Here is a 56,784-nt window from a genome sequence, read left to right as displayed (position 1 = left end):
ACTTGCGAGCATCGGCCGGCGCACGCCCGCGTCATTGGACATGATCGCGTCAGGTGCGACACTTGCGGTCGGAAGCCTGGCGCGCGCCGGCATCGAGACCAGCGGCATGGTGATCGAAAACGGGGCCGGCCTGTCCCGCATCGAACGCATTCGTGCCGACAGCCTCGGCACGCTGCTGGTCACCGCATGGCGACGCCCGTTCATGCCGGAATTCATCGCCGCCCTGCCGATGGCCGGCATCGACGGCACCGCGCATCGCCGCCTGTCCGGCAGCCCGGCACGCGGCCAGGCACACATCAAGACTGGCACCATCAACCAGGTGCGCGCGATCGCCGGCTATGTGCTCGATCGCGACGGCCACAGACATGCGGTCGTGATGATGGTGAACGACCCGAAGGCACCCGACAGCCAGGCGGCACAGGACGCACTGGTCGAGTGGGTGTGGGCGGGCGGCTGAACCTCAGTCCGGATCGGGCATCGTGCGCCCATTGACCAGCGCCCACCAGCCGCGGATGATGCGATACACCACCCAGATGCTGGTCGCCAACAGGATCACCAGCCCGGGCAGCACTCCGACGATGCTCACGATGCCGATCAGGGCGATCACATACCACAGCAGCGCGAACCAGAAGGTGCGGATCTGCCATCGGAAATGGCTTTCCAGCCAGGTGCCACGCACCGCCGAGCGTTTCACGTAGTTGATCACCACCGCGACGACCGACGGAACGCTGGCGAGGAAGCTCACCAGGATCGCGACCGACCCGACGAGACCGGACAGCAGCGCGAACGCGTGCAACCCATACACGACGTGAGTGACCAGCAACAGGCTCTCGAACGAATCGGACTTGCCGTCCCCCGGTCCGCTCACCCGGGTCATGTCCCGGTCCGCGCGCTGGTCGCTCACAGTCCGAGTTCTTCCCACATCGCGTCGACCCGGCGCTTGACCGCGTCGTCCATCACGATCGGCCGCCCCCATTCACGTGCCGATTCCCCCTGCCATTTGTTGGTCGCATCCAGTCCCATCTTGCTTCCCAGGCCCGCGACCGGACTGGCGAAATCGAGATAGTCGATGGGCGTGTTGTCGACCAGCACCGTATCGCGGGTCGCGTCGATCCGCGTCGTCATCGCCCAGACCACCTCCTTCCAGTCACGAATATCGACATCGTCATCGACAACGATGATGAACTTGGTGTACATGAACTGGCGCAGAAAACTCCAGATGCCGAACATCACCCGCTTGGCATGTCCCGGGTACTGCTTGCGAATGCTGACCACGGCCAGCCGGTAGGAGCAGCCCTCGGGCGGCAGGTAGAAGTCGACGATCTCCGGAAACTGCTTCTGCAGCAACGGCACGAACACCTCGTTCAGCGCCAGGCCGAGCATGGCCGGCTCATCCGGCGGCTTGCCGGTATAGGTCGAATGGTAGATCGGGTTCCTGCGCATCGTGATGCGTTCGATCGTGAACACCGGAAACTCGGACACCTCGTTGTAATAGCCGGTGTGGTCGCCATAAGGCCCTTCGGGGGCCATGTCGCCCGGCTCGATCACGCCCTCCAGCACGATCTCGCTGGACGCGGGCACCTGCAGGTCGGAGCCGATGCATTTCACCAGCTCGGTCTTCGCGCCGCGCAGCAAGCCGGCGAACTGGTATTCGGACAGCGAGTCGGGCACCGGCGTGACCGCCCCCAGTATCGTCGCCGGGTCGCAACCGAGCACCACCGCGACCGGGAAGGGTTCGCCCGGATGCGCCTGCTGGTGATCCCGAAAATCGAGCGCGCCGCCGCGATGCGCGAGCCAGCGCATGATCACCCGGTTCGGCCCGAGGACCTGCTGGCGGTAGATGCCGAGATTCTGGCGCTTCTTGCCCGGCCCGCGTGTCACCACCAGGCCCCACGTGATCAGCGGCGCCGCATCGCCCGGCCAGCAATGCTGGATCGGAAATTGCGACAGGTCGACGTCGTCGCCCGACCAGACCACTTCCTGGCAAGGCGCCGAGCGCTGAACCGAAGGTGCCATGTTCAGCACCTGCTTGAACACCGGCAATTTGTCCCACGCATCCTTCAGACCCTTAGGCGGCTCCGGCTCCTTCAGGAACGCGAGCAGCTTGCCGACCTCGCGCAGCGGCGTCCGCCAGTCGCGCTGCGGACCCGGATCCTCACCCATACCGAGGGCCACCCGTTCCGGCGTGCCGAACAGATTGGCCAGCACCGGAATGCGCTGCGGCACGCCCCGCGTCACCGGTTTCTCGAACAACAGTGCCGGCCCGCCGGTACGCAGCACCCGGTCCGCGATCTCGGTCATCTCGAGATGCGTGTCGACCTCACGTGCGATCCGCTTGAGTTCGCCGCGTTGCTCGAGTTGTGCGATGAAGTCGCGCAGGTCCTTGTACCGCATTTGATCTCCGTCGGAATTGGGGAGCGGATGCGCCGCATAGGTCGCGGCGCGGCCGAAGTCAGCGATGGCGATTGATCGCGTCCCGTGTCGCGAGCGCCACTTCCCGCGCCGCGTCGGCGAAATCCTCGCCAGCGCCCGCGTACAGGATCGCACGCGAGGAATTGATCATCAGGCCGACGCCGTCATCGCTGCGGCCGGCCCTGACGGTGGCCTCCACATCGCCGCCCTGCGCGCCGACGCCCGGCACCAGCAGGGGCATGTCGCCGACCAGTTCCCGAACGCGACGGACCTCCTCCGGATAGGTCGCACCGACCACCAACGCGCAGTTGCCGCTGACGTTCCATTCCTCGGCGACCAGACGGGCAACCCGCTCGAACAGGCGCTCGCCGCCTCCGACGTCGAGGAACTGCAGGTCGCTGCCTCCCGGGTTGGAGGTGCGGCACAGCAGGATCACCCCCTTGTCCGGACGCGCGACATAGGGTTCGATCGAATCGCGCCCCATGTACGGATTGACCGTGATCGCGTCGGCCCTGAAGCGTTCGAAGGCCTCGATCGCATACTGTTCGGCGGTACTGCCGATATCGCCGCGCTTGGCGTCCAGAATCACCGGCACGCCGGGATGCGCCGCATGGATGTGCGCGATCAGCGCCTCGAGCTGGTCTTCGGCCCGATGGGCGGCGAAATACGCGATTTGCGGCTTGAAACAGCACACCAGGTCGGCCGTCGCGTCCACGATCCCGCGGCAGAACTCGAATATCGCATCCGGCCTGCCGCTCAGATGGGCGGGAATTCGCGAGGGATCGGGATCGAGACCGACGCACAGCAGGCTGTTTCGCTGTCGCCACGCCGTCTTGAGGTCGCGCATGAAGTGCATCGAAGCGGGTTCCGTGGGTTGGGGCGGATTGGAGATCCTCGATCCGGTAGCCGGACGGTTCGAAAGGTCGAGCGATGGACTGCGGGAGTCCGGATGATAGCCGGATGATCCCCCGCCCGAAAGCGAAGGGGGCTGACTGCAGCCCCCTTCAGCCGAAAAACGCGCAGTTGAACAACGGTTTCAGGAACCGATGCCCAGGATCGCCATCGCCTTGGCGAGCGTATCGACCGACTCCTGGTGCTTGCCGGCCTTGTGCAGTTCCTCGCCCTCGGCACGCAGGCTGTTCACCTCCGCCATCTGCTCGCTGCTCAGTTGCGGATTCTGCGCCAGCGCATCGTCGATCTTCTTCATGTCCGCCGGGCAATGGAAAGCGAGTGCGGCCGACGACATCGCCATCGCGAACAGGCCAATCAGTATGTTGCGCTTGATCTTCATCGTGTCCTCCTTGGGGAAGTGCGGGATCGATCCCGCAAGCGGTGGACCGCGAACGCCCCAGGACGTTTCAGTGAGCCTCGCATTGCATGGAAAAAATGGGCCCGCCCCGTCCCGAGCGCCCCGCCCCGAGCGCATGACGGGGTCCGACCGGATGCGCAGGTGACGCGCTCAGCCCGCTGCAAAAGACCACCGGTCCAGCACCAGCGCGACGAAGATCGCTGCACCCAGCCAGTTGTTGTGCAGAAAGGCCTTGAAACAACGCGGTCGATCGCGCTGACGAATCAGCACATAGTGATAGAGCGCGATGCCGGCGGCGACCACCAGGCCCACATGAAACAGCGGCCCCAGGCCGGCCAGCACCCCGGTCAGCGCCAGCAATGCGAGAGTGATCGCATAGCACAGCATCACCGCCGCGACATCGAAGCGTCCGAACGTGATCGCCGCACTCCTGATTCCGATTTTCAGGTCGTCCGGGCGGTCGACCATCGCGTACTCGGTGTCGTAGGCAACCGCCCAGAACACGTTCGCGAGCAGCATCAGCCAGGCCAGTGGCGGCACCGCACCCTGAACCGCGGCGAAAGCCATCGGGATGCCGAAACCGAACGCGATGCCGAGATAGGCCTGCGGAATCGCGAGGAACCGCTTCGTGAACGGATAGCTGGCCGCCAGGAACAGCGCCGGCAGCGACAACCACAACACCAGGGGGTCGAGCGGCAGCACCAACAGCAAAGCGAGCAGGCACAGCAACGTCGCGAGCACCACCGCCTCGCGGACCGTGACGGCGCCGGTCGCAAGCGGTCGGGCGCGGGTGCGTTCGACATGACCGTCGAAATGCCGGTCGGCAAAGTCGTTCATCACGCAGCCAGCCGAACGCATCAGCACGGTCCCGAGCACGAAGGCGAACAGGATGTACGCCGTGGGAACACCGTCGGCCGCAATCCACAACCCCCACAGCGTGGGCCACAACAACAGCAGGATGCCGATCGGCCGGTCGAGCCGCATCAGCCGGACATAATGCGGAAACCGTTCGGAAAGACGATACAGCGACGATGTCATGCAGGAAGATCCAGAATGGCCGGCAGAAAGACCTCGGTGACCAGCAGATCCCGGCCGGATTGTCGAAAGCGCGAGCGCCTGGCCCACAGCCGCTCCGGTCGATCGGGCAGTCCGGCTATAGCCGAGGCCCGATGATAGCGCGCATCACGTCCATCCAGCGCGGTCGACTCGAGCGGAAGCCGTTCGATGCGGGGATCCGCGAAAAGCGCCGCGCCCAAGGGTCGCCCACCGATGCCCCTGAACAGGCGCCACCGCCCGCGCAGGCTCCGGAGCGTCAGAACCGAACGCGCGTAGACGACGACCCGCTCGTCGGCGACCAGCAGCACTTCGCGCACCCACACCCGCTCATGGCCCCGCACGCTCAGCACTGCCCGATCGTCGAGCATCGCTCGCCCCACGTATTGCCCGAGCACGACGACGCGAAAACGCAGGCAGCGCTCGACGATACGACCGGTCAGGGACCCGGGATCGGTCAGCCAGGGCCGCAAGCCGGGCGGCACGCGAGTGCGCGGCGGATGCTGTCTCCAGCGAGCAGAGGATCGCATTTTCAGCTGGTGCAGGTCTTGAGCCGGGTTTCGCATAAGCGAGAGGATACGCACCGGTTTGCCGACATGCACGGCAGAAGCGTCGGCGTCCGATCGGCCCCGGTACGCCCGGAGCTTGGTCAACTCGGCCTGGGCCGGCTCATCAAAGGGCCCGAACCCTGGGTTTGCTCCGTCGCCCGGTCAAGCGGTGACCGCTTCGCCGGGCGCGCGCCGCAACCACTGCTTCAGGTCCTCTAGCAGCGACAATAGCGCAGGGATGAAAAACAACACCAGCACGGCGGAGAAACCCAAACCGAACGCGATCGACGTCGCCATCGGAATCAGGAACTGCGCCTGCAGGGATCGCTCGAACATCAGCGGCATCAGACCCCCGATCGTCGTCAGGGACGTCAGCAGCACCGCGCGCAGGCGCCCGCAGGCCGCGCCGATCAGCGCATCGCGGATGTCGTGGCCCTTCTTGCGCAATTCAGTGAAGAAAGTGACCAGGATGATCGAATTATTGACCACGATGCCGGCCAGCGCGAACAGGCCGAACATCGACAGGATGGTCAGGTTGATGCCCAGCACCCAGTGGCCGAAGATCGCGCCTGCCAGCCCCAGCGGAATGGCGGCCATCACCACCAGCGGCCAGCTCCAGGACGCGAACGACCACACCAGCACCAGATAGATCAGCCCCAGCCCGAGGATCAGGCCGGTTCGCATGTCGCCCAGCGTCTCCCGCTGATCGGCGGCACGCCCCTGAAAGCTGTACTCGACCCCATGGCGCAGCGCGAGCTGCGGCAATGCCTCGCGCAGCAGCTCGGCCTGGATCGCATTGGCATTGGTCTGCGCGACATCGACCTCGCCCGAGACCTCGACTGCGAGCCGGCCGTCGGCATGGCGCAAGGCCTCGAAACCGCGCCTGGACTCCCATCTGACGGCCGTGGCGAGCGGCACGAAGCGCCCGCCCGGCACCTCGACCACCATGCGCTCGAATACGTCCAGTCGCTCGCGTTCGTCCCGCGGCAGCATCACGCGGACTTCGAACTCGTCGCGCCCGCTCTGCACCAGTTGTGCCAGCATGCCGTCGAAGGATGCACGCAACTGCCGTCCGAGACTCTCGGTGGTCAGGCCCAGCGCCTCACCGGATGGTGTGAGCCGATAGACGAGCTGCTCCCGTCCGAACGGCATGTCGTCCTCGGTGTCGGTGACGCCGGGGATGCTCTTCAGCGTTTCGGCCAGGTCCAGCGCAGCCGCCTTCAGCGCATCGGCATTGTCACCGGTCAGGCGAACGGTCAGATCCCGTCCGGGCGGGCCCGCCTGGCGCGCGGTGAAGGTCAGGCTCTCCAGCCCGGCCGCCTCGCCCGCCTTCGCGCGCCACGTGGCGAGGAAACGCTCGTTGCGCACATCGCGCTCGTCCGGCGGAGTCAGCTCGACCATGATCGCGGCGAGCTGATCCCCGGTGGCACCGCCGCTCGCGCCGGTCCCGGCCGAACCGCCAAGCCGCGACACTGCGGTCCGAACCAGGCCGCCACCCAGTTCGGCCTCGGTCTCGAGCAGCGCGCGCTCGAGCTGGCGCAGATACGCATCGGTGTGCGCCCGCGGCGTGCCCGCGACGAAACCGGCGTTGGCATAGACGATCTGGCCCTCGGGCGTCGGAAAGAACACGAAACTGATACGTCCGCCGGCGATCAGACCGACCGCCAGGATCATCACCGCCAGCGTGATCGCGACCGTGGTGCCACGCCATTCGAGCGCCAGCGTCACCAGCGGCCGGAAACGACGGTCGCGGAAGTGCTCGAATGCGGCGTCCAGTCGCTGGCGTACCTTCGACGTGTGACGCGCGGCCTCCCCGCTCAGCGCGCTCTTCAGATGCGCCGGCAGGATCAGGAAGCTCTCCATCAGCGCCGCCATGATCACCATGATCATCACGAATGGAATGTCGAACAGGATATTGCCGATGATGCCGCCGACCATCATCAGCGGGATGAAGGCCGCCACCGTCGTCAGCGACGCCGCGACCACCGGCCAGAACATGCGGCGCGCGCCGCCGAGCGCCGCCAGCTCCGGACCTTCGCCCATCCTGCGATGGGTGTCCGCATCCTCGCTGACCACGATCGCATCGTCCACGATCACGCCGAGCGCCATGATCAGTGCGAACAGGCTCATCATGTTGATCGAGCCACCGAAGAACAGCATCAGCCCGAGGGTCGCGAGAAACGCGGTCGGGATGCCGACCATCACCCAGAAGGCGACCCTCGCCGGCAGGAACACGTACAGCACCAACACCACCAGCAGCAGACCGCCGACACCGTTCTTCACCAGCAGCTGGATCCGGTCCCGGATCAACTCCCACTGCGTGTCGAAGACCTCGAGCGTGATCGTCGGTGGCAGCGTCGGCGTGACCTCCGCCAGCCAGTTTTCGAGCACGCGCGCCGCCTTCAGCGAATGGCCGGTCTCGGCGCGCTGCAACTGCAGTTCGATCACCGCGTCACCGGCCTCGGACAGCGCCAGCGCACCGGGCCGGGGCTCGCGCGTCACCGTCGAGATCTCGCCCAGTCTCACCAGCCCGCGAGCGTCGCTGACGATAGGCAGCGTCTCGAACGCGAGTGGGTCGCGACGCTGCTCCAGCCCGCGGATGTCGCGCGCCCCGTCCTGCTCGCCGGCGACGCCGGCCGGGACATCGCGCGCCAGACTGGAGACGCGCTCCCCGATCTCGGTCAGTGACAGGCCCAGCGTCTCGAGCGCGGCCGACGGCACCTCGATCGCGATGCGCTCTTCCGGAAGCCCGGTGATGTCGACCCGGTCGATGCCGGCGGCGAGCAGTTCGCTCTCGAAGCGACGCACCCAGGGCCGCAGCTCCTCGACGCTGCTGCCACGCACCAGCAGCCGCGCGATCGGATCGTAACGGCTGACGCGGCTGACCTGCGGCGTCTCGGCGTCCCTGGGAAGATTGCGGAACTCGTCCACCCGCTGACGCGCCTGATCGAGCGCGAGCAGCGCGTCGGTGCGCTCGTGCAGTTCGAGCGTGATACTGGACACCCCCTGCGCAGACGTGGAGGTCATGCGTTTCAGGCCGTCGATGGTCTTCAGGCGCTCTTCCAGCGGTGTCGTGATCCCGATCTCGACATCCTCGGCCGAGGCGCCGCTCCAGACCACCCGCACGCTGATGATGTCGAGCGCAAAAGTGGGAAAGAACTGCACGTTCATGCGGGTCACGCCGAGCACGCCGACCACTAACGCGAGCAGCATCAGCACATTGGCCGCGACGCGGTGGCGCAGCAAAAGCGGGATGACGCCCTGCTTCATCGCATGTCCACCGCGCCCGCCGCCGGCCCCGCATTCGCCGTCGCGTCGATCGCGAGCCCGTCAATCGCATTCGGCAGATGGGTCACCATCACCCGCGTGCCCGCGTCGAAACCCGGTATGTGCACCAGCATGCGGGGCGCGTTGTCGACACGGTGCTCGCCGATACGCACGACCCGAAGGCCGACCAGGCGTTCGTCCGCGTCGACCGCGTAAATGCGATCGCCGCCATGCAGGGCCGAGAACGGAAGCGACAAGGCTTCGGCGACCGCCGGGCGCTCGAGCAGCGCGTTGACGAACGCGCCCACGGGCACGCCTTCCGCCTCGTCGAGCTTCAACATGATGTCCACGCCCCGTGCATCGGCCTCGCCACCGATCCGCTCCAGCCACGCGCTCAGGACCCGGGAACCGAACTCGACGCTCGCATCCAGCCGCTCGCCGGCATCCAGCGCCTTGCGCAGCTCGGCCGCGTAGATCGCCGGCAGCCTCGCCCGCAGGTAGATGCCCTCCGACGAGTACAGTGTAAGCAGGGTCTGACCGGCCTGGACCTGATCGCCGGCAGCGACTTCGACCCGTGCGACACGCGCATCGAAGGGTGCGACCACTTCGCCGCGTTCGACGTCCCGCTCCACCTCGGCCAGACGGGCACGCAACTGCCCCAGACGTGCAGGATGCTCGGCGATCGCCTGCTCGCGCATCGAAATCGAAAGCCTGACCCGCGCGACTTCCTCGCGCGCCTGATCGGCGGCGCTCTCCGCACCCATGCGCGCCGTCGAAAGGGTTTCGAAGCGGGCGAGCTTGGCCTGTGCGAGTTGCAGCAGTTCCCGTTCCTGAGTGAGCGCGTCCCGGTCATGTCGCGCGCGGATCAGCTCACGCTCGACATCGGCGCGCGCCTGCTCGAGCCGTGGCTGCAGATCGCGCGGATCCATGCGCGCCAGCACAGTGCCGGCCGCGACGCCATCGCCGTCGCGCACGTTGACTTCTAGGATCCGGCCCGCAACCGGGGCAGCGGCACGAATGCGATCGGGTGCCTCGACCTGACCGTAGAGCGTCAGCGTCGGACGGTGCGCAGCCGGCGTGACCGACTCGACCGCCACCCGCCACACCCGTTCGCGCGCCTCCACTGGCGGAGGTTTGGGGCGGCTCGCCTGCAGCAGCATGAATCCGCCGATCGCGGCGGCGAGGATGAACAGGGCCAGTAAACGGCGCATTACGAACGTCCTGCATAGAAAGACCGGTCCGAACGGTGTAGCAAGCAGGCGGGCCTACCGCCGCCCCACCCGGTCCGGAATAAGCAATCGATGATACACCCGCGCTATACTCAGGCCCGCAACAATCCAGCGCGGCCGCCGAGCCAGCGCGCCATCAGGCACTCCGCTTGAGCCGGCGCTTCGCTCAGCAGGCGCTCCGCTAAGGCACGTGCCGGCGCGATCAGTTCCCGGTCCGCCTCCAGATCGGCATAGCGCAGCAGGGGCACGCCGCTTTGCCGCGCGCCGACGAACTCCCCCGGCCCGCGGATGCGAAGGTCCTCGCGCGCGATCACAAAACCGTCCGAATGCTCGAAGATCACCTTGAGTCGCGCCCGTGCCGTCTCGGACAGCGGTTGGGCATAGATCAGCACGCACACCGATTCGGCGGTCCCGCGACCGACCCGCCCGCGCAGCTGATGCAACTGCGCCAGCCCGAAGCGCTCCGCGTGCTCGATCACCATCAGACTCGCGTTGGGCACGTCCACGCCGACCTCGATGACCGTGGTCGCGACCAGCAGATCGATCGTTCCGGCCGTGAACTCCGCCATGACCGCGGACTTCTGCGCCGGCTTGAGCCGGCCATGCACCAGACCGATGCGCAGGCCGGGCAGGCTGGCGGTCAGCGCGTCGAAGGTCTGCTGCGCGGTCTTCAGCTGTAAGGCCTCGGACTCCTCGATCAGCGGGCACACCCAGTAGGCCTGACGTCCGCCGGCACAGGCGTCCCGAATTCGCGCGATCACCTCGTCGCGCCGGGCCTCGGACACCATGCGGGTCGCGACCGGGGTCCGCCCGGGCGGCAGTTCGTCGAGCACCGATACGTCCAGATCGGCGTAATGGGTCATCGCCAGCGTGCGTGGGATCGGTGTAGCCGACATCATCAGCATGTGCGGATGACGGCCGCCGGTCGCCTTGTCGCGCAGAGCCAGCCGCTGTCGAACGCCGAACCGATGCTGTTCATCGACGATCGCGAGCCCGAGCAGGGGCATCGCGACCGGATCCTCGATCAGCGCGTGGGTGCCGACTGCCAGCGACACCTCTCCCGAAGCCAGTAGGGCAAGCTCGGCCGCGCGCTCGCGTTTTTTGCGACTGCCCGACAGCCATGCCACCCGAACGCCAAGCGGCTCGAGCCAAGTCTGCAGTTTGACGTAGTGCTGCTCCGCGAGAATCTCCGTCGGTGCCATCAGTGCCGCCTGATACGCATTCTCGGCAGTCTGCAGCATGGCCAGCGCCGCCACGATGGTCTTGCCCGACCCCACGTCGCCCTGCAGCAGGCGCTGCATCGGGTTGGGTGCGTCCAGGTCATGCGCGATCTCGCTGAACGCACGCCGCTGCGCCCCGGTCAGCGCGAATGGCAACGATGTCAGCAAGGCGTTGGTCAATCGCCCGCGCGGGGGCAAGGCCACCGCGGTACGCGCCCGGCGGGCATTGTAGGCGCGGCGCAGCGACAGCTGCTGCACCAGCAACTCCTCGAACTTGATCCGGCGCCAGGCCGGATGATCACGCGTCTCGAGCGCGGTCGGGTCGATGTCGGAGGACGGATGATGCAGCGTGCGCAGCGATGCGTCGAAACCGGGCAGCGCGAGTGCCTGCAACACATCGTCGGGCAGCAGCTCCGCATCGTCGGCCTCGTCGAGCGCCCGGGCGATCAGTTTCCTCAGCGCCGACTGCGCCAGCCCGGCCGTGGTCGGATACACTGGTGTGAGCGCGTCGGGCAAGCCTTCACCTTCGCTGACCGTCCGCACCCGGGGATGAATCATCTCGTCGCCGAAGAAGCCGCCCCTGACCTCACCGAACAGGCGCACGCGGCGGCCGGGTTCGAGCTGCTTTTGTTGCGACGGGTAGAAGTTCAGCCAGCGGGCGACCATCGTGCCGGTCGCATCGCGGATGCGCGCGACCAATTGACGGCGGGGCCGCAACATCACGTCGCAGGACACGACGTCGCCCTCGACCTGCACCAACGCCCCTTCGCGCGCGTCGCCTACAGCCGTCAGACGGGTTTCATCCTCGTAGCGCAGCGGCAGGTGCAGGCGCAGATCGGCCGGCCCGTGGATATCCAGTTTGCCCAGACGCGCAGCCAGCTGCGCACCGACTCCCGGCCAGCTTGTCGATGCCCGGCCGGGTTCGCGACCGCCCGCGCCGCCCGCAACCGTGGACGTGCGTCGGACGCCAGGCTGATCTGCCGTCACAGAATCGCCCAAATCCGACCAACTCCGGTAGACGTAAGACCGTTGCAGCCAGGCTCAGGACAGCACGAGTATCGCGTCGGCCTCGACCACCGCGCCCTTGGGCAGTTCCCTGACGCCGACCGCGGCCCGAGCCGGATACGGCTGCTCGAAGTAGCGCGCCATGACCTCATTGACGGTAGCGAAATTCGACAGATCGGTCAGATAGATCGTCAGCTTCACCGCATCGGACAGCGATCCGCCCGCCGCCTCCGCGACCGCCTTCAGATTGTCGAACACGCGCACGGTCTGCGCCTCGAAACCCTCGACCATCGTCATGGTGGCCGGATCCAGGCCGATCTGCCCCGACATGAAGACGGTGTTGCCCGCCTTGACCGCCTGGGAATAGGTGCCGATCGCGGCCGGGGCATTCGGTGTGGAGATGATTGTGCGACTCATGATCTGTATCCTTGTATGAGGGCAGGACGAAAGCGGATTGTAACCGGGAGCCGCAATGAAGCCGATGATCACCAATCTGGAGAAGCTGCTGGACGGGCCGCGCGACGGCGCGATGCTGCGCTTCTCGCTTGCCAATGCGTGGCTGGACGAAGACCTCGCGCGTGCGATCGGATTCTACCGTGATGCGGTGCGACTGGATCCGGACTATTCGGCCGCGTGGAAGGGCCTGGGCAAGGCCCTGACGCTCGACGGCGCGCTGGAGGAGGCGCTCGGCGCGTATACGCAGGGCATCGCGATCGCCGAGCGCAAGGGGGACAAGCAGGCGGCCAAGGAGATGGCCGTCTTCGCCAGGCGGCTGCAGAAGTCGGGGCAGAGCGACGCCGACTGAGGTTTGCAGCGCGCGGGGGCTGTCCGACTAGCGGCCGGACGCCGGCAGCGCGACGATAACGCCTGCCGCACCATGGTCGGCTTCGACCGCGTCGATCGCCGCTTCCGCCGCGGCGCGGTCGGCATACGGTCCCAGCACCACGCGTCGCTGCATCTGTACGGGCAAGCCCGCCGCCTCGAGCCTGCGGGCGAGTCGCTCGGCATTGGCGGCCTCCCCGAACACGCCGACCTGGGCCGCGAACCCGCCGGTTTCGGGCACCTGGATCAGCAGACCGCGCAGACCTTGCTCGGAGCGCAATTGTGCCAGCGCGCGCTCGGCATCGGCCCGAACCGGGTACGAACCGACCGCGACCCGGGTCTGTGTCTGTGCGAGATGGCCGCGTGCAGCCAGGTCGCCCTGCAAAGCGATCGCAGCGTCCGGATCGACGAAGCCACCGAGTCGAATCTGATAGCGCTGAACCGGTGGCGCCGAGCGGGGAACCACCGGCCGCGCCACCGTGCCACCATTCACCCCCTCCGCGACCGATGGGACCGCGTCCTGGGACGACGGCCGGGGTGCCTCATCGTCGCCACCCTCGGTTTCAACGCCGAGCGCGGTCGCGTCGGCCGCCGAATCCGTCACTGGCGGGGATGCGGCATCCTCGTCCGTTGCATCAGCGTGGGCTGCGTCGGTCGCGCCAGCCTCGCGGTCCTCTTCCGCCAGCGCAGGCGACGCATCGGGCGGAACCGTGACCGGCATGGCGCCCGGCGTGACCGGCTCCGCGATGTCAGGCATCGGTGTCAAAGGCAAAGCCGGCGGACTGCTCACCACGCCGCTGACCTGTGGTCCGCTCGGCGCCTCGCCGTCGTACAGCGACAAGCCTATGACCAGCAACACCATCACGCCGCCAGCCAGTGCCGCCCGATAAAGCAGGGCCCGGCGCTTGCGCCTCGGGTCGAGCACTTCCCGGTAGTCGGCCGCCCGCCGGTTCATGGGAATCATGCACCCTCCCGGCCGCGACTGCCGCCTTGCGCCAGGGATCTGACCAGTTCCGCCTCGGCCACCGAGATGCCGCAACGCTCCGCGATCGCCTCGACCCCCAGGCCGCGGCGGGCGAACACCAGCGCCTCGTCGTATGCGGGTGACACGCCCTGGGTCGCCACCGCCGCGTCCAGTTGCTCGCGCAGCCCCACCACCATGGCCTCCAGCCTTGACACCCGTTCGCATGCATCGAGCAGTCCGGCCTGCAACCGGTCGACGTCGTTGCGCAACTGACGCATCACCAGGCTTTGCTGGAAGTCGTTCCCGGCCAGCGCACCGCCTGAGACCTCCGACGTCCCGATGTCGCCCGCTGCGCCCGCCGATTCGAAGAGGTCCCGCATGCCGTGCGCGTCGATCGGGCTCGACACGTCATAGGATCGACCCCGATCGATCGTCTGCCCGTTCTGCGGCACCGACGGCGCGCCGGCGATCCGGTCCCGTGCGGACACGGCCGGGTCCTCGGGTTTCCGGTCGGCATCGATGCGCAGCGCGCGATAGAGCTGGAAAACGACGTAGCCGAACAGCAGGACGATGACCAGCCAGATGAGTTCGCGCACGCCTTTCGACTCCTAGTCCGTCACGCGGGCCAGGGCCTGGTCGAGATCCCACAGGATGTCGTCGAGCGTCTCGATGCCGATCGACAGTCTGACCATGTCCGGCGGCACACCGGCCGCGCGCTGCTCGGCTTCCGACAACTGGCGGTGGGTGGTCGAGGCCGGATGGATCACCAGCGTCTTCGCATCCCCGACGTTGGCGAGGTGACTGATCATCTGCAGTGCCTCGATGAAGCGCTCGCCGGCCGCCTGGCCGCCGCGGATTCCGAAGGACAGGATGCCGCCGGCGCCCTTGGGCAGGTACTTCCGCGCCAGTGCGTGTTCGGGGTTGCTCGCCAGCCCGGGGTAATTGACCCACTCGACGCTGTCGTGTGCCGACAGGAACTCGGCCACCGCCTGTGCATTGGCCACATGCCTGTCCATGCGCACATGCAGCGTCTCCAGGCCCTGCAGCAGCATGAAGGCCGAGAGCGGCGACAAAGCCTGCCCGAAGGTCCGAAGCGTCTCCATCCGTGCCTTCATGCTGAAACCGAAATTTCCGAAGGTCTCGTAGAAGCGCACGCCGTGATAACCGGGCGAGGGCTCCACCATCTGCGGGAACCGTCCGTTGTCCCACGGAAAGGTGCCCGATTCGATCATGACGCCGCCCATGGTCGTGCCATGGCCACCGATGTATTTGGTGGCCGAGTGAATGACGATGTCCGCGCCGTGCTCGAAGGGACGACACAGGTACGGTGACGCCAGCGTGTTGTCGATGATCAACGGTACGCCTGCCGCGCGCGTGATCCCGGCCACCGCCGCGACATCGAAAACGTTCAGGCTGGGATTGCCGATGATCTCGCCGAACACCGCACGCGTGCGATCGGTGATCGCAGCGCGGAAGTTCTGAGGATCCGCCGGATCGACGAACACCGTGTTGATGCCGAGCCGGCGCAAACTGACATCGAGTTGCGAGAAACTGCCCCCGTACAGCGTGCGCGCGGCCACGATCTCGTCGCCGGCTTCGCACAGGGTCAGCAGCGCGGTCATCTGCGCCGCGAGACCGCTCGAGGTCGCAAGCGCGGCGCGTCCGCCTTCCAGCGCGGCCATGCGTTCCTCGAACACCGCGACCGTCGGATTCGAGATGCGTGAATACACGTTCCCGAAGGTCTGCAGATTGAACAGCGACGCCGCATGCTCCGGCGAATCGAACACGAAGGAGGTGGTCTGGTAGATCGGCACGGCACGCGCGCCGGTGACCGGGTCCGGCTGCTGGCCGGCGTGCAGGCATAGCGATTCGATGCCGAAGCGATGATCAGGCATGTGCGTAATGCGGCCCTGATGGTGAGTTCGTCATGGATAATACTCGCTGCACTCACCCCGCGACAATTCGCCACCCCGCGCATCATGCCCTTCGACCCGTCGCCGCTGCTGTTCTGGCTGAAAAAGCTCGCTGCCCTGATGGCCTTGCCGCCGCTCGCCCCGCTGCTGCTGATCGGCCTCGGCCTGCTGCTGCTGAGGCGCCATCGGCGGACCGGTCTGACCCTGGCATGGGGTGGTCTGCTGGGCGCCTTGCTACTCAGCACGCCCTTCACCGTCGCTCTGATGCTGCGCGGGCTCGAGGACGTCCCGCCGCTGACGCTGCAGGACGCGCGCCGGGCCGACGCGATCGTGATCCTGGGCGGCGGCAAGCGCACCCACGCACCGGAGTTCGGCAGCGAGACGGGTGGCGAGACGGTCAATCGCCTGACGCTCGAACGGCTGCGCTATGGCGCGCGCCTGGCCCGCGACACAGGTCTGCCGATTCTGGTCACCGGCGGCCTCGCGCGCGACGGCTGGTCGGAAGCGGAGCTGATGCGCGCGGCGCTGGAGCGGGACTTCCGGGTACGACCGCGCTGGGTCGAGCACGCCTCGCGCGACACGCGCCAGAACGCCGAATTTGCGGCGGTGCACCTGCACGCCGCGAACGTGCACCGCATTGTGCTGGTCACCCACGCGGTACACATGCCCCGTGCGCAGGCGGAGTTCGAGCGGCACGGTCTCGAAGTGGTTCCGGCCCCGACCGGCTGGCTGTCCGGGCCGCCGGACCCGAACGAATGGCCCGACCTGGTCCCGAATGCCAACGCCGCATACGCCGGCTGGCTGGCCACACATGAATGGCTGGGGGGGCTCGCCTACCGACTCTCGCGCTGACTGCAGCCCGTGCGCGACTGGCAGGCGCGCGGTCAAACTGGGACAATCGCGCCGTCGACCGACCCGACTTTCACCGACCGATGACCGATACCCTGATCGTACTGACCAACATGCCGGATGAAGCGTCGGCAGCCGCGCTCGCAACCGAGCTGATCGCGTTGCGACTCGCAGCCTGCGTGAACATCCTCGCGCCGTGCCGATCCTTCTACCGCTGGAACGGCGCAGTGCAGGACGACGCTGAGCATCCGCTGCTGATCAAGACCACGCGGACACGCTACGCGGCGCTCGAGGCCGCGATCCGCGCCCGACACCCGTACGAACTTCCGGAGATCGTCGCTGTCCCCCTAGAGACGGGATTGCCCGCCTACCTCGACTGGGTGGCCGCCGAAACGGCGCCGCCTGAAGCAACGAACGCCGTGGACCGGGACTGATCCCGCCTGCGTCGGTTGCCTGAAGTTTTTTCATTGGAATGGACACGATGCGCTTCCCGTCATCGATACTCGCCTTCATCGCAGGCCTGCTGCTGCTCGCGATGGCATTCCCGGCGGTCGCCGACCCGGTCGAGCCCGAACGCGCATTCGCGGTTTCCGCGCGCGCGCTCAACCCCGAAACGGTTGAGGTGCGCTTCCAGGTTCGAAAGGACTATTACCTCTACGGCGACAAGTTCCGGTTCGTGTCCGACGACGAACGGATCCTGCTCGGCGAACCCGAACTGCCTCCCGGGATCCCCTACAAGGACGAGTTCTTCGGCGAAACCGAGGTGCACCGCGGCACCGTCAATATCCTTATTCCGGTTCAGGCGGCCGAAGGTGCGACCGTTCTCGGCCTCACCGCGCACAGCCAGGGCTGCTGGGATGGGGGCATCTGCTACCCGCCGCAGGACCGGACCATCAGCATCGACCTGGCCGCGCTGCCCACCGGCAGCCTGCTTGGTGGGCTCTTCGATCGGGCTCAGACCTCCGCTCCCGCAACCAGCGGCGACGATCAGGGTGCGCAGGTCGCCGCCACGTCGACCGAAAGCGTGACCGGCGCCGCGACCGGAGACGAGAGCGGCCGGGTCGCCAGCCTGCTTCGCAACGCCACGCCGGCGCTGGTTCTGGTCAGCTTCTTTGGCTTTGGCCTGTTGCTCGCCTTCACCCCGTGCACCTTCCCGATGATCCCCATCCTGTCCGGCATTATCGTCGGCCAGGGCCACCACATCACGCGCACGCGGGCGTTGGTGCTGTCGCTCGTCTATGTGCTCGGCATGGCGTTGACCTATGCACTCGCCGGCGTCGCGGCAGGCCTGTCCGGCACGATGCTGACCGCAGCCCTCCAGAACGTCTGGGTGCTCGGCGCATTCGCGCTGATCTTCGTGCTGCTGTCGCTGTCGATGTTCGGCTTCTACGAACTGCAGATGCCGACCGCGCTGCAGAGCAGGCTGTCCTCGACCGCCAGCCACCAGAAAGGAGGCCACCTCGGAGGTGTCGCGGCCATGGGGGTCCTGTCGGCGCTGATCGTCGGCCCCTGCGTCGCGGCGCCGCTGGCGGGCGCCCTGCTCTACATCGCGCAAACCGGCGATGCCGCGTTCGGTGGCGTCGCGCTGTTCGCGATGGGGCTGGGCATGGGCGCACCGTTGATCCTCGTCGGACTCGGTACCCGCTCGATGCTGCCGAAGATCGGTCCGTGGATGGAAGGAGTCAAGCGTGCATTCGGCGTGATGCTGCTCGCGGTCGCGGTATGGATGCTGACGCCGGTCGTTCCGGCCGTCGTCACGATGCTTGCGTGGGCTGCCCTGCTCGTCTTCTCCGGTATCTTCCTGCATGCACTCGACCCGCTGCCGCATCACGCCAGGGGCTGGCAGCGCTTCTGGAAGGGCGCGGGCGTCATCATGCTGCTGGCCGGGGCGGCGATGCTGATCGGCACGCTGGCCGGTTCACGCGATCCGCTGCAACCCCTCGCGGTCCTGCGTGCCGGCGCAGCGACGCAGAGCGCCCAGCCCAACTTCGAACGGGTCGACTCGGTCGCGCAACTCGAAAACCGCCTGGCCGTGGCCGACCGGCCGATCATGCTGGATTTCTACGCCGACTGGTGTGTGTCGTGCAAGGAAATGGAACGTTTTACGTTCAGCGACCCGCAGGTCGCTCAACGCATGGCGCAAATGCTGTTGCTGAAGGCCGACGTCACCGCCAACAACGAAGATCACAAGGCCTTGTTGCAGCGCTTCAACCTGTTCGGACCGCCGGGGATCATCTTCTTCGATCCGCAGGGGCAGGAGATCACCGATATCCGGGTCGTCGGCTTCATGCGTGCAGACCCGTTCGGTGAACTGCTCGACGCGGTGCTGCGTTGATGCACCGGGCCTGCGGCCGAGGGGGCTGTCGTGCCTGGCTCGCAGACTTGCTTGATGAGCCTGCCCAGCGGCACGCCCTCCAGATACCTCGCCCTGCGGTGTTTTAGCCTACAATTGCGCCTTCCCTTCGCACTGAACACCCCCATGTTTTCAGGAATCGTGGCCGCCTGTGGCCGAATCGTCGCCATCACACCGTCGCAGGACGGCGTCAGGCTCGCTGTGGACACCGGGACGCTCGACCTGTCGGACGTCGTGATCGGTGACAGCATCGCCAACAGCGGCGTGTGTCTCACCGTAGTAGAGATCGACGGCCAGCGGGTCGGCTTCGACGTGTCCCGGGAGACGCTGAACTGCACCGCCGGGCTCGACGCGGTCGGCGCCGAAGTCAATCTCGAGAAGGCGCTGCGGCTTGCCGACAGGCTCGGCGGCCACCTGGTGACCGGGCATGTGGACGGCGTCGGCGAGGTGCTGCGGTTCGAAGCGGTCGGCGAAAGCCATGAACTCGTGATCCGCGCCCCCGCATCGCTGGCCGGTTATATCGCACGCAAGGGGTCGATCACGGTCAACGGCGTCAGCCTGACCGTGAATCGGGTCGATGACACCGATTTCTCGATCAATCTGATTCCGCACACGGTGGCGGCCACCAATCTGAAACACCTGCATGCGGGCAGTCCGGTCAATCTGGAGATCGACCTGATCGCCCGCTACGTCGAGCGCATGCTCGCCTGGCGTGAGGAGTCCGTAAAACCATGACCGCCCTGGCCCCGATCTCCGAAATCATCGACGACATGCGCGCCGGGCGCATGGTCGTGCTCGTCGACGAGGAAGACCGCGAGAACGAGGGCGACCTCGTCCTTGCAGCCGAACATGTCACGCCGGAAGCGATCAACTTCATGGCCAAGCATGGTCGCGGCCTGATCTGCCTGACCCTGACCGAAGTGCGCTGCCGCCAGCTGGGCCTGCAACTGATGGTGCGCGACAACCGTTCTCCGCACGGCACCGCCTTCACGACGTCGATCGAGGCCGCCGAGGGCGTGACCACCGGTATTTCGGCGCAGGATCGCTCGCGTACGGTCCAGGCCGCGGTGGCGCGCCATGCCCGGCCCGACGACATCGTGCAGCCGGGCCATATCTTCCCGTTGATGGCGCAGCGCGGCGGCGTGCTGATCCGTGCCGGTCATACCGAGGCCGGCTGCGATCTGGCGATGCTGTGCGGGCTGGAGCCGGCCGCGGTGATCTGCGAGATCCTCAAGGATGATGGCACGATGGCGCGCCTGCCCGACCTGGTGCCGTTCGCGCGGGAACACGGCCTGAAGATCGGTGCGATCCGCGACCTGATCGAATACCGGGCCGCCAACGAACACCTGGTCGAGCGCATCACCGAAAAGGACGTGATGACGCCGCACGGCCCATTCCGCCTGTTCGCGTTCGAGGACAAGACCGCCGGCGACGTGCACTTCGCACTGAGCCGCGGCGACATCGATCCGGCGGTCGAGACGCTGGTCCGGGTGCATGAACCGATCTCGGTGGTGGACTTCCTCGACCCGGATAGCGGCCATCACACCTTCCCGATCAACGACGCCCTGGCCCGTATCGCCGCGGCCGACCGTGGCGTGATCGTGCTGCTCTATCGTCCGCAAAGCGGCCACGACCTGCTCGCCAACCTCAAGGGCAACAGCAGTCGGGTGGCACGCTGGGATCCGCGCCTGTTCGGCGTGGGTGCACAGATTCTGCGCGATCTCAAGGTCGGCCGGATGCGGCTGATGGCCACCCCGCAAAAGATCCCGAACATGGCCGGTTTCGGCCTCGAAATCGTCGGTTTCTGCGAGCACGACTAGTTCGCCCTTCAATCAGGACACGATTCACACCATGGCACGCTTCGACAACATTACCGAATTCGAAACCGATCTGAACGGACGGGGCCTGCGCATCGGCATCGTGATGAGCCGCTTCAATCAGGACGTCTGTGAAGGCCTGCTGTCGGCCTGCGTGGACGAACTGTTGCGCCGCGAGATCGCCCCGGACCTGATCCGGATCGCGACCGTACCCGGCGCCCTCGAGATCTCCCTGACTCTTCAGACCATGGCACGAAGCGGCCGCTTCGATGCCTTGATCGCACTCGGTGCGGTCATCCGCGGCGAGACCTATCATTTCGAACTCGTGTCGAACGAGATGGGCAGCGGCATCAACCGGGTCGGACTGGACACGGGGATCCCGATCGCGAACGGCGTGCTGACCACCGAGGACGACGACCAGGCACTGGCCAGAATGCACGAAAAGGGCACGGACTGCGCGCGGACGGCGATCGAGATGGCCAACCTGCTCAAGGCTCTCAAATGAGCGGCAAGGCAGCGCGTCGGCGTGCGCGGGAATTCGCGCTGCAGGGGGTCTACCAGTGGCTGCTGTCGGGCAATGCGGGACCGGTCATCGAGGCGCACGTGGAGAATGCGACCGGCTTCGACAAGGCAGATCGCGAACTTTTCATCGACCTGTTCCGCGCCACGCTGGACAACGTCGAATCCCTGCAGGCAGAGTTCGCGCCATTCACCCATCGCGAGCCGCAGGAACTGTCGCCGGTGGAACACGCCATCCTGTTGCTGGCCACCCATGAGCTCAAGAACAGGCTGGAAACGCCGTACCGCGTCATCATCAACGAGGCAATCGAACTCGCGAAGACCTATGGCGGCACCGACGGTCATCGCTTCGTCAATGGGGTACTGGACAAGCTCGCTGCGCATCTGCGCGCGATCGAAGTCGCCGCGATGCGGGACCGCAAGGCCGGATCCTGACCCTGGATCCGGCAGCCGACAGTGTGACTGACGCGGTCGGTCATCGCGAGCATGACTCACCCTGATTCGATCGTGTGTCGCTCGCGCCACTGCCCGGCACGGCGTGGATGAGTCACCCGGGCTTGCGCGCACCACTGTCGTAGGCGCCACAAGGCCGGATCGCGCGGGCGCGGGATCCGGCCTTCCTGCTGGCTGGCATGAACCGGAACGCGGTTCATGCCAGTCGGCATCATTCAGCGATAGTCGGCACGCGGGCGACGCGGTCCACTTCTGGCCCGGTCGGAATCGGGCCCGCGCGTCGCGTCGCTGCTCCAGCCTTTGCCCGCGCCCGGTCGGGCATCGCGCGCCGGCTTGGCCGAACGGCCCGCGCCGGTGCCGGCTCCGAAACCGGGCCTGCCGCCTGCCGACGGACGTCGCGGGGCCACCGGGCGCAGCGATGGCTCCAGACCCTCGATCACATGAACCGTGATCGACTTGCCGGTGTAGCGCTCGATCGCACGGATCATGCCCATCTCGCGCGGACCGGACAACGTGATCGCGATCCCTTCACGGCCGGCACGACCGGTTCGACCGATACGATGGACATAGTCCTCGGCCGCACGGGGTGGATCGAAATTGATCACATGGCTGATCCCGGCGACGTCGATACCGCGCGCGGCGACATCGGTCGCGACCAGCACGCCGATCCGTCCCTGGCGCAGCTTGTCGAGTGTGCGGTTGCGCGCGGTCTGATGCATGTCACCATGCAGTGCGGCCGCCGAAAAACCCTTCTCACGCAGACTCAGCGAAACCTCCTCGGCGCTGCGCTTGGTGGCGGTGAACACGACGGCCTGATGCAGGCCGTCACTGCCGAGCAGCGATTCGAGCAGACGATTCTTGTGACCGAGACTGTCGGCCATCATCAGGCGTTGCTCGATGTTCGAAGACGACGCCTTGGTCGCGAGGATCTCGATGCGCTGCGGATTGCGGGTCAGATTCTGCGCAAGCTTGCCGACGACGCCTTCGAGCGTGGCAGAAAACAGCAAGGTCTGACGACTCGACGGCGTCGCGGCGACGATCGTCTCGATATCCTCGGCGAAACCCATGTCGAGCATGCGGTCCGCCTCGTCCAGCACCAGCATCTGGACGTCCGACAGTTTGAGCTTGCGGCGGTTGAGATGGTCGATCAGCCGGCCGGGGGTCGCCACGACGATGTCGACCATGCGTGAGAGTTGCTTGGTCTGCGCGAAGATGGGCTCGCCGCCGACCAGACACGCGGTGTTCAGCCAGCGCAGCTTGCGCCCATAGGTCTTGATCGCCTTTTCGACCTGTTGAGCGAGTTCTCGGGTCGGGGTCAGAACCAGCATGCGCGGACCGCTGCCGGGTGCAGGCTTGCTGCCCAGCAGGCGATTCAGGCACGGCAGCGCGAACGCGGCGGTCTTGCCGCTGCCCGTATGCGACGAGACCAGGAGATCTGCCCCACCGATCGCGGCAGGAATGGCACCGATCTGGACCGGTGTGGGATTGGGGTAGCCGGACGATTCGATTGCCGACAGCAAAGCCTCGTCGAGGCCGAGTTCATTGAAGTTCATATGTGCTCCATCACACCGCTGCAAATCCGTTCTGGCGCAGCGGCGCACGCCCGCACAAAACGGGCAGAAAACATCGCGGCAGTACTCGACGCAGTTCGCGTTCGAGGCGCTTCGATGGGCGTGTGGCGGGCATCGACGCGCGCGGATCACAGGATCACGCACGATGACATTCCGCTCATCGGCACCAACCGGTTTTCGCGATGCCAGACGGTCTTAGGAGCGAATGGAGTTCGGAGGCAGGTCGGGGGCGATGGGGCTGTGGATACAGTCCCTCGGCAGGGTGATATGGCGGCGTCGAAAACTGCTAACGTGCCGCACATGGTAAAACGCAGTAAAACCGATGCTGCATTGCACAACGTCCGGCATTATAACCGAAGCACCGCGTTTCACCAAGCAATAAGAGAAGCCGTTGCATGAAACCCGTGGAGCGCGGCCAGCCGGAGCGGGTGATCGTCGCCACGGCTCCGACGGCCACTCGCGCTGCCGCTGTAAGGCTCGCTTCGCTGCGATCCCTGAACTCGCGCTTCGCGCTCAGACAGCAGGGATCGCGGGCGCTACGCTCGCCAACAGCGGCATGCGCTCGGGTCGAGTCGCCGTGGCGACGATCACCCGCTCCGGCTCGCTCCGGTCCTTCGTTGGATGGCGCCGAAACGACGGGGCCCAGCGCATCGCAGCGCCGGGCCCCGAGTCCGACGGTCGCCCGTTCAGGGCGACGGGATCACTTGCCGTTGACGGCGCTCTTCAGCGACGCGCCGGCAGAGAACTTCGGGACGCGCGCGGCGGCGATATCGATAGTAGCGCCGGTCTGCGGATTGCGACCGGTACGCGCTGCACGCTCGGACACCTCGAACGAACCGAAGCCGGTAAACGAGACTTTTTCTCCCGCAGCCATACGCTCGGCGATGATGTCCAGCACTGCGGACAGGGAACGATCGGCTTGAGCGCGGGAAACGTCCAGACGATCAGCCAAGGCTTCGACAAATTCACCTTTGTTCATGCTTTTCCTCGATTGGTGTGGGTAACGAATTACGAATGGGACTACGGAATTCTAGCGCCGTCGTCAAACCCTCAACGTGGCTGCGCCCCGGAGCAGGAATACTTAAAACAGCTGGCATGTTATGCCACGACAGACGCGGGATCAACCGTCATTCCCCCCCCTGCGACGCATAGGCTGTCACAATTATCCAAGAAAGTCCGATCGGCCCAGCCGGCATGATCGGACGCTGGCCGCAGAATCCTGAAATACCGGGCCGCTGTACTAAATTCGGCGACGACAGCCACGCCTGACGTAGGCCCTCGGCGCATTCAATGTGCAATCATCTCCTGATGCTTGCTGCCGAGACCGAGATAGGATTCGATCACGCGTGGATCGTCGGCAAGCTCGGCGGCCGGACCTTCCAGCGAGATTTCTCCGGTCTCGAGCACGTATGCGTAGTCTGCCACCTGCAGCGCGGCACGCGCGTTCTGTTCGACCAGCAGAATCGATACGCCGCGACTGCGCAGCTGCGCGATGATGCGGAAGATCTCGCGTACGATCAGCGGGGCCAGCCCCAGGCTGGGTTCATCCAGCATCAGCAACTTGGGCTTGGCCATCAGCGCCCGACCGACCGCGAGCATCTGCCGCTCGCCGCCCGACAGCGTACCAGCGAGCTGGGTGCGACGCTCCTTCAGACGCGGAAACAGCGCGAAGACTTCCTCCATGGTTTCGCCATGGTCGCGCTTGCCTTCCCGATAGCGCTGGAAGGCGCCGAGCACCAGATTGTCCTCGACGCTCATCTCGCCGAACAGATCCCGCTTCTCGGGCACCAGATTCATGCCGCGGGCGACCATCTTCTCCACCTCCGGAGAATGCTCGACCTCACCGCGGAAGTGTATCTCTCCGACCGACGGCAGCACGCCCATGATCGCCGACAGCATCGTCGTCTTGCCAGCACCGTTGGGGCCGATGACGGTGACGATACGGCCCTCGTCGACGCGAATACTGGCCCGGTGCAGGGCTTCGACCTTGCCATAGGACACGCTGAGGTCGCGAACCTCCAGAATCGTCTGCGGCGTTGCGGCTTCTGTCATTCGATCCCTCCCAGATACGCTTCCAGCACGGCCGGATCCTTTTGCACGTCCTCTGGCAGGCCTTCGGCGATCTTCTCGCCGAACTCCATCACGACGACGCGATCGACCAGTCCCATCACGAAATCCATGTCGTGTTCGACCAGCAGAATGCCCATGCCCTCGGCCCGGAGCTTGCGCAACAGATCGCCGAGCGCCTGCTTCTCCTTGTAGCGCAGGCCGGCGGCCGGTTCGTCGAGCAACAGCAGGCAGGGGTCGGATGTCAGCGCACGCGCGATCTCGACGATGCGCTGCTGACCGAGCGCGAGACTGCCCGCTTCGGCGAACATGAAATCGCTCAGCCCCACGCGTTCGATCTGGCGGGCCGCCTCCGCGAGCAAGCGGCGTTCCTCGGCGCGATCGATGCGCCACGCGGCCGACAGTACGCCCTTGGTCCCGCGCAGATGGGCACCGATGGCGACGTTCTCGATCACACTCATCGTCGGCAGCAGACGCACGTGCTGAAAGGTGCGGCTCATGCCCATGCGTGCGATCTCGCGCGAGGTCTTGCCGGTCACGTCCTGACCGAGGAAGGTCACCTTGCCCGAGGTGGGTACGTCCACCCCCGAAACCTGATTGAACATCGTGCTCTTGCCGGCGCCGTTCGGCCCGATCAGCGCGAGGATCTCGCCCGCACGAACGTCGAGGCTGAGCCCGTTCACGGCGATCAGGCCCCCGAAGCGCCGCGTGACCTGGTTCGCGTCGAGCAGCACCGCGCCGCGTTCCGGCTGCCGTCGAGCAGGCAGCGGCTCGGCGTTGCGGTCGATCGTACGCTGCGCCGACCGGATCGGTACGATCCGATTGGCCAGCGACACCATGATCGGCCACAAGCCGCCGCGCGCACGATGCAGAATCAGCACCAGCAGGGCGCCGAAGAAGATCACCTCGAAGTTGCCCGACTGGCCGAACACCTTCGGCAAGATGTCCTGCAGCCATTGCTTCAGCACGGTGATCACACCGGCGCCGACGATCGCACCCCAGACGTGAGCCGCCCCGCCCAGAACCGCCATGAACAGGTATTCGATGCCCATGTTAATCCCGAACGGGGTCGGGTTGACGAAGCGCTGCATATGGACGTAGAGCCAGCCCGACGTGCACGCGAGCAGCGACGCGATGACGAAGATGATCATGCGCGAGCGTGCGGTGTGGACCCCCATCGCCTCTGCCATCACCATGCCACCCTTGAGCGCACGGATGGCCCGCCCCTCACGCGAATCCAGCAGATTCAGCGACGTGAACACCGCCAGCAGTACGAACGCCCAGATCAGATAGAAGATCTCGTGCCCCTGACGCAACTCGTAGCCCAGGATCGCGATCGGTGGAATGCCGCCAAAACCGGTGTGTCCGCCCAGGATGGCCATCGTGCCGAACAGGAAATACAGGCTGATGCCCCACGCGATCGTACCCAGCGGCAGGTAGTGACCGGACAGTTTCAGCGTAAACGAACCGATCACGAAGGCCAGCGCACCGGTCACAAACAGGCCAGCGAGCAGAGACAGCCACGGCGACCAACCCAGCCAGGCAAGCCACCCTGGCAGGTCCGTCGCTGTGGTGAGTACCGCGGTCGCATAGGCGCCGACCCCGACGAAGGCGGCCTGGCCGAAACTGGTCAGCCCGCCGACGCCGGTCAGCAGAACCAACCCGATCGCCACCATCGAGTACAGGCCGATATAGTTCAGCACCGTGATGTAATACGGGTTTACAAGCAGCGGCGCGAATGCGAGCAGCAGTACCAGTGCGATGGTCAGCACACGCGGAGAAAGCTCGAACTTCATTCCTCTTCCTCCATGTGGTGCGTGGTCAGCGATCGCCAGACGAGCACCGGAATGACGAGCGTGAAGACGATGACCTCCTTATAGGCGCTGGCCCAGAACGAACTGAATGACTCGAGCAGACCGACCAGCAAGGCGCCGAACGCGGCGATCGGATAGCTGGCCAGGCCGCCGATGATCGCCGCGACGAAACCCTTCAGACCGATCAGGAATCCGGTGTCGTAGTAGATCGTCGTGATCGGGCTTATCAGCACGCCCGACAGCACGCCGATCAAGGCGGCCAGAAAGAAGGTCAGCTTGCCCGCCAGCATCGGGGAGATGCCCATCAAGCGAGCGCCGTTTCGGTTGATCGCGGTCGCGCGCAGCGCCTTGCCGTAGATCGTGCGGCCGAAGAACAACGCCAGCGCGACGATCAGCAACAGCGACGACAGAACGACCCAGATCGTCTGGCCGGTGATGAATATGGGACCGACTTCGAAACGCGCCAGCGAGAACGGCGACGTCCGGTAGCCCTCGGGACCGAAGAACACCAGACCGAGGCCGACCATCGCGACGTGCGCGGCGACCGAGATGATCAGCAATACCAGCACCGGCGCTTCGGCGATCGGTTGGTAGACGAGGCGATACATCATCGGCCCCATCGGCACGACGATCAGCAGTGTCGCCAGCACCTGCAGCGCCAGCGGAAGATCCCGCAGCGGCAGCGACCACATCAGCCCGAGCAGCAGCAACGGGTAGGCCAGATTGACCGCGGCGAGGCCGACGAGCTTGCGTCCCTGACCGTTTCTGAGGGCGCCCAGACCGTCAACCACGGTGACGACGACGCCGGCGCCGATCAGCAACCACATCGTCGCAGGAAAGACGCCGTTCTCTATCATCGCCAGGGTCAAGGCGCCGTACGCGACGAACTCCCCCTGCGGAATGAAGATCACCCGGGTCACCGCGAAGACCAGCACCAGGGCGAGCGCGAGCAGCGCATAGATCGCGCCGTTCGTGATGCCGTCCTGACCCAGGATCAGCGCTATCTGAAAATCCATGCTTTACCCCTACCTGCCAACCGGCCGGGACGCCTAGAGCGCCCGCTCCGCATGCCCGCAACCGACCGTCACGGCGCCAAACCCTTCGAGGCCGCGCCATCGACGGACTATGGGCGCGGGACTTTCAGGTTCAACTCGATGATTAAGCGTACCGGCCGCGTCGGTCGTGCAACTGGATGCAACGACATGCACGGCCAATCGGCGCATCCAGACGCAATCCGCGCGCGCGGCCACGGATCAGAGATCCGTGGCCGCGCCGACACCGGCTTCGATTGTCAGTTGGCGAGTTTCCAGGCCCCATCCTGGATCTGGACCATCACACGTGCGCGTTGATCCAGGCCAAGATGGTCGGTCGGGCTCATGTTGAAGATGCCGTGCGCACCGGCGACTTCGCGCACATTCTCAAGCGCGTCGCGCAGCGCGGCCCTGAACTCGGCGGTGCCGGGCTGGGCATGCTTGAGGGCCTCCGGAATCGCCGCCTGCAGCAGCACGCCGGAATCCCAGGCGTGCGCGCCGAAGGTGGACACACTCCCCGGACCGTGTACAGCCTCATAGGCGGTGATGTACGCCATCGCGCTCGCCTTGACCAGATTCGAATCCGGCAGTTGAGCGGCGACCAGAACCGGACCCGCAGGCAGCAAGGTACCCTCGCAGTCGCGTCCGCACACACGCAGGAAGTCGTTGTTCGCGACGCCGTGGGTCTGGTAGATCTTGCCGTTGTAGCCGCGCTCGACCAGTGTCTTCTGCGGCAGCGCGGCCGGCGTACCGGACCCCGCGATCAGAATTGCATCCGGACGCGAGGATATCAGCTGCAACACCTGACCGGTGACCGACGTGTCGGTGCGGTTGTATTGCTGCACGCTGGTCATCGTAAGGCCGCGAAGCTCGGCTAGGGTGCGGAAATGCTGCAGCCAGCCTTCGCCGTAGGCATCGGCGAAACCGATGAAGCCGACCGCCTTGACCCCCTGGTTGATCATGTGCTCGATGATCGCGGTGGCCATGTGCTGATCGTTCTGCGGGGTCTTGTACACCCAGCGGCGGGGACCTTCGACCGGCTCGACGATGCGGCTGGACGCCGCCCAGGCGATCATGGGCGTGCCCGCCTCGGCCGCGACCTCGATCATCGCGAGCGAGTTTGGCGACGTGGTCGAACCAAGCACCACATCGACGCGATCCTCATCGACGAACTTGCGGATGTTCTTGACCGCCGACGTGGTGTCGGACGCGTCGTCGAGCACGATGTACTGGATCGTCTGACCGCCGATCTCCTTGGGCATCAGCTCGACCGTGTTGCGTTCCGGAATACCCAGCGATGCGGCCGGTCCGGTCGCCGAAACCGTCACCCCGACCTTGATCTGGGCCTCCGCGGCACCGACCGCAAAGGCCAGAGTGATCGCAACGAGCAAGGACTTCTTGAGTTTCATGGTGTCTCCTCCTGACTATTGTATTTAGACAAGTGCGCGGCATCGCGCCGGCACTGTTCACAACCCCTCTACAACTCTCGTTTCGTAAACGTCGACTTTTTTCCAAAACTGTACGTAAACGTCAAACGCATGTTAAACGATTCCTTCATTTTTGGCACGCCTCGTCATGCCGGCGCAATGCCGGCGCGCGGGACTTTCCGCGCCGTTTCAAGCCTTCCCAATGCGGGTAATCTGCTCCGCGCGGCCGCAGCGCCGGTATCGCCGACCGGTCTCCCATCTTCGTCACGCAGCGCTTCGCTCCGCTTGATGCCATGCGAATGGAGTGACGCTGGACTGCACCGGACCGGACCCGACGCAGTGGGCTGGTTCCGCCTCTTACCTCGGCTAGATGTACTGACCGCCATCGACCCGAATGACTTCGCCGGTGATCATTCGCGCCATGTCGGACAGCAGAAAGACCACTGCCGCCGCAACGTCTTCCGGCGTTGCCAGACGGTTCAGGACACTCTCGTCCCGCGCACGTTCGAGCACCTCCGCCGGCAGCGTCCGGGCCATGTCGGTCATCACCATGCCGGGTGCCACCGCATTCACCGTCACACCCTTGGGACCGAGCTCACGCGCGGCGGTCTTGGTCAGGCCGATCAGCCCTGCCTTGGCCGCGCTGTAGTTCGCCTGGCCGAACTTGCCACGCATGCCGTTGATCGATGTGATGTTCACGATGCTGCCGCATCCGGCCGCGACCATCGCCGGCGCGCATGCCCGGATCAGGTTGAAGGCCCCCCCGAGATTGACGTCGAGGACCGTACGCCATTCCTCGTCGCTCATCTTGAGCAGACTGCGGTCGCGCGTGATACCGGCGTTGTTGACCAGCAGCGTCGCCGGCTCCGGGAGTCCGTCCAGCGCTTCGGCGATGCTCGCGGGCCGGGCGATATCCACCCGGTGCAGTTGCCCGCTGGATTCGTTGACGTCGGCCTGATCGAATACGTGTACCCGGACGCCCCGGGCGGACAGCGCATCGACGATCGAACGTCCGATGCCGCGCGCGCCCCCGGTCACGATCGCAACCCGCCCGCAAAGCTCCCCCGTGGGACTCATGTCGCGTCTCTCCCTTGGCGGACATCGACATTGTCGACGCCCGGATGCAAGCGGCCGCAGGTCCCGATCGACGGTCGCGCGGCCGGACGATCCACCATGGCCGTCATCCCAGCGCGCGCGACAACGCGAGCTGCTGGCCGGGCTGGAAGCCGCAACGCTCGAGGAAGCGCGCCAGACCGAAGCGATTCCACTCGATCTCGGTGCGCACCGACTCGACCCGCAGCGACGCGAGGTTCGCGAGCAGCTGCGAGATCAGCGCACGGCCGATCTCGCGACCGATCATGGCCGGATCGACGCCGATCGTGTCGATCACCGCGGTGGTCGCAGCCCGGCCGAACTCGCCGTAATCGACGCGCGCCATGACGAAACCCACGACCATGTCGTCCTGTTCGGCGACCAGCGACACCCGCACGCCCGCGTCGCCAAGGGCCTCGTCGAACTTGCGCTGATAGTAGGGGCGCCGATCCAGACCGGCGGCATGGCGGTCGATGCGCACGACCGCATCGAGATCGGACGCGCCGAGAGAGCGCACCGGGATGCGGTCGCGCGACAGCGCCTCGAACTGATCCTGGCTCGGGTCGCTGTAATCCGGCTCCTGCGAGAACTGGTCGAGCAACTGCTTGGTGGTGGGGTGAAGGCGGCTGGACATCGTCTATCTCCGTCTGGGGTCCTGTTCCGGGCAAGTTCAGAAATTCACGAACTCGGTGGGACGCTCGAGCACGACCCGCGGGGCGAGTCTGAAGCCGGCGGCCGAGAAGAACTCCACCAGACCCGGCTGATCCCACTGGGCCTGGGTGCGCATCTCCTTCGCGCCCCGCTCGACCGCGCTGCGATCGAATTCGCTCATCAATGTACGCGCGAGCCCGTGCCGCTGATGCGCCGGATCCACCGAGATCGCATCGAGCACCGCGACGCGACTCCTGACGCCGAATTCGCCGTCGAGCAGATGTCCGAGGATGAACCCCACCACGGCATCGCCCTGCTCCGCGACACACGAAAAAAAACCGTCCGGCCAGGTCGTCTCGGCCCTGAGCCGGCGCTCGAAGAAGCCGTTGCGTGCCTCGCCGCTGCTGGCGCGGTCCAACCGGACAAGCTGTTCGATGTCGCGCTGTTCCAGCCGACGCAGGCGCAGATCGTTGCTTGAAGTCATCATATCCCCCAGAAATGACCGAAGAATCAGGGCGCGGCAGGGCGCCCGGCATGGTTTCAGCCGTGCAGGCTGTGGTATTTGGCGGTCAGTTCATCCCGCGATTCGCGAAAATCCGGATTCTCGGGGATGCAGTCGGCAGGACACACGAGCCTGCACTGGGGCTCATCGAACGCACCGACACATTCGGTGCATTTCATCGGATCGATCACGTAGATCGGGTCGCCCGCGGTGATCGCCTCGTTCGGGCATTCCTCGACGCATGCATCGCATGCCGTGCAGTCGTCATTGATTAGCAAGGCCATGATTGAGTCCTCCAGATCGATTGGGTCAAGCTGCTACCTGTTCGCCCAGGCGGGCGAGTTTTTCGTGCCGGAACGCACCCCAAAGGGCGGCACCGATCGCGCCGGCGAACGGCGAATCGGGATGGTTGTGGCAGACCACCGCCATCTTCTGTTCCCTGGTCGACTCGTTGAGGGTCTTCATCAGCCCCTCGTCGAGCGCAAGACCGCCGGTCGCGAGCACGACGCCCTCGCGCGCACCGATCGACTTGAGCAGCTTCGCGAGCCGCCCGGCCATCGAGATGTGGATGCCCTTCAGAATGTTGGGCGCGGTGATCCCGCGCGACACCATGTTGATCACGTCGGTCTCGGCCAGCACCGCACAGATGCTGGACACGACCTCGGGATTGTCGGCCTGGCTCGACAGCCCGCCGATCTCGTCCTGCGCGATGCCGAGGTAGCGCGCGATGTTCTCGAGAAACTGGCCCGATCCGGACGCACACTGGCTGGTCATCTTGTACTGCTCGACCTTGCCGCGCGCGTCGCAGCGAATCGCGCGACCGTGCAGCGCGCCGATGTCCAGCACCGCCCGCGCGTCCGGGTTCAGATACACCGCGCCGCGCGCATGGGTCGTCATCGAGTAGAAATGCCCGGTGTGGAAGTGCAGGCTCTCGCCCTCCCCGGTGGTCGCCACGTACGCGACCTCGTCGGGCCGGATGCCCGCTTCCTCGAGCAGTTCGTTGTAGGTCTGCTCGGCGAGCTTGAACGGATCGCGCTGACGGATCCGGTCGTTGCGCTTCGCGAGCCATTCGTGCGTGTCGCCTTCGCTGCGGAACAGCACCGTCTTGACCGCGCCGGTGCCGATGTCGATGCCTGCGGTGATAGTCATGTCATGCCTCCACGACCGCGCGCCGGGCGAATTCGGACGCGCCCAGAGCCCCGGTATAGATTGAATCGGGATCGATGTTGATCTTCACGTCGCCGTAGTTCTCCTTGACCAGCTGACGCAGCTCCTTCACCGCGGCCTCGTTCTTGGCGACCCCGCCGGTGAAGGTAAACTGGTCGGTGATGCCGCCCGAGCGCGAGATGATGGACATCGCGCGCAGCATGATCGCGCGGTGCAGACCGGCCAGGATGTCCTCGCGCTTGTCGCCCAGGGCCAGACGGTCGCGCAGTTCGGCGCCGGCGAACACGGTGCAGGTCGAGTTGATGCGTATCGTCTTGGTCGCCTTCATCGCCAGCGGCCCCAGCTCGTGCAGACCCATGTTCATCTCGTCGGCGACATATCCCAGGTAGCGACCGGTGCCGGCGGCACAGCGGTCGTTCATCTGGAAGTTCATGACGATGCCCTTGTCGTCGATCTGTATGCCTTTGGTGTCCTGACCGCCGATGTCGAGCACGGTGCGCGTGGCGGGGTACATCAGGTGCGCGCCCAGACCATGGCACAGGATCTCGGAGCGGATGTGCTCCTTCGGGAAGGGCAGGCGCACGCGACCGTAGCCAGTACCGACCACGTATCGCTCCTGCATGTCAACGTCCAGGGCCGTCGCGATCGGGGCCTCCAGTGCCGCGGTGTCCAGCAGCTCACCCGCGATCTCGGCACGCACCCGTTCCATCGCGCTGCGGAACTTGCGGTTCATGTCGGCCGAGGGCGGGCGGTTCTCCACCTCGATGATGGACTTATCGTACATGTGCAGCAGATGATCGAACTCGACGTCGGTATCGCGGGCGACCTCCTCGCCGCACTGCATGAAGCGCGAGCCGGCCAGATCGCGAAAGAAGTCCGACTTGCGCTGCGCGTCCGGCGCGAACAGCGCATCGGCCTCTTCCTCTCGCAGGCGACGGAACAGCTCGGTCAGCGCCGCGACGATACGCTTTTTCATGCCGGCGAAGCGCGGTCCCTCGACGTTCGCGACGCAGGTCTGCTCTAGATCGGCGAGCTGTTCGATGAACTGCTCACGCCGGAAGTTGCGCGTGAGTCCGGCGAGGATGTCCTCCACCCGGCCCCGTACCCCTTCCTCCTTGTCCAGTTCGCGCCGGATCAGGCACAGCCGCGCGTCGATGAAGGCTTCGAGTTTCGACACGCGCGCGGCAGTGTCGTAGTTGGACCGCGAGTTGGTGATCCCACGGCCGAGCACCTGGCCGTTCGTGTCCATGACGACCGCCTTGGTCGTGGTCGAACCCAGGTCGATTCCGACGAAACATTCCATGATTCGCTCCTCAAGCCGCAGCCAGCGCGACGCTGCCGCGCTTCTGGTCGATCATCTGAAAATAGCTTTCGAGCCGGTTCTTGACGTTCGCATGCGAGAAGTAGCGTGGATCGACGAGGTCGGTCTCGATGAACGCGGCCGGCTTGCCGGTGCGCTTCTCGATCTCGCGCATCATCAGCAGCTGTCCGGCCGAGAAACTGTTGCAGCTCTTGATGGAGTTGATCAGCAGACCGTCGGCCTGGTACTCGTTGATGTACTTCTCGAGCAGATCCACCCGTTGCGGCAGGTTGTTGTTGGTGTAGCAACCGAGGCAGTAGTCGGCGAGCGTACCGAGCGGATCGCTCGGGTCGTGGCGGAAACCCTGGTCGTAGAGCCCGCCCACCTTGGTGTAGGAACTCGCGACGACGACCGCGCCCTCGTCGTAGAAGAGCTTCCAGAACTCGCGGAAGCTCGTCCAGTTGGGCGGGCCCTCGACGACGAGGCGGTACTTCTCGTCCTTCAGGTCGCCTTCCGGCGTGATCGGCCCCTTGCCCTCGGCAAGGCGCTGCTCCACTTCCTTGCGCAGCAGGCCGTAATACTCGACCGCGTCGCGGGTGCCGCGGAACGCGGTGAAGATCGGGCCGATGTAATACACGCCGCCGAAATACGCATCGATCGGTGACGGCTTGTTCTTGCCGCTCTCGAGGACCCACACCAGGTTGTCCTCGGCTTCGGCCGAGTTCTTCAGGTACTCGCGCAGCCGGTCGATGTCGAACTTGACCCCCGACACCTGCTCGAACATCGGGATCACTTCTTCCTTGAGCTGCTTGACGACGAAGTCGCGCATGTTCTTCGTGATCTTGCCGTCGCCCTGGTACGGAATCTGCAGCATCACGGTCGGACACTTGTATTCGTGGCGGAGCAGTTCGAACCACTTCATGAAGGTGAAGCAACCGGTGTAGGACAGCAGCAACAGGTCCGGCGCTGGCATCGGCTTGCCGTTGGGCGCGATGTTGCCCCGACCCATCATGCCGATGTCGGCCTTCACGTAGGTGCACACGTCCTCCGAGTGACCCGCCTTCTCCGCGTCCATGATCATCGCACCGCTCTGCTTGCGCAGGCCGTTCTGGATCGCGTTGGTCTCCGGCAGGTTGTTCACCATGTCGAAGCACATGATCAGTTCGTTCAGGTTCCCGGGCACGAAGGTCGATACGATCTTCTCGCCCGACTCCCGTGTGCCGGTCAGTCGGTCGTAGTTGCCCGCGATCATCGCCTTCTGCTTCAGCATCGAAGGTTCCTTGATGATCTCGCTATCGGTCTTGGCGTTCATGGTCAGCTCCAGAGTTTGATCGAGTCGGCGAAGGTGCCGGCCTGTTCGCGAATCGGCTGCATCTGGCCGGAGTTCTCGGCGTACTTGAAGGAGATGTACGGAACGTTGTGTTCCGAACAACGGTCGGCCAGCATCGGGCGCTCGAGCAGGGCCGGATCGCAGAAGCTCGGTGCCGCGAAGATCACCCCCTCCGCGGCGTTCTTCCTGACCTGCTTGAGCAGGAACATGCCCTTCTCCTTCTCGCAAGTGTCGTACTTCGCGGCGGTACTCGCCGATTCATGCAGGAAGGCCCTGGACAGGTTCTCCATCGGATCGCCGCTGGTCGGCACCGCATTCTGCAGCCAGCGGTGCACCAGAATGTAGTCGTCATCGACGATGTAGCAGCCCGACAATTCGATGGATTTGATCAGGTTCAAAGGCGGCTGCTCGCAGAACGAACCGTTGATCACGACCCGGCAGTTGTCGCGCTTGATGGCCTCGACCGTCTCGGCGGCGGCGAGATAGTCCGCGAGCATCTGGTTGTGCTCCTCCACCGGCAGCACCAGGCCGGCCCGCATCAACAGATAGACTTCCGAGGACGGGACCTTCCACGGCTCGCGCGAACGCATCGCATACACGTCCATCACGAGTTGCCGGTTGCGGTTGTACACCTCGATCGACGCGTGCAGCGCCTCGTCGGTGATCTTCCGACCGGACAGGTGCTCCAGGCCCTCGCGCAGCTCGTTCAGTTCGTTGATGTAGTAATTGCCGCCGATGTCGTCGCTGTAGTTCTGCGGCACGTCGAAGTAGCGCACGTACTTGCCCGGAAACATCATCTTCCACATGCCAGACAGATTGCGGATCACGTCGCAGATGCTGGGAAACAGCATGCCATCGACGAAGTCGAGCCGCTTCGACAGACCGAGTTCGATCGTGGACCTCGGGATCCGGCAGATGTAGCTCTGGTAAAAGGCGTCGCCATGGATGACCTCGAGCTGATCGCCACCGCCCATGATGCCGAGCGGCAGCATGCCGGCCGCGTGGATGATCTCGCGCGGCACATAGACCGGCATGTAGGCGATGACCTTGCGGTCCGGATCGGCCTCCTTCCATTGCTTTGCGGCAGTGAATTCGAGGTCGTCGTACAGCGCCTCACAGCGCCTGATGATGTCTGCAGTGCTCATGGTCAGTGGTTCTCCCAGTGTGCGGAACGCTTGTCCAGAAAGGCGCGGAGACCTTCCACCGCGTCATGACTCGCCATCAGTTCGTCGAGGTAGAGCGCCTCGACGCTGTCCAGCCGGTCCTTGACGGCAGCCGCGAACGCCTGCCGTGCAGCGCGCACCGCGAAGCGCAGCGAGCTCGCGCTGACATGCGCGACATGCTCGTCGTACCAGTGCAGCAGCGCGGCCTCGGGGTCGTCGGCGAGTTGATCGAGCAGTCCGATCCGATACGCCTCGACACCGTCGATGCTGCGTCCGGACCACAGCAGATCCTCCGCGCGCGACTGCCCGATGCGCGGAGGCAGCAGGCATGACGCAGCGGGCGCGAACACCCCGAGCCTGATCTCGGGCTGGCCGAAGCGGGCTTCCGGGGTCGCGCACAGCAGACTGCCGGCCGCGGCGACCTCCAGCCCGCCGCCGAGACACTGGCCACGGATCGCGACCAGGATCGGCACCGGGCAGTCGAGCATGGCCTTGATGAGCGCGTGCAGCCCGCGCAGCATCTGCGCGCATTGCTGCGGGAGATGCTCCTCGACGCTCGCGCCGAAACTGAAGTGCGGACCCTCGGCATCGAACATCACCGCGCGCAGCGCCGGTGCGCCGACATGGGTCTCGAACGCGCCGTGCAGCGCCGCGATCATCGCAGCGTCGACGATGTTCGCCTTGGGCCGTGCGAGACGCATCCGCAGCAGGCCGCCGTCGCGCTCGTGCCAGACCTTGAGCGGCGTATCGGAGTCGACCATCACTGCGCTCCCGGCATCAGGCTGTCGATCAATTCCGGCGTCCAGGGGGTGCCCTTGGCGAGCGCACGGCGCAGCGCGGTGAAGTCGATCTCGCGCCCAGTGTCCCTGTTGCCCTCGTTGAAAGCACGGAAGCCCGCGCGCGCCTCGTTCATCATGTTCAGCGCGAGCCACGCGCGGCTGTTTTCCTTGTTGCGGTTCCAGGTGTCGAGCTTGGGCTTGCGCAGTTCCTCGAAACTCTTGGTCAGGCACTCCGGGAAGGTACCGATCAGCTTCGCGCACAGCTGCTCGACCGCCTCGTCCAGCAGCGACAGATCGATCTCACCGCGCTTGAGCAGCGCCTTGCCCTCGGCCAGCGCCTCACCGGTCTTGAATTCGCCATGCACGATGCGGCCGAACTCGTCCAGATAGCGGTCGGTGACCACCAGCGGGTTGGCCACGAAGCGGCCATCGACCTTCAGCGCCGGAACCACCTGCATGCAGATGCCCAGCCGGTTCGCCTTGTGCGCCGAGAACGGTTCGCACAGCGTGGCCGAAACCATCGCCTGCTCGCAGCCGATCATCAACGGCAGAAAGTCGGTCGCGCCGCCGATCGCGGCCGAACCGTGCTTGGGTCCGGCTTGCCCGAAGTTGGCCAGATCCTGCGCGATCGTGAAGTCCGCCGCCATGCCGATCTCCTGACCGCCCCCGATACGCATGCCATTGACCCGGCACACCACCGGCTTGTCGCAGGCGAGGATGGACGACACCATGTCGTTGAACAGCCGCATGTACTGGCGGTATTCCTGCGGGTTCCCGGCGTAATACTCGGCGTACTCCTTGGTGTTGCCGCCGGTGCAGAAAGCCTTGTCGCCGCTGCCGGTGAACACCACCGAAACCACGTCGCGCGCATTCGAGGCTGCGCGAAAGGCCAGGATCACGCCCTTGACCATGTCGGTCGTGTAGGAGTTGTACTGTTTGGGGTTGTCCAGCGTGATCCAGACGTTGTAAAGCTCGGGCACCACGTTGCCGTTCAGGTCACGCGCCGGGCGCTTCTCGTACAGCACGCCCGGAACGACCTTTTCCGGAACCAGGTTGTGGTCTGCCAGCCGGGCCGGCGCGGTTTGCTCGATCAGGGTTGCGGTGCTTCGATTCATGATGCGGATCTCCACTGTCTTGTCGTCACGTTGCGGTGTGAAAGGCGCATACGCCGGTCACGGCGTCAGGATCGCGCGCCGGCCGAGCCGGTGCGCATGGGCAGCCTCGAACACCTCGTTGATCTGGTCGAGCGGATGCCGCTCGACGAAACTCGCGAGGTCGATGCGACCGTCCAGCACCAGATCGAGCGCGGCCGGATAGTGCTCGGGCAGGCAGCCCCAGTTGCCGAGCGCACGCGCATGAAAGGCCATCAGATTCGAGAGCCGGACTTCGATGCGATCCATCGTGAAACCGACCACGGCCAGCGTCGCACCATGCGTCAGCAAGCCGTATGCGTTGGTCTGGCCAGCACCGCTACCGGAGCATTCGAAGATCTTCCACCGGTTCGTGCGCAGGCCATTGCCGCGACAATGCGCCTCGACCGCCTTCTTCAGGTCGCGGCCTGACAGCTCACGCGCGTCGAGCGTCAGCGCGGCACCGTGCTGCGTCATCAACTCGAGCTTGCCCGGATCGACATCGACAGCGATCACGTGTGCACCGAATGCATGTGCGATCTGCACCGCGTATCCGCCGACGCCCCCGACGCCGATCACGATCGCGACGTCGCCCGGCTCGACCTCGGCCTGCAGCACTGCCTGATAGGGCGTGGTCACCGCGTCGGCCACCACCGACACATCGGCCAGACCGAGCCCGGCAGCAGCCAGGCGCGCTTCATCCACGCGACACAGGCCACGCGCCGGGACCACGACATGCGACGCAAAGCCACCCTGGATGTCGTTGCCCGGCATCACCTGGTCGCGGCAGATCGTGCCGTGCCCGGTCACGCACAGTTCGCACTTGCCGCAGGGGATCACCGCTGGAACGATGACGGCGCGACCGAGCCACCCGCTGGCGGCGACGCCCGCCTGCGTCACCCGCCCGCTGATCTCATGGCCCAGCGCGAGCGGCAGGGACAGGTTCGTGCGCACGCCGTCGTAGTAGTAGCCGAGGTCGGTATGACAGACGCCGCAACCGGCCACCTCGACCAGAACTTCGTCGTCGGCGAGTGCATCGACGGTGAAATCGCAACGGGTCATCGGTTCGCCCACACCCGTCATCAACCACCGATATGGATTGCCGCTCATCTGCTGTCTCCATGCACCGGCGCATTCATCGCCGTTTTATTTACGTTCACGTTTACGTTAACTCTGAATTTGGTTGCTGCCACCGCTGAATCCGATCGGTGTCGCGTTGGATGAACTCTATCGGACAAGGAAAAGAGGGTAGTTGACCTACGTCAACAGATTGACGTTTGCGTCAACGTAAACTCTGGTCGTAACTTGAACACCCGATTGCGCCCCGCGCAAGCCGCCCCCGGCTCCCGTCGTCGGACGGGTTGCGACCGGGCGACGCACAAGGGTCCGGTCCAGCCGGACCGAAGACGAACCTGGAGACTAGGATGACAGCCCGATCCATTTCGATCACATTCGCCGGCAGCGGCGGCGCAGGCGTGATGACCGCCGGCAACATGCTGCTCGACGCTGCCGGCCATGCCGGCTGGTACGCGTACATGACGCGCTCGTCAGGCGCGCAGATCCGTGGCGGCGAGGCGGCCGCGATGCTGCGGCTGTCGACCGAACCGGTCCAGTCACACGACGACGACTACGATCTGCTGGTCGCGATCGACTGGCAGAACGTGGGGCGCTTCTCGGCCGAGATTCCGATGAACGCCGGCAGCCTGGTGCTCGGCGACCCGGACGGTGGCGACTTTCCGGAGCAGATACGTGCCAAGGGCACGCGTACCGCCGAGATCCCGTTCAAGAAGATCGCGAAGGAGATTCCGGGCGGTAGGCCCAACATGATCGCCCTGGGGGCGGTCGCCGCGCTGATCGGCCTGCCCGAGGACTCCATCATGGAGGTGCTGACCGGTACCCTGAAGAAGAAGGGAGCAGACGCGCTCGAGGCGAGCAGGGCGTCGGTCTGCGCCGGACGGGATCTGGCGACGACGCTCCCGCAGCTCAGGCCGCTGGAGCCTGCCCATGGCGAGCGTGCCCGCCTGTGGAGCATCACCGGCAACGAGGCCGCCGGCCTGGGGGCGGTCCGCGGCGGTGTGCGCTTCGTCGCCGCCTACCCGATCACACCGGGTACCGAGGTGCTCGAATGGCTGGCACCGAATCTGGCCAGACTCGGGGGCGTGCTCGTGCAGGCGGAAGACGAACTCGCCTCCATCAACCAGATCATCGGTGCGTCCTACGCGGGCACGCCGTCGCTGACCGCCACGGCCGGCCCGGGGCTCGCGCTGATGATGGAGTCCATAGGCCTGTCTGTTGCGGCCGAGACGCCGGTCGTCGTCATCGACGTGATGCGTGGCGGCCCATCCACCGGCATTCCGGTCAAATCCGAACAGAGCGATCTGAACATTGCGCTGTACGGGCTGCATGGCGATGCGCCGCACCTGGTCCTCGCACCCAATTCGATCGCGGACTGCGCCTTCACTACGCAGTGGGCGGTGCATCTGGCCGAGGCGCTGCAGACCGCCGCGATCGTGTTGTCGGACCAGTCGCTCGGGCAGAGCCGTGCGACGATCCCACCACCGCAGGACCCGGGACTGCGTGCGATGCGGCTCAGGCCCGACGGGGACGCCTCCGAACCCTACCGGCGCTACCGGATCACCCCGTCCGGCGTTTCACCGATGGCCGAACCCGGCATGAAGGGGTATCAGTACACCGCCGACGGCCTCGAGCACAACGAGACCGGCACTCCGTCGAGTCAGGCGGCGGACCATCTCGCCCAGCTCGACAAGCGTCTGCACAAGCTCACCGGTCATGACTACGGAACCCACTGGGCCGACATCGACGGGGACGGCGACATCGTGGTGCTGACCTGGGGCTCGACCACCGGCCCGGTGCGCGAGGCGCTGGCGCGCTGGCGGGCGGCCGGAAAGCGTGCCCGCCTCGTGTCGATGCGCCTGCTCGCCCCTTTCCTGCCGGACAAGATCGCAGTCGCGCTCGACGATGCGAAGCGCATTCTGGTGGTCGAACAGAGCCACGGCGCCCAGTTCCACCGCTACCTGCGCGCACATTACGACCTTCCCGGAGAAGTGCGCGCCTTCCACCGTCCCGGCCCCCTGCCGATCCGTCCCGACGAAATCGTCCGTCAACTTTCCGACTGGAGCTGAACATGGATGCGACCTCTGCCTGCCCGAGCTACACGGCACGCGACTACAAATCGGACGTCAAACCCGTGTGGTGCCCCGGCTGCGGCGACTACTCGGTGCTGTCGGCGATCACCAAGGCCCTCGCCGAACTGTCCCTGGCACCCGAAAACGTGGCCCTGGTTTCGGGGATCGGCTGCTCCTCCCGCATCCCCGCCTACACCAACGTGTTCGGCTTCCATGGCGTGCATGGCCGTGCGCTGCCGATCGCTACCGGCATCAAGGTGAGCCGGCCCGAGCTCACCGTCATCGCGTCCGGCGGCGACGGCGACGGTTTCTCGATCGGCGGCAATCACTTCCTGCACGCTTGCCGGCGCAACGTCGACATGACCTACATCGTGATGGACAACGAGGTCTATGGCATGACCAAGGGCCAGGCCTCGCCCACCACCGCGCCCGACTGGGAGAAGAGCAAGCTCACGCCGCACGGGACCGGGATCAACCCCTTCCACCCGCTGGTGATCGCACTGGCATCCGGGGCCAACTTCATCGCACGCGGTTTCTCCGGCGATCCGAATGGCACCGCCCGGCTGATCACCGAGGCGATACGTCATCCCGGCTTCTCCTTCGTGCAGCTGCTCAGTCCGTGCGTGACCTTCCGCCCCGAACAGCGCGACTGGAAGGACGCGGTCCATACCGCACCGGTCGAGCCCACCGACGACCCGGCCCGCGCCGCGCGCCGCCTGATGACCGACGACGGCTTCAACATCGGCGTGCTCTACCGCGGCGACCGCCGACCCTACCGCCCCGCCCCGACGCCGAGCGTAGATTCCGTCACCGAACTGGAGAAGGAGTTTGTGATATGAGCCCCACCGAGCCCCGCGAAAACGACGACAAGGACATCGAATCGGTGGAGCAGCTGCTCGCTCACGCGCTCGCGATGGAGACCGAGGCCGCCGAGCGCTATGCCGAACTCGCCGACCAGATGGAAGTGCACAACAACCATGAGGTCGCAGCACTGTTCCGCAAGCTCGCGGCGATCGAACGCCTGCATGTCGACAGCGTGAATGCGCTCGGCGAGGGCATGGAGTTGCCGCACATCGCGCCATGGGACTATGCATGGGAGACGCCCGAAAGCCCGGAAGCGCCCTCGACCATCGCACGCGAGATCCATTACCTGATGCATCCCTGGCATGCAATCGCGCTGGCGCTCAAACACGAGAAGCTCGGTGTCGAGTTCTACCGCAATCTGGCGGAGCGAGGGGAAAACCCAGCGGTGCGGGAAACCGCGCAGGAACTGCTCGAGAGCGAAGTCGAGCATGTCACGCTGCTCGAACGCTGGCTGACTCGGGTCGAACGCCCCGAACAGGGCTGGAACGAGGATCCCGATCCCCCTCTGCTACAGGAATGACGGGCCGGTCCAAGCGAGCCGCCCGGCCCGGTCAGGCCGGCTCGGTCCGCACCGCCCCTCGATCTTCCGGCGGCGCGTTACGCCCCTGCCGCGACATCCACGGTGACGTCGTAACCGGCGGCACGCAGACCGTCGATCACGGCCGGCTGATCGGGCGCCTTGAAGCGGATCACCGCCATGCGGCGGCCTTCGGTCGCCGGCGTATGCGGTGAGACCACCGATACGATGTAGCCGCCATGCGCGTTCACCGATGCCAGCAGGGCGGAGAGCTGACCGGTCTGGTCGGCCAGCGCGACCGTGATGCGGGTCGCGTCCTCCACCCAGCAGCCGGTGATGTCCAGGAAATAGTCGAGCAGATCGACGCTGGTCACGATGCCGACCAGCCGTCCCGCCTCCACCACCGGCAGGCAGCCGATCTTGTTCGGCCGCATCATGCGGGCCGCTTCCTCGATCTGCGTGCGCGGCGAACAGGTGAGCACCTTTTTGTGCATGATGTCTGCGGCGGTCACCGACGCGAGCAGGTATTTGACCTCCCCCACGTCCAGCGTCGTGATCATCGACGGCTGCGCACGCTGCACATCCCGGTTTGTCACGATTCCGACGAGACGGCCATCGCTCTCGATCACAGGAAGATGCCGCAGCTTCTTCAGCCGCATGATCTCGGACATCCTCGCGAAAGAGTCGCCCGGTCCGACGGACAGGACTTCCCGGGTCATGATGTTTTCTACGTACATGAGAAACTCCAGATGACGATCAAGGAATCCGGGATTGGCCGGGTTCTGACGCGAGTGTAACAAAAAACGGATCGACGACAGCGGTTCCCGCAATCGACCTTGGTTCTTGTTAACGTTAACTGACTCGAACATCTTAGACGCTCTCGTTGACGTTAACGTCATTCTTTGATGCAGGTCAACGGCGCAACGTCTCCACGCTCCTAGAATGGACTCGTCGATCAGGCGCTTCATGTGCGCCTGCGACGCGCCATGAAGCCGGCGCACATCGAAAGCCGGCGCGGAGGAGAACACGCGATGCCGATCAGCAGCACGGCGCAGACCCGAAAGGTCGCGACCTATTGCTACCAATGCGTTGCCGGCCCCGACCTGCTCAAGGTCAAGGTCGAGGATGGCGTGGCGACCGCGATTGAACCGAACTTCGACGCGACGGGCGTGCATCCGGCCGACGGACGGGTGTGCGTGAAGGCCTTCGGCCTGGTGCAGAAGACCTACAACCCCAGTCGCGTGCTTCGGCCGATGAAGCGCACCAACCCGAGGAAGGGGCGCAACGAGGACCCTGGCTTCGTCGCGATCTCATGGGACGAGGCACTCGATCTGATCGCCGAGCGACTGCGCGGGATACGCAAGACCGGACTGCTCGACGCATCGGGCTATCCGCGGGTCGCGGCGAGCTTCGGCGGCGGCGGCACACCGACCGCCTACATGGGCACCTTCCCCGCCTTTCTCGGCGCATGGGGTCCCGTGGACATGAGCTTCGGTAGCGGACAGGGCGTGAAGTGCTATCACTCCGAGCACCTCTATGGCGAGCTGTGGCACCGCGCCTTCATCGTCTGCCCGGACACGCCGCGCACCCGCTATCTCGTGTCCTTCGGCAGCAACATCGAGGCCTCGGGCGGCGTGTGCGGGATCGCGCGACACGCCGCGGCCCGAGTCGAGCAAGGCATCAAGCGTGTTCAGATCGAGCCGCACCTGTCGATCACGGGCGGCTGCTCCGCCGAATGGGTCCCCATCAAGCCCAAGACCGACGTGGCCTTCATGCACGCGATGATCCACGTGATGCTGTTCGAGAACGACCGCTCGCGCCTGGACATACCCTTTCTGAAGCGGATGACCGCATCCCCTTATCTGGTCGCACCCAACGGGCTGTATCTGCGCGATCCCGACACGCACAAGCCGCTGGTGTGGGATCTCGTTCAGGCCGCCGCGGTGCCGTTCGACACGCCCGGAATCGACCCCGCGCTGGACGGCGAGTTGGTCGCGTCGGGCGTCGAGGTGCTGGCCGACGGGGATCTGACCGAGCATCATGACGCGCGCGTGAAGACCGCATTCGGCAAACTGCTCGCACACGAACGCGAGCTGACGCCGGAATGGGCCGAAGGCATATGTGACGTGCCCGCGGCGACGATTCGCCGCATCGCCAACGAATACCTGGATCATGCCCAGATCGGTGCGACGATCGAGATCGAGGGTCGCACTTTGCCGTTTCGGCCGGTCGCGATCACCTTGGGCAAGACCGTCAACAACGGCTGGGGGGGCTACGACTGCTGCTGGGCGCGCACATTGATGGCCTGCCTGGTCGGCGCACTCGACGTGCCCGGGGGCACCATCGGCACCGCGGTGCGCCTGAACCGGCCGGCCAACGACCGTCACAGCAGCGCGAAGCTGGGCCCCGACGGTTTCATGGACTACCCGTTCAACCCGACCGACAAGGAAAACTGGATCGGCCGCCCGCAGATCCGCAACGCCAACCGGACGCTGGTCCCGCTGGTGGCCAATTCCGCCTGGAGCGCCGCGCTCGGCCCGACCCACCTTGCATGGATGCAGCAGCGCCACGGCTTCGAGAGCTTCCCTGAGCCGACCCAGCCGGACGTATGGTTCTTTTACCGCACCAATCCGGTCATCTCCTTCTGGGACACACCGCGGGTCGAGGAGGTGGTCACGAAGTTTCCGTTCGTGGTGGCCTTCGCCTACACGCACGACGAGACCAATCACTTCGCCGACGTGCTGCTGCCCGACTGCACCGACCTCGAGAGTCTGCAGCTGCTGCGCATCGGCGGCACCAAGTATGTCGAGCAGTTCTGGGACCATCAGGGCTTCGCGCTGCGCCAGCCAGCCACCGAACCGCAGGGCGAGGCGCGCGACTTCACCTGGATCGCGACCGAACTCGCGCGACGCGCGGGCATCCTCGAGGGCTACAACAACGCGATCAATCGCGGCGCCGCCGGCGTGGCGCTGAAGGGCGAGCACTACGACTTCAGGCTCGATCCGGCGCAGGTCCACGACGTCGAGACGATCTGGAATGCGAGCTGCCGCGCGGCCAGCGCAGAACTGACCCGTGGTGCGGAGGATCACGGCCTCGACTGGTGGCGCGAACACGGCTTTCGCACGATCGGCTATCCCCGCCTGCAGTGGTATCTGTACCCCCACCTGGAAGACCAGGGCCTGCGATTCGAGATGCCCTACCAGGAGCGCATCTACCGGATCGGTCAGGAGCTCGGTCGGCGCCTGCACGAGTCGGGCATCGCCTGGTGGGACCGGCAGCTCACAGAGTATCGCCCGCTGCCCGAATTCCACGACTTCTCCAACCTGATCAAGGATGCGGTGATCTCGAACCTGGGCGGACGGGCCGAGGACTTCCCGTTCTGGCTGCTCACCGCGCGCAGCATGCAGTACGCGTGGGGCGGCAACGTCAGCCTGCAGATGATTCGGGAAGTCGCGGACAACATCAAGGGGCATCGCGGCGTGATCATGAACACCTCGGCGGCGGCCCGGCTCGGCATCGAGGACGGCGATCTGGTCGAGGTCCGCTCGCCGCTGCGCGGCACGCGCGGCCGGGTCGTGCTGCGCCAGGGCATACGTCCCGACACCCTGCTGATGGTCGGCCAGTTCGATCACTGGATCACACCCTACGCGCGCAATTTCGACGTACCCAGCATGAATGCGCTGGTGCCGATGTTGATGGACCTGACCGACGCGACCGGCTCGGCCGGAGACATCGTGCCGGTGTCGATCACACGAATCGGAGGCGCCCGATGACGCGTTACGCGATGGTGGTCGACCTGCGCCGCTGCGTCGGCTGCCAGACCTGCACCGCCGCCTGCAAGCACACCAACGCGACCGCGCCGGGCGTCCAGTGGCGGTGGGTGCTGGATCTGGAGTCCGGCGAATTCCCCGACGTGTCGCGCACCTTCGTGCCGGTCGGCTGCCAGCACTGCGACGAACCGCCGTGCGAATCGGTCTGCCCGACCACCGCGACCAAGAAGCGCGCGGACGGCCTGGTCACCATCGACTACGACCTGTGCATCGGCTGTGCGTACTGCTCGGTCGCCTGCCCCTACTACGCGCGCTACAAGGTCACCGCGTCCAGACCCGCCTACGCCGACGAGCCGATGGCGCATGAACACAAGCGGGCCGACCCCGGAATGGTCGGCGTCGCGACGAAGTGCACCTTCTGCTCCGACCGCATCGACTACGGACACGCCCATGGTCTGACCCCGGGCATCGATCCGGACGCCACTCCGGCCTGCGCGAACGCGTGCATCGCCAGCGCGCTGACCTTCGGCGACATCGACGATCCGGACAGCAAGCCCTCGCGCCTGCTGCGGGACAACCAGCACTTCCGTATGCACGAGGAGCTCGGCACCGGTCCGGGTTTCTACTACCTGTGGGAGAAGACCCGATGAGAGGCGTCGAACCGGAACTGCAACCCTTCTGGGACGCGCGTGCGGCCGGCAACTTCATCGGCGGCGGCAGCGGCACCGGCCTGCTGCTGTGGACCGCCCTGGCCGCGAGCACGCACGCGATGCCGCTGCGCGCCGCGACGCTGGTCGCGCTGGTATGCATCGCGGTCGGACTGACCTGCGTGTGGCTGGAGATCGGCCGACCGTGGCGTGCGCTCAACGTGTTCCTGCATCCGCGCACGTCCTGGATGACACGCGAGGCGATCATCGCGCTGCCGCTGTTCGCGCTGGGCGCGCTTGCGCTGCTGACCGGCGCCCCGGCAGTCGCGTGGCTCGCCGCGCTGGCCGGCCTCGCCTTTCTGTATTGCCAGGCACGCATTCTCGCCGCCGCTCGCGGCATCCCGGCCTGGCGCGAACCCGCCCTGCTCCCGCTGATCATCGCAACCGGGCTCGCCGAGGGCGCAGGCCTGCTGGCGATCATCGCGTTCGTGCTCGCACTGGCGCCAGGGCCCGCCCACACCGGCGTGATGCTGCTGCTGGTGGGCCTGCGCGGCTGGTCTTGGCTGCGCTACCAGCGCGCGCTGTCACGACCGGGCGGCGCGCCGATCAAGACGGTGCAGGCGCTTGGACGGGAATCGCGACTGTGGCTGCCACTGGGCCATCACCTGCCGGCGGCGCTGCTGGTGGTGGCATTGCTGGCGCCGACCCTGGCCCCGGCACTGGCGGCGCTTGCCGGCATCGCGATGCTTGCGGCCGGCTGGCGCCTCAAGTTCGCGTTGATCACGCGCATCGCCTTCACGCAGGGTTTCGCGCTCGAACACATCCCGGCGCGCACACCCGGCTATGCGCGCCCCGGCGTGAAACCCGGCTGGAACTGAGACTCACGGCCGACGGGCGCTGCGCGGGTCGCAGCGCCCGTCGGCATCGACAGGAGACGAGCACATGTACGAAGTCCGAATCCACGGGCGAGGCGGTCAGGGCGCAGTCCTGGCGGCCGAGATGCTGGCCATGGCGCTGGTCGAGGAAGGCAAGTACGCGGTCTCGATCCCGTCGTTCGGGTTCGAGCGTCGTGGCGCACCGGTGATGTCCTTCATGCGCTGCAGCGATCGCGAGATCCGTCAGCTCACCAACATCTATCAGCCGGACTGCATCATCTGCGTCGATCCGACCGTGGCCAATTCGATCGACATCTTCGCGGGCCTCAAGCCGGGCGGCACGCTGGTGCAGGCCAGCGCCCGGGGACTCGACGAATTGCAGGTCCCGGACACGGTCGCGCGCGTCGGCTTGTGCGACGCGGTGCGCATCGCGACCGAGATCTTCGGCCGACCGATCACCAACACGCTGATGCTCGGCGCATTCGCACGGACCACCGGCGCGGTTTCGCTGGACGCGCTCGGGCGTGCGGTCGAGGCCTCCGAGTTTCGCGACGCCGGGCTGCGCCAGAACCTGACCGCGCTGGAACGCGGCTATGCCGAGACCGACGTGCACAGCATCGACCGGAGGGTGACCCAATGAGCACGCGCCATCAACGCTACCCGGTCCTGAGCCTGAAGCAGTCGAACGTGCCGGACGACCTGTGCCCGGTCGCGACCGACCTCAGTCCGATGCTGCCCGGGGACTGGCGCAGCGATCGCCCGGTGGTCGATCGCGACAAGTGCGTCAAGTGTGCGGTGTGCTGGCTGTATTGCCCGGTGCAGTGCGTCGAGGAGCGGGCCGCGTGGTTCGACTTCAACCTGAACACCTGCAAAGGATGCGGCATCTGCGCGCACGAGTGTCCGCAGCGCGCGATCACCATGATTCCGGAGGCGCAATGAATACGAGCACGACCGAATCGCCCACCCGCAGCCGCGGCAGGCTGATGCTGTGCGAAGGCAACGAGGCCGCCGCGCTCGGCGTCGCGCTCGCGCGTCCCGACATGGTGGCGGTCTATCCGATCACGCCGCAGTCCTCGCTCGTCGAGCATCTGGCCAAACTGATCGCGGACGGGCGCATGGACGCCGACATCGTCGACGCCGAAGGCGAGCATTCGGTGCTGTCCATCCTGCAGGGCGCCGCGCTCGCAGGCGCCCGAACCTACACCGCGACCTGTGGCCCGGGTCTGGCCTTCATGTTCGAGCCCTTCTTTCGCACGCCGGGCATGCGCCTGCCGCTGGTCATGACCATCGTCACCCGCGACGGCATCACGCCGCAATCGGTGTGGGGTGGCCACCAGGACGCGATGACGGTGCGCGAAACCGGCTGGATCCAGATGTACTGCGAAACCGTGCAGGAAGTGCTCGACACCACGGTGATGGCGTTCAAGCTGGCTGAACACCATGACGTGATGCTGCCCGTCAATGTCTGCCTGGACGGCAACTACCTGTCCTACGGTGCGGCGCGCGTCGAGATGCCCGAGCAGGCCGATGTCGATGCGTTTCTCGGCGACAAGGACGTCAACTGGCATGTGGCACTCGACCCGTCGCGCCCGATGGCCGTGGATCCGCTCACCGGCGGATCGGGCGGCGTCGGCCCGGAGACCTTCGTGCGCTATCGGCGCGGCCAGTGTCGCGGCATGCAGAACGCACTGCAGGTCATCGAGGACATCCACGCGGACTGGGCGACGCGCACCGGACACCACTTCGCGCCGCTGGTCGAGGAGTACCGGCTGGAAGACGCCGACTACGCGATCATGACGCTGGGCAGCATGACCGGCGCGGCCAAGGACGCGATCGACGAGGCGCGCGAAGCGGGCGAGCCGGTCGGGCTGATCAAGATCAAGACCTTCAGCCCCTTCCCGGTGGCCGCGCTGAAACACGCCCTGCGCAAGGTCCGCGCGCTCGGCGTCGTAGACCGCTCGGTGGCGTTCCGCTGGAACTGCGGACCGATGTTCCAGGAGACGCTGGGCGTCCTCTATCGCCTGGGACGCCATGTGCCGGCGCAAAGCTTCATCGGGGGTCTGGCCGGCGCCGATCTGACCACCGATCACTTCCACCGGGTCATCGCGGACACGCGCGCGCTGCTGACCCGGCCCGCCTGCGACGAGCCGGTGTGGCTCAATGCCAAGGACTGACGGAGACCCCATGGACACGACCGACTATCTGATCGTCGGCAGCAGTCATGCCGCCATCGAGGCGATCGACGCGATTCGCATGCACGACGACGAGGGCCGCATCACAGTCGTCACCCGCGACGCCCATCCGCCCTACTCCCCGACGGTGCTGCCATATGTGGTGTCCGGTCGTTCGGCGCCCGAGCGCGTGTATCTGCGCGATGCGGCCTATTTCGAACGCAACCGCATCAACTATCTCTGCGACACCACGCTGGCCGCGGTAATGCCCGACCGCCACGCGATCAGGCTCGGGGACGGCACCGAACTCGGCTACCGCAGGCTGCTGCTCGCGACCGGCGCCAGCCCCATCATCCCGCCGCTGCCGGGCATCACCGAGGTCGAGTATCACGTGCTGCGGACGCTGGCCGACGCGACCCGCCTGCGCACCGCGATGAACGGTGCCCGCCGCGCGGTGGTGCTCGGCGCCGGACTGGTCGGCATGCATGCGGCCGAGAACCTGGTCAAGACCGGCACCGCGGTGACCATCGTCGAAATGGGACCGCGGCTCACGTCGGGCTATTTCGACGAAACCGCCGCGGGACTGATCGAGCAGGCCTTCCTCGACGCCGGCACCAGGATACGCACCAACAGTCGCGTGGTCGGCCTCGCACCGACCGACGAGGGCGTGCAGCTCACGCTCGCCGACGGCGCGACGCTGGACGCGGACCTGCTGCTGATCGCGGTCGGCGTGCGCCCCGAACTCGGCTACCTCGCCGGCAGCGGCATCGGTACCGATCGCGGCATTCTGGTCGATGACCAGATGCGCACCAGTGCGACCGACGTGTGGGCCGCGGGCGACTGCGCGCAGGCGCGCAGTTTCTTCGGCGGTGCGCGGACGATTAACGCGATCCTGCCCGACGCGACCGTGCAGGGACGGATCGCCGGCATGGCGATGGCCGGCGATCCCGGCATCAAGCCCTACCCGGGCGGTGTGCCGCTGAACACCTACCACTTCTTCGGACGCCATGCGATCTCGGTCGGCGCGAGCCGCAAGCCGGACGACGGCGACGAGCGGGTGCGCTTCGACCCGGCCAGCGGGCGCTACCTGCGCGCGGTGTTCGACCGCGACGACCGTCTTGCGGGCATCTTCGGCGTCAACGAATTCTTCGACGCCGGCGTCATGGCGCGCCTGATCCTCGATCGGACCGACCTGGCACCGGTCAAGGATCGCCTGTTCGCACAGCCGCTGGCCACCGGCCGCGAGCTGATGTCGCAAATGTGGCGCTGAGGGGGAATCGAGACCATGGGACAAGCCTACTCCACGATCGCGTTCGATCGGTCCAAGTGCGACGGCTGCGGTCAATGCATGCAGGCCTGCGCACGAGTCAAGTTCGACTCCGACGACACCGTACGCGCGCTGCTCCAGATCGTGCGCAGCGGCGGCGACCGGCCCGAACCCGGCCGGGCCGGCGAGTTCGAGCTCGCGCTGTGCCGCCAATGCGGCGATCCGAAGTGCGTGTCGGTCTGTCCGGCCGGGGCGCTCGGCAAGAACGGCGCCACCGGCGTCATCGACTGGGATGCGTCGAAGTGCGTCGATTGCCTGCTGTGCACGATCGGATGCGCCTATGCCGGCATCTCGCTCGACGAAGCCACCGGACGGGTCAGCAAGTGCGACATGTGCGACGGGACGCCGGCCTGTGTGCCCGCCTGTCCGACCGGCGCACTGCGGCATGTGACCACCGCCCGCATCTACAACGAGGTCGGCAGCTGGGAAGACCTGTTCGCGCCCGGCCTGGCCGGCTGCCAGGGCTGCAACACCGAACTGCTGATGCGACACGCGCTGCGCCGGGTCGGACCCGAAACCGTGCTTGCGACGCCGCCCGGCTGCGTGCCGGGCATGGGCTCGGTCGGGTTCAACGGCACCACCGGCACCAAGGTGCCGGTGTTCCACCCGCTGCTGACGAACACCGCCGCGATGCTGGCCGGAATCAAGCGTCAGTACAACCGGCTCGGACGCAAGGTCACCGCGATGGCGATCGCCGGCGACGGCGGCGCATCCGACGTCGGCTTCCAGTCGCTGTCGGGCGCGGCCGAACGCGGTGAGCAGATCCTGTTCATGGTGGTCGACAACGAGGGCTACATGAACACCGGCATGCAGCGCTCCAGCTGCACGCCCTACGGCGCCTGGACCTCGACCACGCCGGTGGGCGAGCATGGTCACGGCAAGACCCAGGACGCCAAGAATCTCGCGCTGCTGATGGTCAATCACCGCTGCGAATACGTCGCGACCGCCTCGACCGCGTTCATGGAGGACCTGTACGACAAGCTCGACAAGGCACTCGCCGCTTCCGAGCGCGGGTTCGCGTACCTGCATGTGTACTCGCCCTGCACCACCGGCTGGCGTTTCCAGAGCCAGCTCAACATCGAGGTGGCGCGCAAAGCCGTCGAGTGCAACTTCGTGACGCTGTGGGAATACACGCCGGCCGGGGGCCTGCACTTCACCCACCCGGTCGATCGACCGCTGCCGGTCACCGATTACCTCGAGGCGATGGGACGCTTCCGTCACCTCGGCCCCGAGCAGGTGGAACACATCCAGAACAAGGTGGAGGAAAACCTGCGCTTCGTTCGAAAGATTGCGGAGACGAACCATGCCGAATCCTGAAACTCCGGCCGGACTCGACCAGATCGAGCAGGCCAGCCGCGCAGAACTCGCCAGCCTGCAGCTCGAGCGCATGCGCTGGTCGCTGCAGCACGCCTACCACAACGTCGCGCACTACCGGAAGGCCTTCGACGACGCCGGCGTGCATCCGTCCGACCTGAGATCGCTCGCGGATCTCGCGAGGTTCCCGTTCACGACCAAGAACGATCTGCGCGAGCACTATCCGTACGGCCTGTTCGCCACGCCCATGGCCGACGTCGTGCGCATCCACGCGTCGTCCGGCACCACCGGGCGCCCGACCGTGGTCGGTTACACCGCCGCGGACATTCGCAACTGGGCGGCGGTGATGGCCCGCTCGCTGCGCGCCGCCGGGGCCACCCGCAACGACATCGTGCTCAATTCGTATGGCTACGGGCTGTTCACCGGCGGCCTCGGCGCCCATTTCGGTGCCGAGGCGCTCGGTGCGACGGTGATCCCGATGGGCGGCGGCAACACCGAAAAACAGGTGCAGTTGATCCGCGAATTCGCGCCGACCGTGATCATGGCGACGCCGTCGTACATGTTGACGATCGCCGACGAGATGCGCCGCCAGGGAATGGTCCCGGAGGCCTGTTCGCTGCGCATCGGGGTCTTCGGGGCCGAGCCCTGGACCAACGGCATGCGCGCCGAAATCGAGCACACGCTGGGCATGACCGCGATCGACATCTACGGCCTGTCCGAGGTCATCGGACCGGGGGTGGCCTGCGAGTGCATCGAAACCAAGGACGGACCACACATCTGGGAGGACCATTTCTATCCCGAGATCATCGACCCGGATAGCGGTGAAGTGCTGCCCGATGGCGAACTCGGCGAACTGGTGTTCACGTCGCTGACCAAGGAGGCGATGCCGGTGATCCGCTACCGCACCCGGGACCTGACCCGACTGCTGCCGGGCAGCGCCCGCCCGATGCGGCGCATGGACAAGATCACCGGACGCAGCGACGACATGCTGATCATTCGCGGCGTGAATTTATTTCCGACCCAGGTCGAGGAGATCGTGCTCGCCGACGACCGCCTGTGCGGTCACTATCAACTGGTGCTGACCCGCGACAGTCATCTGGACAACCTCACCGTGCGCACCGAACTGCATCACGAGATCTCCGCGGACACCACTCGGGACGAACGTGCGCGGATCGCCGCCGACGTGCGCCATGCGATCAAGAGCGCGATCGGCATCACCGCGGTCGTCGAGGTCCTCGAAGCCGACAGCATCGAGCGCACGCTGGTCGGCAAGGCCAGGCGCGTCATCGACCGGCGCAAGGAAGCGAATGCCTTCGCCTGAACGGGCGGCAGGCGGACGCGACGGCACGACATGGGGAGACATCACCGGTGAATGCAGGGACACGATCAGAAGAACGCTCGAACGCGGGCACCACGACGACTGCACCACAGCACGCCATCGCTGCGGCAGTCGAGTTGCTGCGAGCGGCGAAGGCGGCGGGTTCCGACGCGCTCGATCCGGCCACCCTCGCACGCGTGCTCGATCTAACCGGTCTGCGCCCTGCCGACGCTCCGACCGTCACGCGCGAGGTGGTCGAGTTTCGCGTCGGCGTGCGCTTCACGCGCGAGTTCGGCCTGGTGCTCGGGGCCGGCCTGGGCGGCATCGATGCGACCCTCGATGCCAGTCTGTTCGGTCGCGGCTGCGATGCGGCGCACGCGGCGCTGGAACTCACCGATGCCGCTGACCTGCTCGCGCACTTGCGCCGCACGCTGCCCTACCGGCGCATGCTCGCACTCGCACGCCTGCACGCCGATACGCTGCCCGACCAAGGCCTGATCACGCTGCTCGACGCGGTGCAGGCGTTCGCGAGCGCATGTCGCTCAGGTTCCGACGCCGACTGCGTGCTCGCCGAACTCACGCTCGACTGCCGCTTTGACGGCGCGACGATAGCCATCGTCGCCGGCCGCTGCAGGCTGCGCGAACCCGTCGCGGCGCCGCATCCGCGCCCGCTCGCCAAGATCGACGCGCTGCTGCACCCGCGTCGCATCGGCATCGTCGGCGTATCGGCGGGCGGGCTGAACTTCGGCCGTATCATCCTGCGCAACCTGCTCGGCGGCGGCTGCCCTCCCGAACGGCTGCGCATCATCCGCCCGGGCGAGTCCGAGATCGACGGCGTACGCTGCCTCGACAGTCTCTCCGCACTGGACGAGAAACTCGACCTGCTGATCGTCGCGGTCGCGGCCAATGCGGTGCCGCCGCTGGTCGAGGAGATCATCTCGACCGGCAACGTGAACGCGGTGATGCTGATTCCGGGCGGCCTCGGCGAGACCGCCGCAAGCCGGGCTGCCGCCGCCGCGCTGGCCGAACGCATCGACGCCGCCCATGCAGACGCAGACGGCGGACCGGTGTTTCTCGGCGCGAACTGCCTCGGCGTGGTGTCCCATCCGGGCGGCTACGACTCGTGGTTCATCCCGCTCGAGCGCCTGCCCAAGCCCCCGAAGCGCGCGCCACGCGACGCGGTGATGCTCAGCCAGAGCGGCGCGTTCATGATCACACGGCTGAGTCACAACCCATGGCTGGACCCGCGCTACATGGTCGCGGTGGGCAACCAGACCGATCTCACCCATGGCGACCTGCTCGCCTGGTTCGCCGAACGTGACGACGTCAATACCATCGGCGTCTACGTCGAGGGCTTCAAGGATCTCGACGGGCTCGCGTTTGCGCGGGCGGTTCGGCGGGCGGTCATGCGGCGCAAGCAGGTGATCGTCTACAAGGCCGGTCGCAGCACGGCCGGCCAGGCCGGCGTGATGGGCCATACCGCATCGATCGCGGGCGATCCGCTGCTGTTCGCATCGGTGTTGCGCCAGGCCGGCGCGATCGTCACCGACGATGTCGAAATCTTCGACGATCTCTTCTACATGGCGGGCTGCTTTCATCACAAGACGGTGCGAGGCGGTCGCCTCGCTGCGGCCAGCGGTGCGGGATTCGAGGCGGTGAGCGCGGCGGACGCGGTCGCTGACGACGCCGGCGCACTCGAGGTCGCGCCGCTCGGCCCCGACACGGTCGAGCGCGTCGAAGCGATTCTCGTCGAGAAGAAGCTCGCTGCGCTGGTCGAGGTACGCAACCCGCTCGACATGAATCCCGGCGCCGACGACGACGCCCATGTGCGTATCACCGAAGCCTTCGCCGCCGACCCGGACATCGATGCGGTCGTGGTCGGCCTGGACCCGACCGCCCCGATGGTGCGGGCGCTAGAACAAAGTCGCCTGCGCCCGGGCCACGACATCTCCGCCCCCGAGAGCACGGTGCATACGCTGCCCCCGCTGGTCGCCCGCCATGACAAGCCCATCGTCGCGGTCGTCGATGCCGGCCAACTCTATGACGCGATGACCGCTGCGCTGAAGGACCAGGGCGTA

General features: G+C 66.1%; 53 protein-coding genes (2 of these 53 only partly in view). 22 read left to right on the top strand and 31 right to left on the bottom strand.

Annotation, left to right across the window (positions count from 1 at the left end; translation table 11 throughout):
* A protein-coding gene (gene dacB / locus ACKVEX_RS01105; protein ID WP_473213830.1) for a D-alanyl-D-alanine carboxypeptidase/D-alanyl-D-alanine endopeptidase crosses the window boundary here: on the top strand, positions 1–457 show its 3' end. 968 nt of this gene lie to the left of the window's left edge; 457 of the gene's 1,425 nt are visible here — the last part of the coding sequence; the start codon falls outside the window, past its left edge; it ends in the stop codon at positions 455–457.
* A gap of 3 nt (positions 458–460) precedes the next feature.
* Here the strand turns inward: dacB and ACKVEX_RS01100 are convergent, their stop codons facing one another.
* From ACKVEX_RS01100 to ACKVEX_RS01055, 10 genes are all read right to left on the bottom strand, one after another.
* On the bottom strand, positions 461–904 hold the full coding sequence (locus tag ACKVEX_RS01100; RefSeq protein ID WP_473213829.1) for a DUF4870 family protein: 444 nt from the start codon (positions 902–904) through the stop codon (positions 461–463).
* Positions 901–2,394, bottom strand: a complete 1,494-nt coding sequence (gene ubiD / locus ACKVEX_RS01095; RefSeq protein WP_473213828.1) for a 4-hydroxy-3-polyprenylbenzoate decarboxylase — start codon at positions 2,392–2,394, stop codon at positions 901–903. The genes ACKVEX_RS01100 and ubiD overlap by 4 nt, the downstream gene beginning before the upstream one ends.
* A gap of 58 nt (positions 2,395–2,452) precedes the next feature.
* The gene (pyrF, locus tag ACKVEX_RS01090) at positions 2,453–3,268 is read right to left on the bottom strand and encodes an orotidine-5'-phosphate decarboxylase (protein WP_473213827.1); all 816 of its coding nucleotides are present in this window, start codon (positions 3,266–3,268) and stop codon (positions 2,453–2,455) included.
* 180 nt (positions 3,269–3,448) lie between these two features.
* Entirely contained in the window at positions 3,449–3,703 is a 255-nt protein-coding gene (locus ACKVEX_RS01085) for a hypothetical protein (protein WP_473213826.1), read from the bottom strand.
* Positions 3,704–3,871: 168 nt separating this feature from the next.
* Positions 3,872–4,759 (bottom strand): 4-hydroxybenzoate octaprenyltransferase, encoded by an 888-nt coding sequence (gene ubiA / locus ACKVEX_RS01080; protein WP_473213825.1) that lies wholly within the window; start codon positions 4,757–4,759, stop codon positions 3,872–3,874.
* Complete coding sequence (locus tag ACKVEX_RS01075) at positions 4,756–5,304, bottom strand: chorismate--pyruvate lyase family protein (RefSeq protein WP_473213824.1); 549 nt, start codon at positions 5,302–5,304, stop codon at positions 4,756–4,758. The genes ubiA and ACKVEX_RS01075 overlap by 4 nt, the downstream gene beginning before the upstream one ends.
* 180 nt (positions 5,305–5,484) lie before the next feature.
* Positions 5,485–8,592, bottom strand: coding sequence for an efflux RND transporter permease subunit (locus tag ACKVEX_RS01070; protein ID WP_473213823.1), 3,108 nt, complete (start codon positions 8,590–8,592; stop codon positions 5,485–5,487).
* Positions 8,589–9,800 (bottom strand): efflux RND transporter periplasmic adaptor subunit, encoded by a 1,212-nt coding sequence (locus ACKVEX_RS01065; RefSeq protein WP_473213822.1) that lies wholly within the window; start codon positions 9,798–9,800, stop codon positions 8,589–8,591. The genes ACKVEX_RS01070 and ACKVEX_RS01065 overlap by 4 nt, the downstream gene beginning before the upstream one ends.
* Positions 9,801–9,910: 110 nt before the next feature.
* Positions 9,911–12,025, bottom strand: coding sequence for an ATP-dependent DNA helicase RecG (gene recG, locus ACKVEX_RS01060; RefSeq protein WP_473213821.1), 2,115 nt, complete (start codon positions 12,023–12,025; stop codon positions 9,911–9,913).
* A gap of 54 nt (positions 12,026–12,079) precedes the next feature.
* A complete protein-coding gene (locus ACKVEX_RS01055) occupies positions 12,080–12,460 on the bottom strand; it encodes a RidA family protein (RefSeq protein ID WP_473213820.1) in 381 nt (126 codons plus the stop codon).
* A 55-nt stretch (positions 12,461–12,515) separates the two neighbouring features.
* On the opposite strand from ACKVEX_RS01055, the gene ACKVEX_RS01050 reads away from it, so the two are divergent.
* Positions 12,516–12,848, top strand: a complete 333-nt coding sequence (locus ACKVEX_RS01050; RefSeq protein WP_473213819.1) for a hypothetical protein — start codon at positions 12,516–12,518, stop codon at positions 12,846–12,848.
* Between the two features lie 27 nt (positions 12,849–12,875).
* Here ACKVEX_RS01050 and ACKVEX_RS01045 read toward each other — a convergent pair whose 3' ends face one another.
* The 3 genes from ACKVEX_RS01045 to ACKVEX_RS01035 are packed head-to-tail and all read right to left on the bottom strand — an operon-like array spanning position 12,876 to position 15,724.
* Positions 12,876–13,829, bottom strand: coding sequence for an SPOR domain-containing protein (locus tag ACKVEX_RS01045; RefSeq protein ID WP_473213818.1), 954 nt, complete (start codon positions 13,827–13,829; stop codon positions 12,876–12,878).
* The gene (locus tag ACKVEX_RS01040; RefSeq protein ID WP_473213817.1) at positions 13,826–14,425 is read right to left on the bottom strand and encodes a DUF2802 domain-containing protein; all 600 of its coding nucleotides are present in this window, start codon (positions 14,423–14,425) and stop codon (positions 13,826–13,828) included. Before ACKVEX_RS01040 ends, ACKVEX_RS01045 begins: the two co-directional genes overlap by 4 nt.
* 12 nt (positions 14,426–14,437) lie before the next feature.
* Positions 14,438–15,724 carry an O-acetylhomoserine aminocarboxypropyltransferase/cysteine synthase family protein gene (locus ACKVEX_RS01035; protein WP_473213816.1) on the bottom strand — a complete coding sequence of 429 codons (1,287 nt, stop codon included), beginning with the start codon at positions 15,722–15,724 and terminating at the stop codon, positions 14,438–14,440.
* Positions 15,725–15,808: 84 nt separating this feature from the next.
* Between ACKVEX_RS01035 and ACKVEX_RS01030 the strand changes: the two genes are divergently transcribed.
* From ACKVEX_RS01030 to nusB, 7 genes are all read left to right on the top strand, one after another.
* Positions 15,809–16,594 carry a YdcF family protein gene (locus ACKVEX_RS01030; RefSeq protein WP_473214271.1) on the top strand — a complete coding sequence of 262 codons (786 nt, stop codon included), beginning with the start codon at positions 15,809–15,811 and terminating at the stop codon, positions 16,592–16,594.
* Positions 16,595–16,674: 80 nt separating this feature from the next.
* Positions 16,675–17,025 carry a divalent-cation tolerance protein CutA gene (cutA, locus tag ACKVEX_RS01025; RefSeq protein WP_473213815.1) on the top strand — a complete coding sequence of 117 codons (351 nt, stop codon included), beginning with the start codon at positions 16,675–16,677 and terminating at the stop codon, positions 17,023–17,025.
* 47 nt (positions 17,026–17,072) lie between these two features.
* Positions 17,073–18,926, top strand: a complete 1,854-nt coding sequence (dsbD, locus tag ACKVEX_RS01020; protein ID WP_473213814.1) for a protein-disulfide reductase DsbD — start codon at positions 17,073–17,075, stop codon at positions 18,924–18,926.
* A gap of 144 nt (positions 18,927–19,070) precedes the next feature.
* Positions 19,071–19,679, top strand: a complete 609-nt coding sequence (locus tag ACKVEX_RS01015) for a riboflavin synthase (protein WP_473213813.1) — start codon at positions 19,071–19,073, stop codon at positions 19,677–19,679.
* The gene (ribBA, locus tag ACKVEX_RS01010) at positions 19,676–20,764 is read left to right on the top strand and encodes a bifunctional 3,4-dihydroxy-2-butanone-4-phosphate synthase/GTP cyclohydrolase II (protein WP_473213812.1); all 1,089 of its coding nucleotides are present in this window, start codon (positions 19,676–19,678) and stop codon (positions 20,762–20,764) included. The genes ACKVEX_RS01015 and ribBA overlap by 4 nt, the downstream gene beginning before the upstream one ends.
* Before the next feature lie 31 nt (positions 20,765–20,795).
* Positions 20,796–21,266 (top strand): 6,7-dimethyl-8-ribityllumazine synthase, encoded by a 471-nt coding sequence (ribH, locus tag ACKVEX_RS01005; protein WP_473213811.1) that lies wholly within the window; start codon positions 20,796–20,798, stop codon positions 21,264–21,266.
* On the top strand, positions 21,263–21,715 hold the full coding sequence (gene nusB / locus ACKVEX_RS01000) for a transcription antitermination factor NusB (RefSeq protein WP_473213810.1): 453 nt from the start codon (positions 21,263–21,265) through the stop codon (positions 21,713–21,715). Before ribH ends, nusB begins: the two co-directional genes overlap by 4 nt.
* A 233-nt stretch (positions 21,716–21,948) precedes the next feature.
* Here nusB and ACKVEX_RS00995 read toward each other — a convergent pair whose 3' ends face one another.
* The 17 genes from ACKVEX_RS00995 to had form a co-directional block, all read right to left on the bottom strand.
* Positions 21,949–23,286, bottom strand: a complete 1,338-nt coding sequence (locus tag ACKVEX_RS00995) for a DEAD/DEAH box helicase (protein WP_473213809.1) — start codon at positions 23,284–23,286, stop codon at positions 21,949–21,951.
* Between the two features lie 718 nt (positions 23,287–24,004).
* Positions 24,005–24,283 carry an HU family DNA-binding protein gene (locus ACKVEX_RS00990; protein WP_473213808.1) on the bottom strand — a complete coding sequence of 93 codons (279 nt, stop codon included), beginning with the start codon at positions 24,281–24,283 and terminating at the stop codon, positions 24,005–24,007.
* A gap of 308 nt (positions 24,284–24,591) precedes the next feature.
* Complete coding sequence (locus ACKVEX_RS00985; RefSeq protein ID WP_473213807.1) at positions 24,592–25,356, bottom strand: ABC transporter ATP-binding protein; 765 nt, start codon at positions 25,354–25,356, stop codon at positions 24,592–24,594.
* Positions 25,353–27,167 (bottom strand): branched-chain amino acid ABC transporter ATP-binding protein/permease, encoded by a 1,815-nt coding sequence (locus tag ACKVEX_RS00980; RefSeq protein WP_473213806.1) that lies wholly within the window; start codon positions 27,165–27,167, stop codon positions 25,353–25,355. Before ACKVEX_RS00980 ends, ACKVEX_RS00985 begins: the two co-directional genes overlap by 4 nt.
* On the bottom strand, positions 27,164–28,201 hold the full coding sequence (locus tag ACKVEX_RS00975; protein ID WP_473213805.1) for a branched-chain amino acid ABC transporter permease: 1,038 nt from the start codon (positions 28,199–28,201) through the stop codon (positions 27,164–27,166). Before ACKVEX_RS00975 ends, ACKVEX_RS00980 begins: the two co-directional genes overlap by 4 nt.
* Positions 28,202–28,476: 275 nt before the next feature.
* Positions 28,477–29,625, bottom strand: coding sequence for an ABC transporter substrate-binding protein (locus ACKVEX_RS00970; protein WP_473213804.1), 1,149 nt, complete (start codon positions 29,623–29,625; stop codon positions 28,477–28,479).
* Positions 29,626–30,009: 384 nt separating this feature from the next.
* Positions 30,010–30,720: a 3-oxoacyl-ACP reductase FabG gene (gene fabG, locus ACKVEX_RS00965; protein ID WP_473213803.1), complete on the bottom strand. Its 711-nt coding sequence runs from the start codon at positions 30,718–30,720 to the stop codon at positions 30,010–30,012.
* Between the two features lie 103 nt (positions 30,721–30,823).
* Complete coding sequence (locus ACKVEX_RS00960) at positions 30,824–31,369, bottom strand: GNAT family N-acetyltransferase (RefSeq protein ID WP_473213802.1); 546 nt, start codon at positions 31,367–31,369, stop codon at positions 30,824–30,826.
* Between the two features lie 36 nt (positions 31,370–31,405).
* Positions 31,406–31,870: a GNAT family N-acetyltransferase gene (locus ACKVEX_RS00955; RefSeq protein ID WP_473213801.1), complete on the bottom strand. Its 465-nt coding sequence runs from the start codon at positions 31,868–31,870 to the stop codon at positions 31,406–31,408.
* Positions 31,871–31,926: 56 nt separating this feature from the next.
* The gene (locus tag ACKVEX_RS00950) at positions 31,927–32,172 is read right to left on the bottom strand and encodes a YfhL family 4Fe-4S dicluster ferredoxin (RefSeq protein ID WP_473213800.1); all 246 of its coding nucleotides are present in this window, start codon (positions 32,170–32,172) and stop codon (positions 31,927–31,929) included.
* A 25-nt stretch (positions 32,173–32,197) separates the two neighbouring features.
* Positions 32,198–33,037 (bottom strand): benzoyl-CoA reductase subunit D, encoded by an 840-nt coding sequence (gene bcrD / locus ACKVEX_RS00945; protein WP_473213799.1) that lies wholly within the window; start codon positions 33,035–33,037, stop codon positions 32,198–32,200.
* A 1-nt stretch (position 33,038) separates the two neighbouring features.
* Positions 33,039–34,358 (bottom strand): benzoyl-CoA reductase subunit A, encoded by a 1,320-nt coding sequence (gene bcrA, locus ACKVEX_RS00940; protein ID WP_473213798.1) that lies wholly within the window; start codon positions 34,356–34,358, stop codon positions 33,039–33,041.
* A 10-nt stretch (positions 34,359–34,368) separates the two neighbouring features.
* Positions 34,369–35,667, bottom strand: coding sequence for a benzoyl-CoA reductase subunit B (bcrB, locus tag ACKVEX_RS00935; RefSeq protein ID WP_473213797.1), 1,299 nt, complete (start codon positions 35,665–35,667; stop codon positions 34,369–34,371).
* A 2-nt stretch (positions 35,668–35,669) separates the two neighbouring features.
* A complete protein-coding gene (gene bcrC / locus ACKVEX_RS00930; protein WP_473213796.1) occupies positions 35,670–36,830 on the bottom strand; it encodes a benzoyl-CoA reductase subunit C in 1,161 nt (386 codons plus the stop codon).
* Between the two features lie 2 nt (positions 36,831–36,832).
* Positions 36,833–37,609 (bottom strand): cyclohexa-1,5-dienecarbonyl-CoA hydratase, encoded by a 777-nt coding sequence (locus ACKVEX_RS00925; protein ID WP_473213795.1) that lies wholly within the window; start codon positions 37,607–37,609, stop codon positions 36,833–36,835.
* Positions 37,609–38,742, bottom strand: a complete 1,134-nt coding sequence (gene oah, locus ACKVEX_RS00920) for a 6-oxocyclohex-1-ene-1-carbonyl-CoA hydratase (protein ID WP_473213794.1) — start codon at positions 38,740–38,742, stop codon at positions 37,609–37,611. Before oah ends, ACKVEX_RS00925 begins: the two co-directional genes overlap by 1 nt.
* Before the next feature lie 57 nt (positions 38,743–38,799).
* Positions 38,800–39,867, bottom strand: a complete 1,068-nt coding sequence (gene had / locus ACKVEX_RS00915; protein WP_473213793.1) for a 6-hydroxycyclohex-1-ene-1-carbonyl-CoA dehydrogenase — start codon at positions 39,865–39,867, stop codon at positions 38,800–38,802.
* Positions 39,868–40,181: 314 nt separating this feature from the next.
* Here had and ACKVEX_RS00910 point away from each other — a divergent pair, with 314 nt between their 5' ends.
* The 3 genes from ACKVEX_RS00910 to ACKVEX_RS00900 are packed head-to-tail and all read left to right on the top strand — an operon-like array spanning position 40,182 to position 43,287.
* Positions 40,182–41,900, top strand: a complete 1,719-nt coding sequence (locus ACKVEX_RS00910; RefSeq protein ID WP_473213792.1) for a 2-oxoacid:acceptor oxidoreductase subunit alpha — start codon at positions 40,182–40,184, stop codon at positions 41,898–41,900.
* A gap of 2 nt (positions 41,901–41,902) precedes the next feature.
* Positions 41,903–42,742, top strand: coding sequence for a 2-oxoacid:ferredoxin oxidoreductase subunit beta (locus ACKVEX_RS00905; RefSeq protein ID WP_473213791.1), 840 nt, complete (start codon positions 41,903–41,905; stop codon positions 42,740–42,742).
* On the top strand, positions 42,739–43,287 hold the full coding sequence (locus ACKVEX_RS00900) for a ferritin-like domain-containing protein (RefSeq protein ID WP_473213790.1): 549 nt from the start codon (positions 42,739–42,741) through the stop codon (positions 43,285–43,287). The genes ACKVEX_RS00905 and ACKVEX_RS00900 overlap by 4 nt, the downstream gene beginning before the upstream one ends.
* Positions 43,288–43,364: 77 nt before the next feature.
* Here the strand turns inward: ACKVEX_RS00900 and ACKVEX_RS00895 are convergent, their stop codons facing one another.
* Positions 43,365–44,252, bottom strand: coding sequence for a CBS and ACT domain-containing protein (locus tag ACKVEX_RS00895; protein ID WP_473213789.1), 888 nt, complete (start codon positions 44,250–44,252; stop codon positions 43,365–43,367).
* 63 nt (positions 44,253–44,315) lie between these two features.
* On the opposite strand from ACKVEX_RS00895, the gene ACKVEX_RS00890 reads away from it, so the two are divergent.
* The 10 genes from ACKVEX_RS00890 to ACKVEX_RS00845 all read left to right on the top strand — a co-directional run.
* Entirely contained in the window at positions 44,316–47,057 is a 2,742-nt protein-coding gene (locus ACKVEX_RS00890) for a molybdopterin-dependent oxidoreductase (RefSeq protein WP_473213788.1), read from the top strand.
* Positions 47,054–47,704 (top strand): 4Fe-4S dicluster domain-containing protein, encoded by a 651-nt coding sequence (locus ACKVEX_RS00885; RefSeq protein WP_473213787.1) that lies wholly within the window; start codon positions 47,054–47,056, stop codon positions 47,702–47,704. The genes ACKVEX_RS00890 and ACKVEX_RS00885 overlap by 4 nt, the downstream gene beginning before the upstream one ends.
* Positions 47,701–48,579 (top strand): DmsC/YnfH family molybdoenzyme membrane anchor subunit, encoded by an 879-nt coding sequence (locus ACKVEX_RS00880; RefSeq protein ID WP_473213786.1) that lies wholly within the window; start codon positions 47,701–47,703, stop codon positions 48,577–48,579. Before ACKVEX_RS00885 ends, ACKVEX_RS00880 begins: the two co-directional genes overlap by 4 nt.
* 64 nt (positions 48,580–48,643) lie before the next feature.
* Positions 48,644–49,216 carry an NADH-dependent phenylglyoxylate dehydrogenase subunit gamma gene (padE, locus tag ACKVEX_RS00875; protein ID WP_473213785.1) on the top strand — a complete coding sequence of 191 codons (573 nt, stop codon included), beginning with the start codon at positions 48,644–48,646 and terminating at the stop codon, positions 49,214–49,216.
* Entirely contained in the window at positions 49,213–49,515 is a 303-nt protein-coding gene (padF, locus tag ACKVEX_RS00870; protein ID WP_473213784.1) for an NADH-dependent phenylglyoxylate dehydrogenase subunit delta, read from the top strand. Before padE ends, padF begins: the two co-directional genes overlap by 4 nt.
* Complete coding sequence (gene padG, locus ACKVEX_RS00865; protein WP_473213783.1) at positions 49,512–50,750, top strand: NADH-dependent phenylglyoxylate dehydrogenase subunit alpha; 1,239 nt, start codon at positions 49,512–49,514, stop codon at positions 50,748–50,750. Before padF ends, padG begins: the two co-directional genes overlap by 4 nt.
* Positions 50,751–50,760: 10 nt before the next feature.
* Positions 50,761–52,017 (top strand): NADH-dependent phenylglyoxylate dehydrogenase subunit epsilon, encoded by a 1,257-nt coding sequence (gene padH / locus ACKVEX_RS00860; RefSeq protein ID WP_473213782.1) that lies wholly within the window; start codon positions 50,761–50,763, stop codon positions 52,015–52,017.
* Positions 52,018–52,032: 15 nt separating this feature from the next.
* A complete protein-coding gene (padI, locus tag ACKVEX_RS00855) occupies positions 52,033–53,391 on the top strand; it encodes an NADH-dependent phenylglyoxylate dehydrogenase subunit beta (protein WP_473213781.1) in 1,359 nt (452 codons plus the stop codon).
* Entirely contained in the window at positions 53,378–54,709 is a 1,332-nt protein-coding gene (gene paaK / locus ACKVEX_RS00850; RefSeq protein WP_473213780.1) for a phenylacetate--CoA ligase PaaK, read from the top strand. The genes padI and paaK overlap by 14 nt, the downstream gene beginning before the upstream one ends.
* Positions 54,710–54,756: 47 nt before the next feature.
* A protein-coding gene (locus ACKVEX_RS00845; RefSeq protein ID WP_473213779.1) for a CoA-binding protein crosses the window boundary here: on the top strand, positions 54,757–56,784 show its 5' portion. It continues 141 nt past the right edge of the window; the window shows 2,028 of its 2,169 coding nt (coding positions 1–2,028); the start codon lies at positions 54,757–54,759; the stop codon falls past the right edge of the window.

Source organism: Denitraticella aggregata, from assembly GCF_048158365.1.
In the GTDB taxonomy this organism is placed as follows: domain Bacteria; phylum Pseudomonadota; class Gammaproteobacteria; order Burkholderiales; family Rhodocyclaceae; genus Azoarcus_F.
The sequence above is the reverse complement of the archived record's forward strand: the minus strand, read 5'-3'. Positions and strand labels throughout refer to the sequence as shown.

What these genes read in the sequence shown, in the direction of transcription:
- ACKVEX_RS00995 (WP_473213809.1), bottom strand. Translation starts at nt 23,286, where the DNA reads ATGAACTTCAATGAACTCGGCCTCGACGAGGCTTTGCTGTCGGCAATC.
- ACKVEX_RS01075 (WP_473213824.1), bottom strand. Translation starts at nt 5,304, where the DNA reads ATGCGATCCTCTGCTCGCTGGAGACAGCATCCGCCGCGCACTCGCGTG.
- ACKVEX_RS01030 (WP_473214271.1), top strand. Translation starts at nt 15,809, where the DNA reads ATGCCCTTCGACCCGTCGCCGCTGCTGTTCTGGCTGAAAAAGCTCGCT.
- ACKVEX_RS01085 (WP_473213826.1), bottom strand. Translation starts at nt 3,703, where the DNA reads ATGAAGATCAAGCGCAACATACTGATTGGCCTGTTCGCGATGGCGATG.
- ACKVEX_RS00925 (WP_473213795.1), bottom strand. Translation starts at nt 37,609, where the DNA reads ATGGTCGACTCCGATACGCCGCTCAAGGTCTGGCACGAGCGCGACGGC.
- dsbD (WP_473213814.1), top strand. Translation starts at nt 17,073, where the DNA reads ATGCGCTTCCCGTCATCGATACTCGCCTTCATCGCAGGCCTGCTGCTG.
- ribBA (WP_473213812.1), top strand. Translation starts at nt 19,676, where the DNA reads ATGACCGCCCTGGCCCCGATCTCCGAAATCATCGACGACATGCGCGCC.
- ACKVEX_RS00905 (WP_473213791.1), top strand. Translation starts at nt 41,903, where the DNA reads ATGGATGCGACCTCTGCCTGCCCGAGCTACACGGCACGCGACTACAAA.
- padF (WP_473213784.1), top strand. Translation starts at nt 49,213, where the DNA reads ATGAGCACGCGCCATCAACGCTACCCGGTCCTGAGCCTGAAGCAGTCG.
- ACKVEX_RS00960 (WP_473213802.1), bottom strand. Translation starts at nt 31,369, where the DNA reads ATGTCCAGCCGCCTTCACCCCACCACCAAGCAGTTGCTCGACCAGTTC.
- ACKVEX_RS01050 (WP_473213819.1), top strand. Translation starts at nt 12,516, where the DNA reads ATGAAGCCGATGATCACCAATCTGGAGAAGCTGCTGGACGGGCCGCGC.
- ACKVEX_RS00900 (WP_473213790.1), top strand. Translation starts at nt 42,739, where the DNA reads ATGAGCCCCACCGAGCCCCGCGAAAACGACGACAAGGACATCGAATCG.
- ACKVEX_RS00895 (WP_473213789.1), bottom strand. Translation starts at nt 44,252, where the DNA reads ATGAAGCGCCTGATCGACGAGTCCATTCTAGGAGCGTGGAGACGTTGC.
- nusB (WP_473213810.1), top strand. Translation starts at nt 21,263, where the DNA reads ATGAGCGGCAAGGCAGCGCGTCGGCGTGCGCGGGAATTCGCGCTGCAG.
- ACKVEX_RS00985 (WP_473213807.1), bottom strand. Translation starts at nt 25,356, where the DNA reads ATGACAGAAGCCGCAACGCCGCAGACGATTCTGGAGGTTCGCGACCTC.
- pyrF (WP_473213827.1), bottom strand. Translation starts at nt 3,268, where the DNA reads ATGCACTTCATGCGCGACCTCAAGACGGCGTGGCGACAGCGAAACAGC.
- ACKVEX_RS01015 (WP_473213813.1), top strand. Translation starts at nt 19,071, where the DNA reads ATGTTTTCAGGAATCGTGGCCGCCTGTGGCCGAATCGTCGCCATCACA.
- bcrD (WP_473213799.1), bottom strand. Translation starts at nt 33,037, where the DNA reads ATGACTATCACCGCAGGCATCGACATCGGCACCGGCGCGGTCAAGACG.
- ACKVEX_RS00885 (WP_473213787.1), top strand. Translation starts at nt 47,054, where the DNA reads ATGACGCGTTACGCGATGGTGGTCGACCTGCGCCGCTGCGTCGGCTGC.
- had (WP_473213793.1), bottom strand. Translation starts at nt 39,867, where the DNA reads ATGAGCGGCAATCCATATCGGTGGTTGATGACGGGTGTGGGCGAACCG.
- ACKVEX_RS01065 (WP_473213822.1), bottom strand. Translation starts at nt 9,800, where the DNA reads ATGCGCCGTTTACTGGCCCTGTTCATCCTCGCCGCCGCGATCGGCGGA.
- ubiD (WP_473213828.1), bottom strand. Translation starts at nt 2,394, where the DNA reads ATGCGGTACAAGGACCTGCGCGACTTCATCGCACAACTCGAGCAACGC.
- paaK (WP_473213780.1), top strand. Translation starts at nt 53,378, where the DNA reads ATGCCGAATCCTGAAACTCCGGCCGGACTCGACCAGATCGAGCAGGCC.
- ribH (WP_473213811.1), top strand. Translation starts at nt 20,796, where the DNA reads ATGGCACGCTTCGACAACATTACCGAATTCGAAACCGATCTGAACGGA.
- fabG (WP_473213803.1), bottom strand. Translation starts at nt 30,720, where the DNA reads ATGAGTCCCACGGGGGAGCTTTGCGGGCGGGTTGCGATCGTGACCGGG.
- ACKVEX_RS00880 (WP_473213786.1), top strand. Translation starts at nt 47,701, where the DNA reads ATGAGAGGCGTCGAACCGGAACTGCAACCCTTCTGGGACGCGCGTGCG.
- bcrA (WP_473213798.1), bottom strand. Translation starts at nt 34,358, where the DNA reads ATGGAATGTTTCGTCGGAATCGACCTGGGTTCGACCACGACCAAGGCG.
- ubiA (WP_473213825.1), bottom strand. Translation starts at nt 4,759, where the DNA reads ATGACATCGTCGCTGTATCGTCTTTCCGAACGGTTTCCGCATTATGTC.
- ACKVEX_RS00990 (WP_473213808.1), bottom strand. Translation starts at nt 24,283, where the DNA reads ATGAACAAAGGTGAATTTGTCGAAGCCTTGGCTGATCGTCTGGACGTT.
- cutA (WP_473213815.1), top strand. Translation starts at nt 16,675, where the DNA reads ATGACCGATACCCTGATCGTACTGACCAACATGCCGGATGAAGCGTCG.
- ACKVEX_RS00970 (WP_473213804.1), bottom strand. Translation starts at nt 29,625, where the DNA reads ATGAAACTCAAGAAGTCCTTGCTCGTTGCGATCACTCTGGCCTTTGCG.
- oah (WP_473213794.1), bottom strand. Translation starts at nt 38,742, where the DNA reads ATGAATCGAAGCACCGCAACCCTGATCGAGCAAACCGCGCCGGCCCGG.
- ACKVEX_RS00950 (WP_473213800.1), bottom strand. Translation starts at nt 32,172, where the DNA reads ATGGCCTTGCTAATCAATGACGACTGCACGGCATGCGATGCATGCGTC.
- bcrB (WP_473213797.1), bottom strand. Translation starts at nt 35,667, where the DNA reads ATGAACGCCAAGACCGATAGCGAGATCATCAAGGAACCTTCGATGCTG.
- padE (WP_473213785.1), top strand. Translation starts at nt 48,644, where the DNA reads ATGTACGAAGTCCGAATCCACGGGCGAGGCGGTCAGGGCGCAGTCCTG.
- ACKVEX_RS01045 (WP_473213818.1), bottom strand. Translation starts at nt 13,829, where the DNA reads ATGATTCCCATGAACCGGCGGGCGGCCGACTACCGGGAAGTGCTCGAC.
- ACKVEX_RS00955 (WP_473213801.1), bottom strand. Translation starts at nt 31,870, where the DNA reads ATGACTTCAAGCAACGATCTGCGCCTGCGTCGGCTGGAACAGCGCGAC.
- ACKVEX_RS01055 (WP_473213820.1), bottom strand. Translation starts at nt 12,460, where the DNA reads ATGAGTCGCACAATCATCTCCACACCGAATGCCCCGGCCGCGATCGGC.
- ACKVEX_RS00910 (WP_473213792.1), top strand. Translation starts at nt 40,182, where the DNA reads ATGACAGCCCGATCCATTTCGATCACATTCGCCGGCAGCGGCGGCGCA.
- ACKVEX_RS00890 (WP_473213788.1), top strand. Translation starts at nt 44,316, where the DNA reads ATGCCGATCAGCAGCACGGCGCAGACCCGAAAGGTCGCGACCTATTGC.
- ACKVEX_RS00980 (WP_473213806.1), bottom strand. Translation starts at nt 27,167, where the DNA reads ATGAAGTTCGAGCTTTCTCCGCGTGTGCTGACCATCGCACTGGTACTG.
- ACKVEX_RS00975 (WP_473213805.1), bottom strand. Translation starts at nt 28,201, where the DNA reads ATGGATTTTCAGATAGCGCTGATCCTGGGTCAGGACGGCATCACGAAC.
- padI (WP_473213781.1), top strand. Translation starts at nt 52,033, where the DNA reads ATGGGACAAGCCTACTCCACGATCGCGTTCGATCGGTCCAAGTGCGAC.
- padG (WP_473213783.1), top strand. Translation starts at nt 49,512, where the DNA reads ATGAATACGAGCACGACCGAATCGCCCACCCGCAGCCGCGGCAGGCTG.
- padH (WP_473213782.1), top strand. Translation starts at nt 50,761, where the DNA reads ATGGACACGACCGACTATCTGATCGTCGGCAGCAGTCATGCCGCCATC.
- bcrC (WP_473213796.1), bottom strand. Translation starts at nt 36,830, where the DNA reads ATGAGCACTGCAGACATCATCAGGCGCTGTGAGGCGCTGTACGACGAC.
- ACKVEX_RS01070 (WP_473213823.1), bottom strand. Translation starts at nt 8,592, where the DNA reads ATGAAGCAGGGCGTCATCCCGCTTTTGCTGCGCCACCGCGTCGCGGCC.
- ACKVEX_RS01035 (WP_473213816.1), bottom strand. Translation starts at nt 15,724, where the DNA reads ATGCCTGATCATCGCTTCGGCATCGAATCGCTATGCCTGCACGCCGGC.